This window comes from Burkholderia sp. 22088 (assembly GCF_052045915.1).
GTDB classification, from domain to species: domain Bacteria; phylum Pseudomonadota; class Gammaproteobacteria; order Burkholderiales; family Burkholderiaceae; genus Burkholderia; species Burkholderia cepacia.
The window spans coordinates 402,980-460,401 of sequence record NZ_JBQEPY010000006.1; the positions used below are offsets into that span (position 1 = coordinate 402,980).

Annotated in this window: 48 protein-coding genes (2 of these 48 running past the window's edge); 24 read left to right on the forward strand and 24 right to left on the reverse strand. The window is 68.4% G+C overall.

Translation table 11 applies throughout. The features are described from left to right. Positions 1–17: the 3' portion of a multidrug effflux MFS transporter gene (locus tag ACTJLD_RS14545; protein ID WP_226156795.1), read on the forward strand. 1,186 nt of this gene lie to the left of the window's left edge; only the last 17 of its 1,203 coding nucleotides appear in the window; the start codon falls outside the window, past its left edge; its stop codon occupies positions 15–17. A 33-nt stretch (positions 18–50) separates the two neighbouring features. Here the strand turns inward: ACTJLD_RS14545 and ACTJLD_RS14550 are convergent, their stop codons facing one another. Further along, complete coding sequence (locus ACTJLD_RS14550) at positions 51–926, reverse strand: LysR family transcriptional regulator (RefSeq protein WP_059697083.1); 876 nt, start codon at positions 924–926, stop codon at positions 51–53. 390 nt (positions 927–1,316) lie between these two features. On the opposite strand from ACTJLD_RS14550, the gene tetH reads away from it, so the two are divergent. The 4 genes from tetH to ACTJLD_RS14570 are packed head-to-tail and all read left to right on the forward strand — an operon-like array spanning position 1,317 to position 4,863. After that, positions 1,317–2,108 (forward strand): thiosulfate dehydrogenase, encoded by a 792-nt coding sequence (gene tetH, locus ACTJLD_RS14555; RefSeq protein ID WP_124673829.1) that lies wholly within the window; start codon positions 1,317–1,319, stop codon positions 2,106–2,108. 8 nt (positions 2,109–2,116) lie between these two features. Further along, complete coding sequence (locus tag ACTJLD_RS14560; protein WP_440659110.1) at positions 2,117–3,181, forward strand: substrate-binding domain-containing protein; 1,065 nt, start codon at positions 2,117–2,119, stop codon at positions 3,179–3,181. A gap of 60 nt (positions 3,182–3,241) precedes the next feature. Then, a complete protein-coding gene (locus ACTJLD_RS14565; RefSeq protein WP_060359863.1) occupies positions 3,242–3,928 on the forward strand; it encodes a c-type cytochrome in 687 nt (228 codons plus the stop codon). Further along, complete coding sequence (locus ACTJLD_RS14570; protein ID WP_060170529.1) at positions 3,925–4,863, forward strand: c-type cytochrome; 939 nt, start codon at positions 3,925–3,927, stop codon at positions 4,861–4,863. Before ACTJLD_RS14565 ends, ACTJLD_RS14570 begins: the two co-directional genes overlap by 4 nt. Before the next feature lie 52 nt (positions 4,864–4,915). On the opposite strand, the gene ACTJLD_RS14575 is transcribed toward ACTJLD_RS14570, so the two are convergent. From ACTJLD_RS14575 to ACTJLD_RS14590, 4 genes are all read right to left on the reverse strand, one after another. After that, entirely contained in the window at positions 4,916–6,838 is a 1,923-nt protein-coding gene (locus ACTJLD_RS14575) for an SMP-30/gluconolactonase/LRE family protein (protein ID WP_440659112.1), read from the reverse strand. A gap of 239 nt (positions 6,839–7,077) precedes the next feature. Next, on the reverse strand, positions 7,078–7,281 hold the full coding sequence (locus tag ACTJLD_RS14580; protein WP_124546944.1) for a hypothetical protein: 204 nt from the start codon (positions 7,279–7,281) through the stop codon (positions 7,078–7,080). A 14-nt stretch (positions 7,282–7,295) separates the two neighbouring features. After that, a complete protein-coding gene (locus ACTJLD_RS14585) occupies positions 7,296–7,727 on the reverse strand; it encodes a GFA family protein (RefSeq protein ID WP_176098490.1) in 432 nt (143 codons plus the stop codon). A 100-nt stretch (positions 7,728–7,827) separates the two neighbouring features. Then, on the reverse strand, positions 7,828–9,021 hold the full coding sequence (locus tag ACTJLD_RS14590) for a porin (protein WP_027790560.1): 1,194 nt from the start codon (positions 9,019–9,021) through the stop codon (positions 7,828–7,830). Between the two features lie 305 nt (positions 9,022–9,326). Here ACTJLD_RS14590 and ACTJLD_RS14595 point away from each other — a divergent pair, with 305 nt between their 5' ends. The 4 genes from ACTJLD_RS14595 to ACTJLD_RS14610 all read left to right on the forward strand — a co-directional run bounded on the left by ACTJLD_RS14595 (position 9,327) and on the right by ACTJLD_RS14610 (position 12,026). Continuing rightward, on the forward strand, positions 9,327–9,959 hold the full coding sequence (locus ACTJLD_RS14595) for a LysE family translocator (protein ID WP_021161182.1): 633 nt from the start codon (positions 9,327–9,329) through the stop codon (positions 9,957–9,959). A gap of 12 nt (positions 9,960–9,971) precedes the next feature. Further along, the gene (locus tag ACTJLD_RS14600) at positions 9,972–10,508 is read left to right on the forward strand and encodes a GNAT family N-acetyltransferase (protein WP_440659114.1); all 537 of its coding nucleotides are present in this window, start codon (positions 9,972–9,974) and stop codon (positions 10,506–10,508) included. 118 nt (positions 10,509–10,626) lie between these two features. Beyond that, the gene (locus ACTJLD_RS14605) at positions 10,627–11,361 is read left to right on the forward strand and encodes a metallophosphoesterase family protein (RefSeq protein ID WP_440659116.1); all 735 of its coding nucleotides are present in this window, start codon (positions 10,627–10,629) and stop codon (positions 11,359–11,361) included. 53 nt (positions 11,362–11,414) lie between these two features. Further along, entirely contained in the window at positions 11,415–12,026 is a 612-nt protein-coding gene (locus ACTJLD_RS14610) for an alpha/beta fold hydrolase (protein WP_059697075.1), read from the forward strand. 282 nt (positions 12,027–12,308) lie between these two features. On the opposite strand, the gene ACTJLD_RS14615 is transcribed toward ACTJLD_RS14610, so the two are convergent. Both ACTJLD_RS14615 and ACTJLD_RS14620 read right to left on the reverse strand, forming a co-directional pair. After that, on the reverse strand, positions 12,309–13,637 hold the full coding sequence (locus ACTJLD_RS14615) for an ATP-binding protein (RefSeq protein WP_027790555.1): 1,329 nt from the start codon (positions 13,635–13,637) through the stop codon (positions 12,309–12,311). After that, positions 13,634–14,374 carry a response regulator gene (locus tag ACTJLD_RS14620; RefSeq protein WP_124919932.1) on the reverse strand — a complete coding sequence of 247 codons (741 nt, stop codon included), beginning with the start codon at positions 14,372–14,374 and terminating at the stop codon, positions 13,634–13,636. Before ACTJLD_RS14620 ends, ACTJLD_RS14615 begins: the two co-directional genes overlap by 4 nt. Positions 14,375–14,608: 234 nt before the next feature. Here ACTJLD_RS14620 and ACTJLD_RS14625 point away from each other — a divergent pair, with 234 nt between their 5' ends. Continuing rightward, the gene (locus ACTJLD_RS14625; RefSeq protein ID WP_027790553.1) at positions 14,609–15,190 is read left to right on the forward strand and encodes a thioredoxin family protein; all 582 of its coding nucleotides are present in this window, start codon (positions 14,609–14,611) and stop codon (positions 15,188–15,190) included. Between the two features lie 82 nt (positions 15,191–15,272). Here ACTJLD_RS14625 and ACTJLD_RS14630 read toward each other — a convergent pair whose 3' ends face one another. Next, positions 15,273–15,911 (reverse strand): FMN-binding negative transcriptional regulator, encoded by a 639-nt coding sequence (locus ACTJLD_RS14630; RefSeq protein ID WP_091924469.1) that lies wholly within the window; start codon positions 15,909–15,911, stop codon positions 15,273–15,275. 123 nt (positions 15,912–16,034) lie between these two features. On the opposite strand from ACTJLD_RS14630, the gene pdxR reads away from it, so the two are divergent. Then, positions 16,035–17,570 (forward strand): MocR-like pyridoxine biosynthesis transcription factor PdxR, encoded by a 1,536-nt coding sequence (gene pdxR / locus ACTJLD_RS14635; RefSeq protein WP_440659118.1) that lies wholly within the window; start codon positions 16,035–16,037, stop codon positions 17,568–17,570. Between the two features lie 97 nt (positions 17,571–17,667). After that, a complete protein-coding gene (locus ACTJLD_RS14640; RefSeq protein ID WP_027790551.1) occupies positions 17,668–19,899 on the forward strand; it encodes a penicillin-binding protein 1A in 2,232 nt (743 codons plus the stop codon). 45 nt (positions 19,900–19,944) lie between these two features. On the opposite strand, the gene ACTJLD_RS14645 is transcribed toward ACTJLD_RS14640, so the two are convergent. The 4 genes from ACTJLD_RS14645 to ACTJLD_RS14660 form a co-directional block, all read right to left on the reverse strand. After that, complete coding sequence (locus ACTJLD_RS14645; RefSeq protein ID WP_440659120.1) at positions 19,945–21,873, reverse strand: WG repeat-containing protein; 1,929 nt, start codon at positions 21,871–21,873, stop codon at positions 19,945–19,947. Between the two features lie 57 nt (positions 21,874–21,930). Next, the gene (locus ACTJLD_RS14650) at positions 21,931–22,383 is read right to left on the reverse strand and encodes a hypothetical protein (RefSeq protein ID WP_226129438.1); all 453 of its coding nucleotides are present in this window, start codon (positions 22,381–22,383) and stop codon (positions 21,931–21,933) included. 180 nt (positions 22,384–22,563) lie between these two features. Continuing rightward, complete coding sequence (add, locus tag ACTJLD_RS14655; RefSeq protein ID WP_059697068.1) at positions 22,564–23,664, reverse strand: adenosine deaminase; 1,101 nt, start codon at positions 23,662–23,664, stop codon at positions 22,564–22,566. A gap of 46 nt (positions 23,665–23,710) precedes the next feature. Next, positions 23,711–25,060: an NCS2 family permease gene (locus ACTJLD_RS14660; RefSeq protein ID WP_021161168.1), complete on the reverse strand. Its 1,350-nt coding sequence runs from the start codon at positions 25,058–25,060 to the stop codon at positions 23,711–23,713. Between the two features lie 94 nt (positions 25,061–25,154). Here ACTJLD_RS14660 and ACTJLD_RS14665 point away from each other — a divergent pair, with 94 nt between their 5' ends. Further along, entirely contained in the window at positions 25,155–26,066 is a 912-nt protein-coding gene (locus ACTJLD_RS14665; RefSeq protein WP_027790547.1) for a LysR family transcriptional regulator, read from the forward strand. A gap of 48 nt (positions 26,067–26,114) precedes the next feature. Here the strand turns inward: ACTJLD_RS14665 and ACTJLD_RS14670 are convergent, their stop codons facing one another. The 4 genes from ACTJLD_RS14670 to ACTJLD_RS14685 all read right to left on the reverse strand — a co-directional run bounded on the left by ACTJLD_RS14670 (position 26,115) and on the right by ACTJLD_RS14685 (position 31,605). Then, positions 26,115–27,167, reverse strand: a complete 1,053-nt coding sequence (locus ACTJLD_RS14670; protein ID WP_440659123.1) for a nucleoside hydrolase — start codon at positions 27,165–27,167, stop codon at positions 26,115–26,117. A gap of 10 nt (positions 27,168–27,177) precedes the next feature. Next, a complete protein-coding gene (locus tag ACTJLD_RS14675; RefSeq protein WP_440659125.1) occupies positions 27,178–28,290 on the reverse strand; it encodes a porin in 1,113 nt (370 codons plus the stop codon). Between the two features lie 169 nt (positions 28,291–28,459). Continuing rightward, the gene (locus ACTJLD_RS14680) at positions 28,460–29,788 is read right to left on the reverse strand and encodes a hypothetical protein (RefSeq protein WP_440659127.1); all 1,329 of its coding nucleotides are present in this window, start codon (positions 29,786–29,788) and stop codon (positions 28,460–28,462) included. 398 nt (positions 29,789–30,186) lie between these two features. Further along, positions 30,187–31,605 (reverse strand): MFS transporter, encoded by a 1,419-nt coding sequence (locus tag ACTJLD_RS14685; protein WP_027790543.1) that lies wholly within the window; start codon positions 31,603–31,605, stop codon positions 30,187–30,189. Positions 31,606–32,059: 454 nt separating this feature from the next. Between ACTJLD_RS14685 and ACTJLD_RS14690 the strand changes: the two genes are divergently transcribed. After that, entirely contained in the window at positions 32,060–34,516 is a 2,457-nt protein-coding gene (locus tag ACTJLD_RS14690) for a DUF3772 domain-containing protein (RefSeq protein ID WP_027790542.1), read from the forward strand. A 122-nt stretch (positions 34,517–34,638) separates the two neighbouring features. On the opposite strand, the gene amaB is transcribed toward ACTJLD_RS14690, so the two are convergent. Beyond that, entirely contained in the window at positions 34,639–36,150 is a 1,512-nt protein-coding gene (gene amaB, locus ACTJLD_RS14695; RefSeq protein ID WP_021161161.1) for an L-piperidine-6-carboxylate dehydrogenase, read from the reverse strand. A gap of 633 nt (positions 36,151–36,783) precedes the next feature. Here amaB and ACTJLD_RS14700 point away from each other — a divergent pair. The 3 genes from ACTJLD_RS14700 to ACTJLD_RS14710 all read left to right on the forward strand — a co-directional run bounded on the left by ACTJLD_RS14700 (position 36,784) and on the right by ACTJLD_RS14710 (position 40,585). Next, entirely contained in the window at positions 36,784–38,364 is a 1,581-nt protein-coding gene (locus tag ACTJLD_RS14700; RefSeq protein WP_060170484.1) for an amino acid permease, read from the forward strand. Positions 38,365–38,528: 164 nt separating this feature from the next. Then, on the forward strand, positions 38,529–39,797 hold the full coding sequence (locus ACTJLD_RS14705) for an NAD(P)/FAD-dependent oxidoreductase (protein WP_440659130.1): 1,269 nt from the start codon (positions 38,529–38,531) through the stop codon (positions 39,795–39,797). Between the two features lie 113 nt (positions 39,798–39,910). Beyond that, positions 39,911–40,585: a TetR family transcriptional regulator gene (locus tag ACTJLD_RS14710; RefSeq protein ID WP_011353990.1), complete on the forward strand. Its 675-nt coding sequence runs from the start codon at positions 39,911–39,913 to the stop codon at positions 40,583–40,585. 75 nt (positions 40,586–40,660) lie between these two features. On the opposite strand, the gene ACTJLD_RS14715 is transcribed toward ACTJLD_RS14710, so the two are convergent. After that, positions 40,661–42,454 (reverse strand): phospholipase D-like domain-containing protein, encoded by a 1,794-nt coding sequence (locus ACTJLD_RS14715; protein ID WP_440659132.1) that lies wholly within the window; start codon positions 42,452–42,454, stop codon positions 40,661–40,663. Between the two features lie 105 nt (positions 42,455–42,559). Next, entirely contained in the window at positions 42,560–43,318 is a 759-nt protein-coding gene (locus ACTJLD_RS14720) for a DeoR/GlpR family DNA-binding transcription regulator (RefSeq protein WP_059697057.1), read from the reverse strand. Between the two features lie 208 nt (positions 43,319–43,526). Between ACTJLD_RS14720 and ACTJLD_RS14725 the strand changes: the two genes are divergently transcribed. The 3 genes from ACTJLD_RS14725 to nadE all read left to right on the forward strand — a co-directional run bounded on the left by ACTJLD_RS14725 (position 43,527) and on the right by nadE (position 45,847). Beyond that, positions 43,527–43,712 (forward strand): hypothetical protein, encoded by a 186-nt coding sequence (locus ACTJLD_RS14725; protein WP_006480515.1) that lies wholly within the window; start codon positions 43,527–43,529, stop codon positions 43,710–43,712. A gap of 205 nt (positions 43,713–43,917) precedes the next feature. Further along, entirely contained in the window at positions 43,918–44,787 is an 870-nt protein-coding gene (locus ACTJLD_RS14730; RefSeq protein WP_027790534.1) for a DMT family transporter, read from the forward strand. A gap of 211 nt (positions 44,788–44,998) precedes the next feature. Beyond that, positions 44,999–45,847 (forward strand): ammonia-dependent NAD(+) synthetase, encoded by an 849-nt coding sequence (nadE, locus tag ACTJLD_RS14735; protein WP_027790533.1) that lies wholly within the window; start codon positions 44,999–45,001, stop codon positions 45,845–45,847. 134 nt (positions 45,848–45,981) lie between these two features. On the opposite strand, the gene ACTJLD_RS14740 is transcribed toward nadE, so the two are convergent. The 3 genes from ACTJLD_RS14740 to ACTJLD_RS14750 form a co-directional block, all read right to left on the reverse strand. Continuing rightward, entirely contained in the window at positions 45,982–47,658 is a 1,677-nt protein-coding gene (locus ACTJLD_RS14740; RefSeq protein ID WP_059697056.1) for a S10 family peptidase, read from the reverse strand. Positions 47,659–47,733: 75 nt separating this feature from the next. After that, positions 47,734–49,350: a S53 family peptidase gene (locus tag ACTJLD_RS14745; protein ID WP_060170480.1), complete on the reverse strand. Its 1,617-nt coding sequence runs from the start codon at positions 49,348–49,350 to the stop codon at positions 47,734–47,736. A 248-nt stretch (positions 49,351–49,598) separates the two neighbouring features. Next, a complete protein-coding gene (locus ACTJLD_RS14750) occupies positions 49,599–50,225 on the reverse strand; it encodes a LysE family translocator (RefSeq protein ID WP_027790530.1) in 627 nt (208 codons plus the stop codon). Positions 50,226–50,359: 134 nt separating this feature from the next. Here ACTJLD_RS14750 and ACTJLD_RS14755 point away from each other — a divergent pair, with 134 nt between their 5' ends. Then, entirely contained in the window at positions 50,360–50,824 is a 465-nt protein-coding gene (locus tag ACTJLD_RS14755; RefSeq protein WP_027790529.1) for an Lrp/AsnC family transcriptional regulator, read from the forward strand. A 126-nt stretch (positions 50,825–50,950) separates the two neighbouring features. Here the strand turns inward: ACTJLD_RS14755 and ACTJLD_RS14760 are convergent, their stop codons facing one another. Continuing rightward, positions 50,951–51,862 carry a LysR family transcriptional regulator gene (locus tag ACTJLD_RS14760; protein WP_226182979.1) on the reverse strand — a complete coding sequence of 304 codons (912 nt, stop codon included), beginning with the start codon at positions 51,860–51,862 and terminating at the stop codon, positions 50,951–50,953. A gap of 139 nt (positions 51,863–52,001) precedes the next feature. Here ACTJLD_RS14760 and speB point away from each other — a divergent pair, with 139 nt between their 5' ends. Both speB and ACTJLD_RS14770 read left to right on the forward strand, forming a co-directional pair. Then, positions 52,002–52,958, forward strand: a complete 957-nt coding sequence (gene speB / locus ACTJLD_RS14765) for an agmatinase (protein ID WP_440659137.1) — start codon at positions 52,002–52,004, stop codon at positions 52,956–52,958. 53 nt (positions 52,959–53,011) lie between these two features. Continuing rightward, positions 53,012–54,337 carry an MFS transporter gene (locus tag ACTJLD_RS14770; protein ID WP_027790527.1) on the forward strand — a complete coding sequence of 442 codons (1,326 nt, stop codon included), beginning with the start codon at positions 53,012–53,014 and terminating at the stop codon, positions 54,335–54,337. A 97-nt stretch (positions 54,338–54,434) separates the two neighbouring features. Here the strand turns inward: ACTJLD_RS14770 and metE are convergent, their stop codons facing one another. After that, on the reverse strand, positions 54,435–56,729 hold the full coding sequence (gene metE, locus ACTJLD_RS14775; protein WP_440659138.1) for a 5-methyltetrahydropteroyltriglutamate--homocysteine S-methyltransferase: 2,295 nt from the start codon (positions 56,727–56,729) through the stop codon (positions 54,435–54,437). A gap of 125 nt (positions 56,730–56,854) precedes the next feature. Here metE and ACTJLD_RS14780 point away from each other — a divergent pair, with 125 nt between their 5' ends. Beyond that, positions 56,855–57,422 carry the 5' portion of a LysR family transcriptional regulator gene (locus ACTJLD_RS14780; RefSeq protein WP_059697053.1) on the forward strand. Its footprint extends 341 nt past the window's final position, so only the first 568 of its 909 coding nucleotides appear in the window; the start codon lies at positions 56,855–56,857; the stop codon falls past the right edge of the window.

Here is a 57,422-nt window from a genome sequence, read left to right on the forward strand (position 1 = left end):
ACACGCTCCCCCGTTGAGCCCGTGGCCCTGCGCGGGCGAGGCCCCGGCCGCTATCGATAACGGTCGAACGTCGCCGCGATCTCCGCGGTGACCGCCCGAACGCGCGCCGTCCGGTTCAGGTCGGTATGCGATACGAGCCAGACCTGATACGGCACGGCTCGCGTCCGGTCGGGCCAGATTCGCACGAGCGAATCGTCGTCTTGCGCCATATACGCGGGGAGTTCGCCGATGCCGATACCCGAGCGGATCGACGCCGCCAGCATCAGGCTCGAACTCACCTGCGCCACGATGCGCCCGCGTTCCATCGACTCGCCACACAGCGCGTGCCCCTGGTTCGACGTCGTGCCGGGCTGGTAGACGACCAGGTCATGCCCTTCGAACGCGGCTCCGATCGCGGGCTCGCCATGCGCATCCAGATACTCACGGCTCGCGAACAGCCCGACCTCCCATTCGGCGAGCTTCCGGCGCACGAGGTCGGGATTTTCCGGCATCACGGTGCGAATCGCGAGATCCGCATCGCGTCGCGTCAGGTTGAGCACCTGCACCGACGTCGTCAGGATCACGTGTATCGCCGGACATTTCCGGCGCAGTTCCCGTATCGCGGGAACGACGAAATCCATCGCGAGGGAATCGGTCGTCGTGACCCGGACCTCGCCTTCGAGGCGATCGTCCGAGCCCTGGACGCGACGCTCGAATTCGCACGCCGCCTGCTCCATCGCTTCCGCGGCCTGCAGCGAATGCTCGCCGACCTGCGTCACGACATAACCGGACGATGTCTTGAGAAACAGCTTCGCACCGAGCGCCTTCTCGAGTGCGGTCAACCGTCGCCCCACGGTGGCCTGATCGACGTCGAGAACGGCCGCGGCCTCGCGCAGCGTCCCGGTGCGATGAACGGCCAGAAAAACGCGGGCATCGTCCCAATTCATGAGTAACGTTCTCTCTCTCGGTAAGGCATGTGTGCATTCGCAGGAGGCGATTATACAAGTCGATCCTGTGCAGCCCGTTCCGGATAATCAGCCATCCGTATCAAAAGGACGATCGATTCGCCGATCAAAACCGGAACCGGAACCGTCCGCAGGAAGCCCCTCAACGACGGGCTCGCCGACCGAAGCCGAGTGCAATGACCGAACCGATGGTCGTTTCACCGATCGCCCCAACCCCGGCCGCCCAATCATCAGCCTCCCGAATATCTCCCATCCGATACCGCGATTTTCCGTACCGGACGCGCGCCGCTAGACTGGCTACGCATTCGCGACGCCGCAGCGCCGTACCGCAACGCGGCACGCCCCCACAAAAACGATTCCGGGAGATACCCCATGTCCGACCGGCACGCGCGCCGAGGCGCGCTCAAGACACTCGGCCTCGCGGCCGGCACCGCGCTGCTCGCCGCCGCGCGCCCCGCTCGCGCCGCCGCGCCCGAAACCGGCGCGCTGCTGCCCGGCGGCGCCACGCACCTCGCCGACCTCACGCGCCGCCTCGCGGCCGCGCCGCGGCGGCGCGACCTCAGGACGGTGCCGATGATCCTCGAACGCCCCGACCAGTGGGATCACGCGGCGCTCGCCGAACTGACCGGCTACCGCGGCGGCCCGAAGCAGGTGTGGGACAACACCGAGCTCGGCGGCCCGTGGCTGAACCTGATGCGCAATTCGCTGAACGCGCAGATCTGGTCGTACCGCCATCCGGATTTCCTCGTCGTATCGGCCACGCACGGCAGCGCGCATCTCGCGCTGTTCGACCAGGCCGCGTGGGACAAATACGGCCTCGCGAAATTCGCCGGCGCCGCCTTTCCGGCCAACACGCTGCTCGACGCGAAAGCCGCGCAATCGAAGGGCGCACAAAACCACGAGTCGCCTGACGGCGCGTTCTCGTCGCACGACAACAGCATCGCCGCGCTGCAGCAGCGCGGCGTCGTGTTCCTGTCGTGCCACAACGCGATCTGGGAACTGGCGGAGCGGCTCGACGGCGCGAACGCGAATCCCGACAAGCTGCCGCTCGATGCGCTCGCGGCCGACCTGACCAACCACGTGATCCCGTCGGCAATCGTCACGCCGGGCGCGGTCGGCACGCTGCCCGAACTGCAGCAGGCCGGCTTCACGTACGCGAAATGAGCACCGCGATGACATCGATCTCCATGCAATCGCCGTCACCGTTGCTCCGCCGTCGGCGCACGCTGCGCGCCGTGCTGGCCGCCTGGCTCTGCTGCGCGTCGGCGCTGTCGCTCGCCGCGCCGGCCGGCCCCGCCGCGAACGTCTTCCCGCCCTGGCAGGACGGCCGCAACAACGACGCGACGCATCGCGGCCTCGAATTCACGGTGCCGCAGGTCGACGTGCTCGCCGATTTCCACGGCGACCTCACCGCGCCGAAGCTCGTGCTGTTCGTCGGCGGCAACTATTTCTTCGCAATGGCGCCGCTCGTCGCGAAGTTCGAGGAAGACCATCCCGAGTATCGCGGCCGCATCTACTGGGAGACGATCCCGCCCGGCCTGCTCGTGAAGCAGATCCAGGCGGGCGGCACGATCACCGTCGGCAACATGACGTGGACGGTCAAGCCGGACGCGTATTTCGCGGGGCTCGGCAAGATCGACGGCTTGATCGCAGACGGCACGCTCGTCGGCCCGGCCGTGCCCTACGTGACGAACCAGTTGACGATCATGGTGCGCGCCGGCAATCCGAAGCGCATCGCGTCGCTGAACGACCTCGCGCGGCCCGACGTGCAGCTTGCGATGCCCAATCCTGCATTCGAAGGCGTCGCGCGGCAGATCCGCGCGTCGCTCGTGAAGGCCGGCGGCAACGCGCTCGCGCGTACCGTCTACGACGACAAGGTGCGCGCCGGCACGACCGAGCTCACGCACATCCACCATCGGGAAACCGCGCTGTTCCTGATGCAGGGGCGCGCGGACGCGGGCGTGCTGTGGCAATCCGAGGCGGCGTTCCAGGAACAGGTCGGGCATCCGCTGATGCACATCGACATTCCGGCCGAGCAGAATACGACTGCGATCTATGCGGGCGCGATGGTGAAGGACGCACCGCATCCGGAAGCCGCGCGCGCATGGCTCGCGTTCATCCGGTCGCCGGCAGCGTTCGGAATCTTCCAGCACTACGGCTTCGGCCGATACGATGCGGCGACACCGCCGCGGCACCTCGCGCCGACGCAGCAGGAGAAGCAGCCCGACGCAGGCTGACCGCGCGGCCGCGCCGGCTGCCCGGCGGCGCGCTCGCGGCCTACAACAAGGAGGGGACACGTGAACGATACGGTGCATACACCGCGACGCCGGTTCGCGCCGCTGCTGCTCGCCGCGGCGACGCTGCTGGCCGGCCACGCGCGCGCGGACGACGCGACGCTCGGCAAGACGCTCGCGACACAGGGTTCGACGACGGGCGTCGCCGCCTGCATCGGCTGCCACGGCGGCCAGGGCGAAGGCAACGCGGCGGCCGGCTTCCCGCGCCTCGCGGGCACGAGCGCCGCGTATCTGTCCGCGCAGCTTGCCGCGTTCGCGGACGGCAGCCGCCAGAATCCCGTCATGCAGCCGCTCTCGAAACTGCTGACGCCGCATGAGCGCGATGCGGTATCCGCGTACTTCGCGAGCCTGCCCGCGCCGGCCGGCATCGTCGCCGCCGACGACACGTCGATCTATCCGGCGAACACCGGCGCGTGGCTCGCGACGCGCGGACGCTGGTCGCAAGGCCTGCCCGCATGCGCCCAGTGTCACGGCCCCGGCGGCCTCGGCGTGGGCAGCGCGTTTCCGCCGCTCGCGGGCCAGCCCGCCGCCTATATCGCCGGCCAGTTGAACGGCTGGAAACACGGCACGCGCCCGCCCGGGCCGATGGCGCTGATGCCGGCGATCGCCGGCAAGCTGTCCGACGCCGACATCGACGCAGTGGCCGCCTACTACGCACGCGGCGGCGCCGCGCAGGGAGACAAGCGATGATCGACCGCACGACGCTGATCCGCCGCACCCGCACGGCATTGCTCGGCGCGGCCTGGTTGCCCGCGCTCGCGTTCGCGGCCGCACCGCAGGATGCACCACCGGCCAACGCTTCCGCATCCGCGCCTTCCGCCGTTGCGGCGGCAGCCAGGCCGTTCGCGCCGCCCGCCGAATCCGCGATCCCCGCCGACGAGTTCGGCAAGACCGTGAAGCTCGGCGAGCAGATCTTTTTGCACACGCCCGAGTTCGCGGGCAAGTACGTCGGCAACAAGCTGACCTGCGCGAGCTGCCACCTCGACGCGGGCCGGCGGCCCGATTCGAGCCCGATGTGGGCTGCGTACCTGCTGTATCCGGCGTACCGCAGCAAGAACGGCCACGTGAACACGTTCGCCGAGCGCCTGCAGGGATGCTTCCGCTACAGCATGAACGGCAAGGCGCCGCCAGCCGGCGACCCGATTCTCGTCGCGCTTGAAACCTATTCGTACTGGCTCGCGAAGGGCGCGCCGGTCGGCACGAAGCTGCCGGGGCAGGGGTTCCTGAAACTGCCGCCGCCCGCGCAGAAGGCCGACTATGCGCGCGGCGCCGCCGTCTACACGCAGCACTGCGCGCTGTGCCACGGTGCGGACGGCCAGGGGCAGTCGAGCGGCGGCAAGGCGGTCTTCCCGGCGCTGTGGGGCGCGCGTTCGTTCAACTGGGGCGCGGGGATGGGCGACATCCGCAATGCGGCCGGCTTCATCAAGGCCAACATGCCGCTCGGGCTCGGCGGCACGCTGACCGATCAGGAAGCGTGGGACGTCGCGACCTTCATGGACAGCCACGAACGTCCGCAGGACCCGCGCTTCACGGGCTCGGTGCACGACACGCGCGCGAAATTCCACGATTCGCCCGATTCGATGTACGGGCTCAGCGTGAACGGCCGCGTGCTCGGCGCGCCGTGACGCGGGCGCCGAGCCGGCCGTGCAGACCGCGCGGCCTGCTCCGCCCGCGCGTTCACGGACGCCAGCGATACACGATCATGCTGGTGCCGTTGTAGTTGTCCTTCGTGATCACGTATTCGCCGGTCGAGCGCAGGTACGCGCGGATCCCGTACATCGAGTCGACGTCGTTGCCGACATCCATCGCCGACGTGTTCGAGTTGGTCAGCGTCGTGACGAGGGCGCCCGTATTGAGATCGAACACGTCGACGTTCGGCACCGTGTGCACGTAGCCGACGAACAGGTAGTGGCCGGCCGCCGCGATCGATTTCGGGTTCGCGCTCGTCAGGTTGATCACCGGGTTCGGCGCGCTCGTGTTGCCGTTCTTCCAGCCGTGATAGACCTCGATATGCCCGTTCATCGCGGTCCAGTCCCAGTTGCCCGCGAGGCCCTGCGCGAGGATCATCGTGTCGCTGTCCGCCTGGTAGATGATGCGCGTGACCGGCGCCACGGTGCCCGGCACGGCCGTCGTCGTCGGCTTGCCCCACGACGGCTTGCCGGTCGCGTCGAAACCCGTCATCGGGTAGCGGGTAATCACGTTGGAGCCGTTCAACCCGGCCCACACGTCGCCGTTGCCGTCGATGTCGAAACCGGCCGTGACCTGCATCGTCGTGTTGAACGGCTTGCCCGGCAGCGAGCCGGCCGGATTCGCGATATAGCCGGTCGCCGGCGTGAAGTAGTAGAAGTTGAAGTTGCCGGGGTTCTGGCCCGACGCGACGAGGATCCGGTTGCCGCCGACCGTCACGAGCTGGCCGAAGTGCTGGCCGCGCTGGTAGTCGTTCATGTCGAGGCGCGGGTCCTTCGGGTAGCTGAACGGATCGACCGTGTTCGCGACGAACGTGCCGCCCGCCGAGCCCGTGTACACGTTGTTGCCGCTATAGAAGAACGCGCCGTCGGTCGCCGGGTCGGGCGCGGCGATCGCCTCGAAGTTCAGCGCCTGCAGCTTCCATTGCAGCGCGCCCGTCGGGCCGTATGAATGCAGGTCGGTGCTGCCGTTGCGCCCGAGATCCCAGCCCCCGCCCCACGCATTGTTGAGCACGTACAGGTTGCCGCCGGCATCCTTGCCGATGCCGACCACGCGCGTGAAGCGCTTGTCGCCGACCTGCCCCTTGATGCCCGATGTCGTGTCGAGATAACCGCCCTGCACGCCGAACGTGCCGACCTGCTGCGGCGAACCGGCGAGGCTGTAGAGCTTGATGTTCATGTCCGGGCCCTGGTCGCCCACCAGCAACTGCCCCGTCGACGCGTCGAAATACAGCGCCGACGGCCGTGCGCCGGCCGCCATCTGGATCGTGTTCATCAGCGTGCCGGTCGCGCTGTACTGCGCGACCACGCCCGCGCTCATGCGCGCCACCCACAGGTTGCCCGCCGCATCGAGCGCCAGCGCACCGGGCCCGGTCACGCCGATGTCGCGCTGCCAGACACCGTCGGTCGTATAGACGCGCACGCGGTTGCCGTAGAAATCGCTCGCATACAGCAGGTTGCCGGCGGTCGCGAGGCCGGTGATCACGTCCGGATTCGGCAGGCCCGTCCACGTGCTGACCGGGATGCGCAGGTCGCGCTGGTTCGTGCCGCGGTTGTAGCGGCCCACCGAGCCGCTGCCGAAGTTGCGGTTGTAGCCGAGCGCGACGAAGATCGACGTCGCGTTGCCGGTGATCGCGCCACCCTGGAATTCGTCGTGGATGCCGATCGTGCCCATCGGCTGGCCGTTCTGGTAGAGCGCGACACCGCCCGCGTTCTCGTCCCAGCGCGACGCCGTGTAGATCACGCCCTCGGGGGCGACCCACATCGAGCGCGCGGCGTTGCCCACGTGCTGGGCCAGCGTGCCGTACGTGTTCGCGAGCCAGTCGGTCGAGTACGACACCTGCGCGTGACTCGCCGGCGCCAGCATCGCCATGCACATTCCCAGCAATGCCGCCCGAATTTGTTTCATTGACATGAATAATGCTCCCGAACGTTCAATTGTCGACACTGTAAATCGCGGCGCATGAAATATTGGTGATTCCGGCTAAAGCGCATTCGCCTTCATCCCGAATTATTCACGCCATTCTTTTTGCCGTCCGGCGCTTTTCCTTCAACGATGGTCAAACCCGCCCATCACGCCGCAACGGCTTGCGGGCCGCACGGTTTCGGCGCTTTTCCCCGGCATTTTCTTCCGGATTGTTCAATGCAAATACGTCATTTTTTCTGAATTACCCGCATTGCCTTTTTCATTCCCCCGGAAATGGGTTCGATGATTACAAATCGAAATTGAAATGAAAGGGAAAAAATATTGTCCGGCTCGATCGCGTCGGTGCGATTCAGCGCGGCGGCATGCGGCGGGAGGAAGGAAGGAGAAAGCGGGATACGGCGGAGAGAACCGCGCGCCGGCCATGCCGGCACGCAGCCGCGATCGTTCAGTTCGCGTCGTCGAGGGTCGGGCCGTCCCAGCCGTCGAGGAATTTCGGCAGCGCGTCCACGACGTCGATCACGCGGTGCCGGTAGAACAGGTGCATCGTCGGCTGCAGGTCCCCGGGCAGTTGCCCGCCGTGCGCACGCGCGGCCAGGCTGTTCGGTACGACGCGCATGCCGAACCGGTTGGTGCCGCACACGATCTCGCCGCAGGACGCGCAATACGTGCGCGACATCGACTTCGCCGGATGCGGGAACGTCGCATGGTCGCCCTCGACGGCCACCTGCTCCGGCGGCCACGCGGTCGCGGACAGCACCGGCGTGCCGTAGAAATCGCGGCAGGTCGCGCAATGGCAGTTCGCGCGCGCCGCCGGCTCGCCGCGCAACGTCACGGTGACGGTTCCGCACAGGCAACTCGCGGAATGCGTTCGGGTCATGTCGTCTCCTCGAAAAACGGAGGCGACAGTATAGGGGCATGCCTGCAACGTCGCCCGCATCGGCTGCGGGCAACGTTGCGGGCACAACGATCGCGGCGCGTCAGAACTTCTGGCGCAGGCCGAGGCTGACGATGGCCTGCGACCGCGAATCGGACGAGTGGCCGTTCGCCTTGTCGGACACCGACGCGGTCGCGGCCACCGGCCGGCCGAGCGCGTCGAGCGTCATGCCCGATGCGTGCTGGTACGCGCCGAGCAGATACACGCTGGTGCGCTTCGACAGGTCGTAGGTGGCGCCGAGCGTGACGTTGTGATACTGCGCGCGGTCGTCCACGCCATCGACATCGCTGCCGCGCGTGTAGCTGTAGCCCGCGAACAGTTGCGTCTGCGGGCGCACGTTCCAGCGCGTGAACACGCCCGCGACGTTGAACGTCGCGTGGCCCGTGAACCGCGACTGGTCGCCGCTGCGGTACTGCACGTTGCTGTAGTTCACCCCGACGACGGCCGGGCCGAAATCGTAGGTCGCGCCGGTCGCGATGATCTGCTGCGACTGCGCGCTCGCATAGCCTTCGTTGATCGACGAGTTGAACAGCCCGTCGTCGGTGCTCTGCCACTTGCCGGCCGTCGGGTCGGTCGCGCCCGTCTTGCTGTTGTCCGATCGCTCGTAGCCGACGCCGACGCGCAGCGGGCCCGCCGCGTACGCCGCGCCGACGCTCCACGTGTTGCGCTGCTTCATGCTGCCCGGCTGGCTGCCGAAACCGTACAGCGCGCCGAACGTGAAGCCCGAGTAGTTGGCGCTCGTGTACTTGATCGAGCTGTTGACGCGCGCCGTCTGGTCGAGGTCGTCGATATCGCCCGGGTGCGCGCCGAAGCCGCCGATGAACGAAGACGGGCCGACCGGGCTCACGAAGTCGTCGAGCGACGTGTACTGGCGGCCGAGCGTGACCGTGCCGTAGCGGTCGCTGCCGAGGCCGACGAACGCCTGGCGGCCGAACTGGCGGCCGCCCTGGCCCGACGTGCCGTTCGTGATGTCGAAGCCGTTCTCGAGGACGAACAGCGCGCGCATCCCGCCGCCCAGATCCTCGGAACCCTTGATGCCCCAGCGGCTGCCGGACAGGTTGCCGGTCGTGAGCCCGACGTTCGAATGGCCGGTGTACGCGCCCGCGGAGCCGACCCGTTCGTTGCTGCGATAGGTCACGCCCGCGTCGACGATGCCGTACAGCGTGACGGAGCTTTGCGCGGCGGCGACGCCCGCGAGCGAGAGCAGCAGCGGGGCTGCGATCAGTTGCTTGTTCATGATTGTCGTGTCTCCGGGCGGTGAACCCGTTGTTCTGGCTGTCAGTTGCGAGTAGCGCGCGGGCGGCGAGATCCGCCGGCGGTGCGAGGCCGGCATCGTCCGCGCGCGACAACGCGGCGGGCATGCCCGCTGCGGCCGCCATGGTAGATGGAACCGGTTTCAATCTGAAGCGGAATAATGAAAAATGTTTATTGCCAAAATCGAGATAGTCGACCGGGCGGCCGTGTGCGCGGCGCGCCGTCCCTGTACAGCCCGGGCGGGCGCAGCCGATAATCGAGCGCGCCCCTTCCCTCGGGAGTTCCGTCATGCATGAAACGACCCTGCTGGTCTTCGCCGCCGTCGCCTTCGTCGGCATCGCGACACCCGGCCCGACCGTGCTGCTCGCGCTGACCAACGGCTCGCGCTACGGCGTGCGACGCGCGGCCTACGGCTTCGCGGGCGCGATGCTGTCCGATTTCGTGCTGATCGTCGCGGTCGCGCTCGGCCTCGGCGCGCTGCTGATGGCGTCGGCGTTCTGGTTCTCGGTCGTGAAGTGGCTCGGCGCCGCTTACCTCGCGTACGTCGGCATCCGGCTGCTGATGTCGAAGGGTTCGCTCGACGTCGCCGCCGCGCACGGTGAAGCGGTATCCGGGCGCAACGCGTCGATCTTCGCGAAGAGTTTCCTCACGGCGGTGACGAACCCGAAGGGCTACCTGTTCTTCTCCGCGTTCCTGCCGCAGTTCCTCGATCCGTCCGCGCCGCTCGCGCCGCAATACGTCGCGCTCGCGGTCACCTTCGCGCTGCTCGACGGCGCGGTGATGTTCGGCTACGCGCTGCTCGGCGCACGCGCGGTGCGGCTGCTGAAGCGCGCGGGCGCGCTGTGGCTCGAACGCACGTGCGGCGCGATGCTGCTCGCGCTCGCCGGGTCGCTGGCGCTGTACCGGCGTCATGCGGCGTAGGGGCGGACACCGATGAAAATCGCCGCACCGCCCCGCTCCGGCTTTCCGGGCCTGTCGCTCCGCCAGCTCGAACGCGCCGACCTCGACGCGTGGTATGCGTACCTGTCGATGCCCGACGTCTTCCGCCACACGAGCTGGAACCTGCGCTCGCCCGACGATCTGCTGCCGCTGTTCGACACCATCGAATCGACCGACCCCGATTCGGTCCGGCGTCTCGCCGTGATCGACGACGCATCGGGCGCGCTCGCCGGGACGATCGGCCTGCATACCGTCTCCACCGTGAACCGCTCGGCCGAGATCGCATACGATCTCGCGCCGTCGCACTGGGGGCGCGGGGTCGCGAGCGCGCTGTGCGCGGCCGTCACCGCGTGGGCCTTCGCGGACGGCGGCTTCATGCGCATGCAGGGCGTGGTGCTGACCGGCAACGCGGGCTCCGCGCGCGTGCTGCAGAAGTGCGGCTACCGCTACGAAGGGCTGTTGCGCGCGTACAGGATGGTGCGCGGCACACCGGGCGATTTCGCGATGTACGCACGCCTCGCGACCGACTGACGCGCCACCCGCGGCTTCACGCCAAACCGCTCACGGCCTGCGGAATCGCACGTGCCTGCCATTGGACGGCCTGCGCCGAATTGGCGACAATCGCCGTTCCCTTCCCCGACGATCCGCCATGAAAATCGCCGCGCTGTCCGACATCCACGGCAACCTCGCCGCGCTCGACGCGGTGCTCGACGACGTCCGCCGCCGCGGCGCCGACGTGATCGTCAACCTCGGCGACATCCTGTCGGGGGCGCTCCATCCGCCCGAAACGGCCGACCGCCTGATCGCGCTCGACCTGCCGACCATCAGGGGCAATCACGAACGGCAAATGCTCGACGGCGATCGCGAGTCGATGCGGCTGTCGGATCGCTGGGCGCACGACACGCTGCGCGCCGACCATCTCGAATGGATCGCCGCGCTGCCCGAGCGCGCGATGCTCGACGGCGACGTGTTGATGGTGCACGGCACGCCCGGCAGCGACCTCGCCTATTTCCTCGAAACCGTCACGCCCGACGGCTGCCGCGCGGCGACGCCCGCGGAAATCGCGCAACGCGCGGGCGACGAACCGGCATCGCTGATCCTGTGTGGCCACACGCACATCCCGCGTACGGCCAGACTCGACGACGGCCGGCTGGTCGTCAACCCGGGCAGCGTCGGGCTGCAGGCGTACGCGGACGACCTGCCGCACCCGCACCGCATCGAGACGGGTTCGCCGCATGCGCGCTACGCGATGGTGTCGCGCACGGCGGCCGGCTGGAACGTCGAATTTCATGCGGTCGAATACGACTGGCACACGGCGGCCGCCACCGCGGCATCGCGCGGGCGCGACGACTGGACCGTCGCGCTGCGCACCGGCCGGTGCTGACACGCGCCGCCCGCCGCACGCTGTTACTTCATTCACAGGAAAACCGCGCCACCATGCCCGTTCCGTCGCAACTGCTCTTCCTGCCCGGCGCATCGGGCAGCACCGCCTTCTGGCAACCGCTCGCCGGCAGCCTGACGCATCCGGCCGAGCGCCGGATCGTCGGCTATCCGGGTTTCGGCGACACGCCGCGCGATCCGGCCGTCGACGATTTCGACAGCCTCGTGCGTCATGTCCTGGAAACGATCGACCGGCCGACCGCCGTGATCGCGCAATCGATGGGCGGCGTGATCGCGATGCGCGCGGCGCTCGACAAGCCCGGCCTGGTCACGCACCTCGTACTGACGGTCACGTCCGGCGGGCTCGACATGGCAGGGCTCGGCGCGCAGGACTGGCGGGCCGGGTTCGCGCAAGCCAACCCGCAGCTGCCCGACTGGTTCCTGACGTTCCGTGCCGACCTGTCGCGGGAAATCGGCCGCATCGCGCAGCCGACGCTGCTGCTGTGGGGCGACGACGATCCGCTCAGCCCCGTCGCGGCCGGCCGGCGCCTGCTCGAGCGGCTGCCCGACGCGCAGCTGCACGTCGTGCCGGGCGGCCGGCACGATCTCGCGGCCGTGCATGCGGCGACGCTCGCGCCGCTCGTCGATGCGCATCTGCGGCGCGTGTGATGTCGCGCGCGTCGGCTTCGGCTTCGGCGTCGGCTTCGGCTTCGGCGTCGGCTTCGGCTTCGGCTTCGGCTTCGGCGTCGGCTTCGGCTTCGGCTTCGGCGTCGGCTTCGGCTTCGGCTTCGGCTTCGGCTTCGGCTTCGGCTTCGGCTTCGGCTTCGGCTTCGGCTTCGGCTTCGGCTTCGGCTTCGGCTTCGGCTTCGGCTTCGGCTTCGGCTTCGGCGTCAGTTTCCGCTACGGCTTCAGCACGAACCTGAAACCCCGCGGCTCACGCGCCGCCCCCCGTCACCCCGCATTGCGCAGCGTGAGCCGCGCCTCCAGCCCGCCGCCGTCCGCGCGGTTGTTCAGCGTGAGCGTGCCGCCCATCGCAAGCGCGAGTTGCCGCGCGATCGCGAGGCCGAGCCCCGTGCCGCCCGTCTCCCGGTTGCGCGACGTCTCCACGCGCCGGAACGGCTCGAACACCGCGTCGAGCTGATCGTCCGGAATGCCGGGCCCGCGGTCGAGCACGGCGATCACCGCGCCGCCGTCCGGCGCGGCGTGCACGTCGATCTCGGCCGCGCCCGCGAACTTCAGCGCGTTGTCGACGAGGTTGCCGACGATGCGGCGCAGCGCCTTCGGCCGCGTGACGAGCGCGAGCGGCGCGCGGCTGTGCAGCGCGACGTCCTGCCCCGCATCCGTGTAATCGCACACGATGCTGTCGAGCAGCGCATCGAGATCGATGCGGCGCGCGGCCTCCTCGGTGCCGTGCAGCGTCCGCGCATACGCCACGCCCTCCTTCACCAGATGCTCCATCTCGAGCAGGTCCTGGCGCAGCTTCGCGCCCTGCGTGTCGTCGTCCATCACGTCGACCCGCAAGCGCATTCGCGTGATCGGCGTCTGCAGGTCGTGCGAGATCGACGCGAGGATCTGCATACGCTCGGCCATGTACTGCGCGATGCGGTCCTGCATCGCGTTGAACGCCCGGGCGGCGCGCGCGACTTCCGACGGCCCGCCCTCGTTCAGCCGCTCGCCCTTCAAGTCGGGGCCGAGCGCATCGGCGGCCTGCGCGAGCTGCTTGAGCGGCCGCGTCGCGAGCCGCACCGCGAGCCAGCAGCACGCGGCCAGCACCGCGAGCTGCAGCAAGAGCACAACCGGCAGCCAGCCCGACAGCGGCACCGTCGACATCGGATGGATGTCGATCGTGAGCGGCGACCCGTCGGTCAGGCGCAGATGCACCTGCAGATGTTCGCGGTCACCGGGGATCGCGTTCGCGGTCAGCGGGTAGTCGCCGCCGATGCCGTCGGAAATCGACCGCTCGACGCGCGCCGACAGCCGCGCTTCCGGCGGCGTGCCGGTCTCGCCGGGCCCGAGGATGAACGCATAGCTGCGCCGCGCAAGGCGCGGCAGCCAGGCGGCCCGCTCGGCCGGTGGCAGGTGGTCGAGCAGCGCGACGGAGCTGGCGACCTCGCGCTCGATGTAGCCCATCATCAGGTTGGTGGTCGCCTGGTCGCGCTCGGTCACCGTGAGCCAGAACGACAGCGTCTGCGCGAGCGCGAGGCCCACGCACAGGATCAACGCGAGCCGCGCGAACAGCGAGCGCGGCCAGTGCCACGACGTCAACGTGCGCGCGCTCATGGCGCACCGTCGACGGCGGTCACGGCCGACGAGAACACGTAGCCCTCGTTGCGCAGCGTCTTGATGTAGCGCGGCTCGCGCGCGCCGTCGCGCAGGCGCTGGCGCAGCCGGCTCACGAGCAGGTCGATCGACCGGTCGAACGGGTCGGACTGCCGCCCCTGCGTGAGATTGAGCAACTGGTCGCGCGTCAGCACGCGCTGCGGGTTGTCGAGGAACACGCGCAGCAGCCGGTATTCGGCGCCGCTCAGCGCGACCAGCGTGCCGTCGGTATCGAGCAGGTGGCGTCCGGTCGTGTCGAGACGCCATTCGCCGAACGCGAGCATCGCGGCCGTTTCCGTCACCTGCATGCCGGGCGGCAGCATGCGTGCGCGCCGCAGCACCGAGCGGATCCGCGCGAGCAGTTCGCGCACCGCGAACGGCTTGGCGAGGTAGTCGTCGGCGCCCATCTCGAGGCCGATGATGCGGTCGGTTTCCTCGCCGCGCGCGGTCAGCATCAGCACGGGCACCGTGCGGAACTTGCCCGCGCGCAGGTCGCGGCACAGCGTGAGGCCGTCCTCGCCCGGCATCATCAGGTCGAGCACGATCAGGTCGGGCGCGCCGTCGTCCAGCACGTTGCGCATCTCGCGGCCGTTCGCGGCCAGCGATACGCGCATGCCGTTCTTCTCCAGATAATCCGCGATCAGTTCGCGGATCGCGCGATCGTCGTCGACGATCAGCACGTGGTCGATCTTGTCCATGGGTCGTTTCGGTATCGAGGTATCGATGAGTCGAGGCAGGCGATGTCCGCTTTTATACCGCACGGCGGGCGCGCGTTTGTATCCCAATGTATCGCGCCGCCGTGACGACACACAACATTGCACACGCGCGGCTTGCCGGACACATCGCAGATACGTCGGCGCCGCCTAATGGGGCCTGTCGAAACCCGTCCGGCCGCCGCCTCCGAGCGGCGGCCTCCCGCTCAGGAGAACGCCATGCTGCCCCGACTCAAGACCGCCGCCCTCGTCATCGCCCTCGCCGCCACGGCCGGGCTCGCCGCGTTCGCCGGCACCCGCGACGATGCGAGCATGCCGGCCTCGCAGGCCGGGACGGCGGCACCGGATTTCACGGGCATCGACCGCTGGCACAACAGCGCGCCGCTGACGCTCGGCCAGTTGCGCGGCAAGGTCGTGCTCGTCGATTTCTGGACGTACTCGTGCATCAACTGCATTCATACGATTCCGTACGTGAAGGAATGGGACCGCAAGTATCGCGACCAGGGGCTCGTGGTGGTCGGCGTGCATACGCCCGAGTATCCGTTCGAGCGCGACGCGGGCAACGTCGCCGATGCGATCAGGCGCTTCGGCATCCGGTACCCGGTCGCGCAGGACAACCGCTACGACACGTGGCGCGCGTACGGCAACCAGTACTGGCCCGCGCTGTACCTGATCGACGCGAGCGGAAAGGTCGTCTATACGCGCTATGGCGAAGGCGCGTACGACAAGACCGAGGCCGCGATTCGCGATGCGCTCGCGCAGGCGGGAGAAGGCACGAAGGGCGCGACGCGCACGCAATGACGGGCGCCGGTGCGCGGGCGTGGCACGCGCCCGCGCGCGCCGCCGGGGTCACGGCGTGCACGCCGCTTGCGCGTCACGCGCGTCACGCGCGTTTCGCGTCGGCCGCCGCGAGCATCGCCTCCCCGATCGCGAGGCTGCCCTCCGCGACCAGCGCTTCGCCCGCGCCGCGGATATCGGCTTCGTCCTTGTTCTGCCCGAGCTTGCGCTTGCCGACGAGCCGCGTGATCTCGATCTGCAGCCCGACGATCGACGCCAGCATCCTGTCGATGTAGTCCTTCGGCGCGTCGCCCATCTTCCACGGCACCGGCTGCGACGCCTCGTGCGTGCGCGTCAGCCGCGCGACCACGCCGCGCACGAACTTCTCGTCGTCGCGCACCGTGATGCGGCCGTGCGCGTGCACGACCACGTAGTTCCAGGTCGGCACCTGCCGGTGCGCCACGTGCTTGCTCGGATACCAGGTCGGCGAGATGTAGGCGTCGCCCGCGCGGAAGATCGCGAGCACCTCGTCGCCGTTCGCGACGTCCTGCCAGACCGGATTCGCGCGCGAGACGTGCGCGTGCAGCTCGCCGAGCCCGCCGTCGTCGGGCAGCAGTTCGAACGGAATGTGGTTCGCGTCGAGTCCGTTCCTGCCGTGCGTGATCAGGCTGCCGAACGGATGCTGCACGATCAGCTCGCGCATCGCGTCGGGGTCGGGCTCGTTGAATTCGGCGGGGACGTACATGTCGGCTCCACGGTCATGCGGGGTTGGAAACGGCGCGGGCGCGAGCCCGTCACCCGCCGATTGTGACTTCAAACTGGTTTATGCTGTAGAGCCGGTTTGGAACAATTTCAGCAGACCAGAATCATGACAAGAACGACCCGGATCGTCGAAATCCCGTCGCTCGGCGCGCTCGACCGCGCGGCCGGCGACCTGAGCCGCCAGCTCGCGCAGGCGCTGCGCGAAGCCGTGCGTCGCGGCGACGTCCGGCCGGGCGACGCGCTCCCGTCCACGCGGCTGCTCGCCACGTCGCTGCAGGTTGCCCGCGGCACCGTCGTCGATGCGTATGCGCAGCTCATCGCCGAAGGCTTTCTCGAATCGCGCGGCGGCGCGGGCACGCGGGTCGCGAACGCGCTCGCGGAACCGCCGCCCGGCCCCGAACCCGCGCCGCCCGCGCCACGACGGCGCGCGGCCCACGCCGGGCTGCCCGAGCCGGCCGCCGCCTTCGCGCGGATCGCCCGCGAATTCCGCCCGCTGCCGGCGATGCCGTTCGCGATCTCGGTGCCGATCGGCCTCACCGCGCCCGACGACATCTGGCGCCGGCTCGGCAACCGCCTGCGCGCGCGCGGCGCCGGCGCGCCGTCCGGCTATGCCGATCCGCAAGGCGCGCTGCCGCTGCGCGAAGCGATCGCCGACTACGTGCGCCGTTCGCGCTCGGTGCGCTGCGAGGCCGGCCAGGTCGTGATCACGAGCGGCACGCAGCAGGGGCTGCACCTCGCGAGCCAGCTGCTGCTCGGCGCGGGCGACCGCGCCTGGGTCGAGAACCCGGCCTATCGCGGCATCACCGCGCTGCTCGAGAGCACCGGGCGACACGACGCGATGGTGCGCGTGCCGGTCGACGCCGACGGCCTCGACGTCGACGCCGGCATCCGCCTCGCGCCCGATGCGCGCGCCGCGTTCGTCACGCCGTCGCACCAGTATCCGCTCGGCATGCCGCTCAGCATGGCGCGGCGCAACGCGCTGCTCGCGTGGGCACGTGCACGCCACGCGTGGGTAGTCGAGGACGACTACGACAGCGAGCTGCGCTACGAAGGCTATCCGTTCCCGTCGCTGCAGGGTCTCGACCCCGATCGCGTGATCTATCTCGGCACGTTCAGCAAGATCCTGTTTCCGTCGCTGCGGCTCGGCTACGTGATCGCCCCCCACGATCTCGTGCCCGCGTTCTGCGGCGCGCGCGCACTGATGGATCGCCATGTGCCGACCGCCGACCAGCACGTGCTGGCCGCGTTCATCGCGGAAGGCCATCTCGACCGTCACATCCGCCGCGTGCGCGGCGTGTATGCGGAGCAGCGTGCGCTGCTGATCGACACGCTCGGTGCACGGCTGCCGCGCGAACGCGCGTGGGTGCAGCCGGGCGATCAGGGGATGCACGTCGTGCTGTGGCTCGCGGACGGCATCGACGATCTCGACGTGGTCGAGCGCGCCGCGCAAGCCGGCGTGGCGGTGCGCGCGGTGTCGCCGATGTTCGCGCCGGGCACGGCCCGCCCGGGGCTCGTGCTGGGCTTCGGCGGGTTCGGCCGCGCGCAGATGGAAGCGGCCGCGCAGCGGCTCGCGGACGTCGTATCGTCAGCGGAATCGCGGCGGCGGGTGCCGCAAAAGGTTGTCGACGGGCAACAAACGTAATCGTCTGTAAATCCTGCAAGCAAACGGCCGTTTTAGCGGGCGTCGCACGTGGGTCGTTTGCTAGGATCGCGCCTCCTTCATTCGCGCTCCTGCCGCCTTGAACCGCTTCGTGCCGCTTCTTCGAGACGCGTGGCTCCGTTGCCGCGCCCGCGTCGCACCGCTGGCCGCCGCCAGCCGCGCGCGCATCCGCGCGCTGTGCGCCGGCGCATGGCATCGCCTGCGCCATCCGACGCGCCGCGGCGTCGCGCTGACGCTCGCCGCGATCCCGCTGGTCGGCCTGCTGGTGCTGCTCGCGTTCGTGCCGTTCACGCCGAGCATCGGCGACATCCGCAAGGCCCGCATCGACCGCCCCGCGCGCGTGCTGTCGGCCGACGGCCAGGTCATCGCCGAATTCCGGCCCGTCAACCGTGAATGGGTGCCGCTCAAGCAGATCTCGCCGCATATGGTCAACGCGCTGATCGCGACCGAGGACCACCGCTTCTACGCGCATCACGGCATCGACTGGCGCCGCACGCTCGCGGCCGGGCTGCATACGTTCTCGGGCAGCCGCCAGGGCGGCTCGACGATCACGCAGCAACTCGCGCGCAACCTGTACCCGGACGAAGTCGGCCGCGCACCGACGCTCACGCGCAAGGTGAAGGAGCTGATCACCGCGTTCAAGATCGAGACGGTGTACAGCAAGGACGAGATTCTCGAGACCTACCTGAACACCGTGCCGTTCCTGTACAACGCGTACGGCGTCGAGATGGCCGCGCGTACCTACTTCGGCAAATCGGCCGACCAGCTCGACATCGTCGAAAGCGCGACGCTCGTCGGGATGCTGAAGGGCAACAGCTACTACAACCCGGTACTGAATCCGGAACGCGCGGTCCAGCGCCGCAACATCGTGCTCGCGCGGATGGCGGCGATGGGCATGCTGTCGCCGCGGCAGCTCGCGCAATTGCAGCGCCGGCCGCTGCGCGTCGACTTCGAGCCGCAGACCGCTCAGCCGGGCCCGGCGCCGCACTTCGCGGTGCAGCTGCGCAAGTGGCTGATCGCCTGGGCCGACCGCAACAACTACGACCTCTACTCGGACGGCCTCGTCGTGCGCACGACACTCGATGCGCAACTGCAGGACATGGCGACGCAAGCGCTGACGCAGCAAACCGATCGCCTGCAGGCAGTCGCCGACAGCGCATGGCGCGGCCCGTCCGGCTGCGGGCTGCGCAACGACCTGTTCCGCGGCTTCATCCGGCAGACGCCCGACTATCGCGACGCGCGCGCCGCTGGGCTCGCCGATGTCGCCGCGCTGAAGCAGCTCGGCGCGAATCGCGCGTTCATGCATGCGTTGTGCGAACGCAAGACGCAGGTGCAGGCCGGCTTCGTCGCGATCGACCCGCGCAACGGCGCGATTCGCGCATGGGTCGGCAGCCCCGACTTCGGCAGCGAGCCGTTCGATCACGTGGTGCAGGCACGGCGCCAGCCGGGTTCGACGTTCAAGCCGTTCGTCTATGGCGCCGCGTTCGCGGACGGCATGCGGCCGGGCGACACGTTCGTCGATCGCCCCGTCGCGATCCCGATCGGCACGCACGCGGTGTGGCGTCCGACCGATGCCGAGCCGCCGACCGACGCACCGATGACGCTGCGCGACGCGCTCGCGCTGTCGCGCAACCGCATCACCGCGCAGGTGATGCAGCGCGAAGGCGCGGCCAGGGTCGCGCAGCTCGCGCGCGCGATGGGCGTGCGCGAAAGCCCGCTCGACGCGGTGCCGTCGCTCGCGCTCGGCACGAGCCCCGTCACGCTGAAGGAAATGGTGTCCGCCTACGGGACGATCGCGAATCGGGGCGTGTACGTCGCGCCGCAGATGATCACGCGCATCGAGGATCGCGACGGCAAGGTGCTCGCCGCATTCAACAGCGCACCGCCCGAACGCGCGTTGCCGGTGGCCGCCGCGCAGACGCTGGTCGACGTGATGCGCGGCGTCGTCGATTACGGGACCGGCGAGGACATCCGTTCGCGCTACGGGATCCGCGTCGACGTCGCCGGCAAGACCGGCACGACGCAGGACAACACGGACGGCTGGTTCATCCTGATGCATCCGCAACTGGTAGCCGGTGCGTGGGTCGGCTTCGACGACGGCAACGTGACGCTGCGCAGCGACTACTGGGGCGCGGGCGCGCACAGCGCGTTGCCGATCGTCGGGGCGTTCTACGATGCGGCACTGCGTACGCGTGCGATCGATCCGCGTGCGCAGTTCTCGCCCGACTTCCGGCCGCGCAGCGCACCGGCGCCGGCGCCGAAACGGCGTCCGCACCCCGGCCTGTTCGACTGGCTGAGGTTCTTCCGCTGATCGTCGTGCCGGCACGCCACGCCGGCATGGACGACAGCGGCCCGGCTACCGCCGCGTCGTCGTCGCGTGCCCGTCCGCGTACAGCCATACCGGTACGCCGTCGTCGCGCAACGCGGCGACCGGTTCGCCCATGCTCCAGTTCTGCGCGACCTCGACACGACGGACATACCACGGCATCAACGTCGTGTGCCCGGCAGCGGCGTCGGGATCGTCGTCGAACAGCGCGTCGTCGCCGATCCGCGTGTAACGCGCCGGATGCAGCACGGTGCCGTCCGCGCGAAACACCGTCGCCCGCACGTCGTCACCGCTCTCGTCCTGCACGCAGGCCAGCCAGCCGTGATCGGCGCCCCAGAACAGGCCGGCCATGTCGTCGTAGCGCCCCTGCACGACCGTCGCGCCCGTCTCGAGATCGCAGATCGCAAACTTCGCCGGCTCGCCCGGCAGCACGCCGATCGCGTAACGCGTGAACAGTTCGCCCGGCACGGCTTCGTCATCGGGCAACCACGGCAGCGCCCCCATGTTGACGAAATCGAACGGCGTCAGCACGTGGCCCTGCCCGTCGACGATCGCGCAACGCCCGTCGTCGCGCCGCACGACATGGCGGATCGCGCCAAGCTCGGACAGCATGTCCGTCCGTTCGTCGTCGGTCAGCGTGGCGATTTCCGCGTAATGCGGCTCGACGACGCCCCGGCCTTTCGCATCGACCAGGCCGACATGGCCGTTGCGCCACGCGAGGAAGGCGCCGCATTCGGACGACCATTCGAGCGCGGCCCACTCGGGCGGCGCGCGCCATTGCCCGTCGCGCCCGATCAGCCCCCACTGCTCGCCTTCGGATACCGCCGCGACGGCGCCGTTCACGAATTCGTGTGCATCGTCGAAGCGCGGCGGAATCACCCACGCACCGTGCGTGTCGACGAAGCCCCAGCGGCCGTCCAGGCTCGCGGACGCAACCCCGCCGGTGAATTCGCCGAAATCGTCGAGCGACGGTTCGAGCACCCACGTGCCGTCCGTGCCCACGAGCCCGAACCGCTCGCCGACGCGCACGCACGCGACGTCGCCGCTGAAATCCCACACGGCGTCGAACGCCGGTTCGCGCACGATCCGCATCTCGTCGCCGTCGCCGTCGCCATCGGCATCGGCATCGGCATCGGCGAACAGCAGGCCGACCTTCCCGTCGCGCGCGGCCCACAGCAACCGGCGATCGCGTGCGCCGCTCGTCCACAGGTTCGTCCACGCGGGCGGCACGATCACGCGCCACGCGTCGTCGACTTCCCGCCGCACGCCCCACAGGCCGTTGCGCGCGCGAAAGCTGAACGTGCCGTAGCCGAGCCAGTTGCCGTGCACTTCGCCGGCGTCGAACATCTCGGCAAACGCCACGCCGCGCGGCGGCTCCTGTCGCTGGAAATAGTGATGCGACACGCCGCCGAACCCGAAGCCCCACGCCCAGTCGCGCCAGTCGGCGGGCGTATCGATCTCGAGCACGTCGCGCACGCCGCGCACGTCGCGAAAATCCATGCAGTTCGCGACCCGCCACCACAGGCGCGTGCAGTTGTCGCGCTCCTCGCGGATGTATTCGTCCGGATCGCCGCCGTCGAGCCATGACAGTTCGTCGAGATTCGCGGACAGCCGCGGTGCGCCATGCGCATCGCCGAACGCATCGATCGACTCGCCGAGGTGACGCACGAGCGCATCGAACTGGCGCGCGAGCGCCGGATCGTCGCCGGGCAGCGGATACGCGACGACGAACGACGCGAGCCGGCTGAGTCGCGCATGCGCCGCGCGTGCATCGCTGGCGAGGTTCGGCGTGCCGGCGTCGCCGAACACGCGCTGATCCGTTATCGCGTCGCCCGCGCCGCCGTCGGCCAGCAGCACGCGCCACAGCAGCGGAAAGTGATTGTTGGATTCCGCGAACTCGATCGTTCGCGCGTCGTCGCCGTCACCCGCCTGGAGATAAAGCCATGCTCGATTGCCCATCGGAAGGGTCGCCCTCGTCGTGTCGTCGTGTATCGCGGTACGTCGGCTCGCACGCCGTCAGCGTGCCGCGGCCGGCGGCGAATCGCCGCGGCGCGCGACCCGATACAGCTCGGTGCCGTCGACCTGGAAGCCCTGCACCGTGCGCAGCAGGACGCCCGTGGTCGAATGCTTCGTGGTGAAGCTGTTGCCCGTGATCGACGTGACCTGATACGGCGAGCCGATCGGCATCTTGATCAGCTCGCCGCCCGGCACCTCGAGCACACAGGCGCCCGGCGGCGCCTTGTCAGGGCCGTCGGTTTCCAGCTCGGCCTCTTGCGTCGGTGCCGTTTCGACACTCCATTGGCCGGCGTCGCGCCCGCGCAGCACGATCTTGCCGCCCACTTTCTCGACGCGCAGCGTCGCCGGTTTGCCGGCGGCCGGCGCGTAATCGCCGAGCAGCCCGTCGCAGGCACTGCCGGCTCGCGCGGACATCGAGACGAACAACATCAGACAGAAAACAGGAATACGCACGGCGGGCCTCTCAGGATTCGAATAGTTGTCGGAATGCCGGCGCGGGCGCGCACGGCGGCAGCGACACGACCGGGTGCCGCCGGACGCCAATATAGCGAACGCGACCGACGTACGCCAGCCCGCAAGGCTGCCTTTCCACCTGAACGAAGTACCGGCCGGCCGATGTGGCAGGCAATGCGCTCAACCGGCTGCGAGCGTCGCGGCCAGCGTGTCGAACTCCGGCGCCCACGCCGCGCGCCACGCGGCCTTCGTCGCGTCGTCGACCCACGCGCCGTCGATCCCGTTCAGCATGAATTGCTTGAGATCGGCGACCGTAAAGCCGAAATGGCTGAACATCAGCTCCCACGCCTCCGACGGGTTGACCTTGTGCAGCGTCGGATCGTCGGTGTTCGGATGGATCTTCAGCCCGAGGCCCGGCATCTTGCGCATCGGATGCCGTTCCGCCCATTGCTCCGGCGGCAGCGTGCGCAGGTAGTACGAATTCGTCGGCACGACGGTGAAGACGACCCCGCGCTCCGCGTAGCGCGCACACAGCTCGGGGTTGTCGACGATCGTATAGCCGTGATCGACGCGATCGACCTGCAGCAGATCCACGGCCGTCTCGACGTTGCGCCACGGCATCCCGAACTCGCCCGCATGCGCGGTCGTGCGGAAACCGGCCGCGCGCGCATTGCGGTAAGCCTTCCAGAACAGCTCCGGCGGCCGGTCGTTCTCGCGATAGTCGATCCCGAGCCCCGCCACTTCGTCCGCGCGATGCGCCTTCATCCATTCGACGATCGCCACAGCCTCGTCCGGATCCTGCTCGCGGTCGATGCTCGGGATCAGGCGCGCGCCGATTCCGAAGTCGCGCGCGGCGTCGCGGATCGCCGTCACGATCGCGGCCTGCGCGTCCGCATACGCGATCCCCGACACCCGTACCGTGCCCGTCGGATTCCAGAAATATTCCGCATGCCGCACGTTGTGCGCGGCCGCATCCTCCAGATACTCGTAAGCGATGCGCCGCAGGTCGTCGGGCCGCGTGAGCAGATACTTGTCGAGCGCGCGCAGCACGTGCAGCACGCCGACCGGCTTCTCGCCGCGCGCATAGAACGCGTCGATCTCCGCGCGCTCGATCGGCGCGCCGCTGCGTTCCGCGAGCGCGACGAACGTGTCGTGCCGCACCGCGCCGAGCAGGTGGCAATGCAGCTCGACCTTCGGCAGCGCGTGGAAGAAGGCCCGATGGGCCGGCGTGATCTCGATGCCCGTGCGCGCGGCCGGGACGTTACCTGGTGTTGCCTTCATTGCAGTCTCGTTTTGGGTAGTGCCGATACGTCGCGAAAGCCGTCTCTCAGTGCGGCTTCACGACGGTCCAGAAGTAATAGCCGAGCGGCAGCGCGAGCACGACGAGCCCCCACGACACGTCGCGCCGGCGGCCGGCCAGCAGCTTGACGAGCACGTAGCACAGCAGCCCGCCCGCGATGCCGGTGCCGAAGCTGTTCGACATCAGCGTGAGCAGCACCATCGACATCACGGGCAGCGCATCGGTGAAGTCGTCGAAATGCGTATGGCGGATCGTTGCGAACATCGACAGCCCGATCAGGATCAGCGCCGGCGCGGTCGCCTCTTTCGGGATCGCGAGCGCGACCGGCACGAACAGCAGCATCGCGGCGAACAGCACGGCCGCGGCCAGCGACGACAGCCCGCTGCGGCCGCCGGCCTCGACGCCTGCCGCCGATTCGATCAGCGCGGTCAGCGCGGGAATGCCGAACACGGGCCCGATCGTCGCCGCGAGCGAATCGACGAGGAACGGCCGGTTGATGTTCGGCAGGTTGCCCTGTTCGTCGAGCAGGTTCGCCTTCGCGCCGACCGCGAGCGCGGTGCCGAGCGTCGAGAAGAATTCCGCCGCGAAGAACGCGAACAGGTACGGCGCGGCCGCGAGGCTCAACGCGCTGCCGATGTCGAGCTTGAACGCGATCGGCGCGATGCTGTGCGGCAGCGACACGAACGACGCGGGCAGGTGCGTGACGCCGAGCGGCACGCCCGCCGCTGCCGCGACGAGGATCGCGATCAGGATCGCGCCGGGCACCTTGCGTGCCTGCAGCACGATCGCGACCGCCAGGCCGATCAGCGCGACGAGCGCACCCGGCCGCGAGAAATCGCCGAGCGCGAACGCGTTGGTCTTCGCGTTCGCGACGACCATCCCCGCATTGCGCAGCCCGAGCATCGTCACGAACAGCCCGATCGACGCGCCGAGCCCGAGCTTGATCTGCACCGGTATCAGCTTCATCACGACGCCGCGCGCGCCGAGAATCGTCAGCAGGAAGAACAGGATGCCCGACACGCACGCGATGCCGAGGCCCGTCTGCCAGCCCACATGCTCCGTCGTCGCGAGCGTCACGCCGATGATCACCGAGCCGCCGATGCCGGGGCCGACCAGGAACGGCAGGTTCGCGTAGAGCCCCATCAGCGTCGTGAACAGCACGAACACGACGATCGTCGCGGTCGTCGCCGCGCCGCGCTCCATGCCGCCCGTCGCGAGCAGCGACGGGATCACGACGAGCAGGTACGCGGCCGCGAGAAACGACGTGACGCCCGCGATCGTCTCGGTGCGCACGCTCGTGCCGCGCGCGGCGAGCGCGAAGCGGCGTTCGAGCCAGTTGGCCGGCGCGCGCGCCGGCATCGTGTCAGTCGCTGACATGGTGGTTCTCCTGTGATTCCGAATATTGTCCTGTGTCGATGCACGCAGCGCGGTCTTATACTGCCGCGTACCGTATCCCGACCGTTATTGCCCGATGTCGTCCGACCGCTCGTCGCTGCTGCCCGCGCTCACGCTGCGGCAGGTCCAGCACTTCGTCGTGCTCGCCCACGCACGCAGCTTCACGCAGGCCGCGCAGGCGCTGTCGCTCACGCAGCCCGCGCTCACCGCGTCGATCCGCCAGATCGAGTTCCTGCTCGGCGGGCGCCTGTTCGCGCGTTCCGCGCACCGGCTCACGCTCACCACCGCTGGCGAAGCCGTGCTGCCGCTCGCCGAACGCCTGCTCAACCAGGCGCGCGGCACCTTCGACGACATGACGCGGCTCATCGGCGAACGCATCCAGACCGTGCGCATCGCGTTCATCCCGTCGGTCGCCGGCCGCCTGCTGCCCGCGCTCAACGCACTGCGCGACGCCCACCCGACGCTGCGCTTCACGCTCACCGACCTGCCCAACAGCGCACTCGTCGAGGCCGTGCGCGACAGCGTCGCGGATCTCGGCATCGGCGTACGCGAACCCGACAGCGACGACGGCACGCTGCGCTACCGGCAGCTGTTCGAGGACGAGATCGTGATCGTCGTGCGGCACGACGATCCGCTCGCCCGCGCGAAGAGCGTCACGTGGGCGAAGCTCGTCGATCGCGAGCTCGCGGTGTTCGTGCGCGGCAGCGTCAGCGAATCGCTGCATCGCACCGGCGGCGCCGAGAAGCTGCGCCTGAACGTCACGTACCGGATGGAATACACCGAGCCGCTCTACGCGCTCGCGCGCAACGGCCTCGCGACCGCCGTGCTGCCGAGCCTCTATACGATGCATCTGCACGATCCCGAACTCGTTGCGTTGCGCGTCGACAAGCCGCGCGTCACGCGGGCGATCTCGCTGATCTCGCTCGCCGGCGACGATCGCGGCCCGCATGTCCGTACGTGCCGCGAGTGGATTGCGAAGCACATCTGATGGCGTCGACCGAGTGCGGTTCGCCGTTCGCCGCACGAGCGTCCGCGCTCAGGGCAGCTTCGCGATACGCTCGACGAGCGTCGCATAGAAGCGGTCCGCGTCGACCTCGTTGATCCACGTCGCGTTCGCCGCGCGGCCGCTGCGCCCGTTCCAGTCGACGACGGTCTCGCCGAGCGTCCACTGCCCGGTCGTCTCGACCATCACGTTCACCTTGCGCCCGCCGAACAGCGTCGGATCGACGAGGTAGCCGACCGCGGTCGGGTCGTACATCGGCGCGTCTTCAGCGCCGCGCCGCTTCTTGTTGTACGCGAGTTCGGCATCCATGATGTCCGCGACGACCGCGCCGCAGCGGTTGCCGAGCGCACGGAACGGCGCGACGCGCGCCGGCGTGATCGGCGCCTTCACCGCGACATCGCGCGGCAGCACGACGATCGGCACGCCGCTGCCGAACACGACTTCGGCCGCCTGCGGATCGACATAGATGTTGAACTCGGCGGCCGGCGTGATGTTGCCGCGCTCGAAGAACGCGCCGCCCATCAGCACGATCTCGCGCAGCGCCCCGCGAATCTGCGGCGCCTCGACCAGCGCGGTCGCGATGTTCGTCAGCGGGCCGAGTGCGCACAGCGTCACGCTGTTCGGCGCCGCGCGGCTCAGCGTATCGACGAGATACGACACCGCGTGGCCGGCGGCAAGCGGCGCGCGCGGCGCGGGCAGCTCGACGCCTTCGAGCCCCGTCTTGCCGTGCACGTTCGCGGCCGTCACGAGCTCGCGCACGAGCGGCCGCGGGCAGCCCGCGTAGACCGGCAGCGTTTTCGTGCGGCCGGCCCAGTCGCGGATGATCCGCGCATTGCGCTCGGTCAGGTCGAGCGGCACGTTGCCCGCGACGGCGGTCAGCGCGCGCACGTCGAGGCGGTCCTGCGCGCCCAGCGCGAACAGAATCGCGATGGCGTCGTCCTGCCCCGGGTCGGTATCGATGATCACCGTGCGGCGCGCGGCATCGCCGCCGGCGGCGAACGCGCCCGTTTCGGGCAGCAGCGCGGTGCCGGCCAGCGCGGCGGACAGTTTCAGGAAGGTGCGGCGGGATGCAATCGGATGGGTCATGGTCGGGCGCTCAGAAAACGTGCCGGACGCCGAGCGTCGCCATCATCTGGCGCGTGCCGGTCGAGCGCGCATACGCGAAGATCTGCGCATGGTCCGCGTCGCCGGCCGCCTGCTGCGCGATCACCGTCAGCGCGACGTCGGTGCGTTTCGACAGGTAGTAATCGGCCTGCAGGTTCACCTGGTGCCATTTCGGCCGCTTGTCGATCACGTCGTACTTGCCGTTCGTGAACGCATACGCGGCGCCGAGAAAGAGCTGCGGCGTCATCGTGTAGACGATGTTCACGCCGAGGTTCTGCAGGTGCAGGTGCGAATTGTCGAGGTAATCGTAGCGCACGTCGGTAAACATCGCGGCGAACTGCGCGCGGCCGATCGTGTAGAAACCGCCGGTGCCCGCGATCCGCTGCCGGCTGGCGTAAGCCGCGGGCGTCATCGCGCTCTTGCTGAAGATCAGCAGCGGCGACGCGTAGTCGTTCGCGATCGCGCCGTCCTGGTTCGTCGCGCTGTAAGGGTGGTTGTACTGCGCGTAGACCACGCTCCAGCGCAGCGGGCCCTGCTCGTAGCCGAGCCCGAAGCTGTAGGCGCTGTTGTTCGCGAAGCCCGTCGCATTGCTGAAGCCGTACAGCGCGGTGAATTTCAGGCCGTGGTACACCGGGCTCACGTACTTCACCGAATTCTGCACGCGGATGTCGTTGTAGCCGTTGTCGTTGTCGCCGATGTTCACGCCGTTGCTCGCGATGATCACCGGCCCGATGTAGTCGTGGATCGCATCGTACTGGCGGCCGAACGTCAGCGAGCCGTAGGTGCGGTCGGCAAGGCCGACGTAGGCCATCCGCCCGAACTCGCGGCCGTTCTGCGCGGCCGTGCCCGTCATCACGTTGAAGCCGTTCTCCAGCTGGAAGATCGCGGACAGCCCCTGCCCAAGATCCTCCTTGCCCTTCAGCCCCCAGCGCGGGTTCTGGTTCGTGCCGGACAGCGCCTGCCAGGCGTTCTTGCCGCCCTGGTTGGTCGCGAACCCGACACCGGCCGAGATGAGACCGTACAGCGTGATGCTGCTTTGCGCACTGGCATGCGTCGCGAAGGCGCCGAGCATCGCGAGCGGGGCGAGCTTGTAGAGAGTTTTCATGCGGGTCGTGTGATCGGTGGTGGTCCAGGCGCGGCGGGGTTCCGCGAAACTGGCCTCGACTATACGAACCCGGATCGGATAATAAAAGTTTGCTTTTCTTATGTATCAATAAAACGGATTTATTCTCATCGTGGTATCGCCAGCAGCCGTCAGCCCCGCGGACCGGCGGTCAATCCGCCGTGTCGCCGCCCTTCGGCACCTTCGACCACGCATTGCGCCCCGGCATCGGCGACCAGGCCGGGCGGGTCTTGCGCGCGCTGTCGACCACGACCAGATAACGGCCCGCGATCGGCGTGATGTCGCGGTCGCGACGCAGCACCCACAGCGACTTGCCGGCCTCGACACGCGCCTGATAATCGTCGTCGAGCAGGCCGTGGCGATCGAAAAACGTGTTCAGCGACGCGGGAATCCGCACGCAGCCCTTCGAGTGCCGGATGCCGAGCAGCGCTTCGAGCCGGTCGGGATCGGTCGCATGCATCTGGAAGCGCATCGGCGACACGCCGCCCTTGCCCCAGCCGCGCTCGCCGTCCACCCAGCCGAAGTCGTAGATGCGCATGTCGCGGCGGCCGTAGCCGCGAATGCCGTTCTCGTTCGTCGTGCCTTCCGCGCGGAAATCCATGTTGTCGGGCGAGTGATGGAACACGCCGAGCGGCGTCAGGAAATGGTCGTACTTGCCCGGCAGCCCGGTGCCGACCGGCGATGCGCCGATCATCAGCCACGCGTTGGCCGGCGTTGCACGGAAGTAGATGAAGAGCGCCTGCACGTTCGGCGCGCGGTCGACCATCGCGACGTATTCGCCGGCGAGGTCGCCGAGATCCGCATCGGCGAGCGCCTCCTGGAGCCGCTGGCTGTAGGCGCGCTGCTCGCTTGCGGGCACGTTCAGGCGCCGCGTGACTTCCTGCGTGAAGCGCTTGCGCATGTCGACCGCGCGCGCCGTCGCATTTTTCGCCTCTTCGGCCGATAGCGGCGGATGACGGCGTGGCGGTGTCGGCGCGGGTGCTTCGGCCTCGCTCGCGGCGGTGGCGGAAGCGGCGGAAGCGGGCGCGGCGGCGGAAGCGGCTGAGGCGACGTCGGCAGCGGAAGTGCCGGAAGCAGTCGATGCACCCGATACCGCGCTGGCAGGCTCCGCATGACGCTCGTGCGACGCTGCAGACGCGGGCTGTACGGCCGACGCCCCCGACGACGCATGCGCAGGCAAGCCACGATGCGCATGAGACGCCGCCGACGCGGGCGGTGCAACTGATGAGGATGACGGAGCAACGGACGACGAAACGTCGGACGCGGCAAACGCGGGCTGCCCGGCAAGCACGGGAACGATCAGTGCAACAGCGAGCGACACATACGCGGCGACTGTGCGGGTGCGGCAACGCGACTTCGACATGCGCCGCGTCAGGCTGAAAAGCATCATACGTTCGAAGCCATCGGCCGATCCGGCCGCCGCATGCTGCAATTGCGGGCGGCGCATCTTCCGCGCGAGCCATCGACACGTCCGGCGCATCGTGTGCGCCCGGCGCCGACGCCTCTTCGCGGCGGAGCCGTTCGCCGATGCAACGCGTACGGTCCGATGGCGGCTAATGAGTCGTCAGGCCCTTCATTCTACGCGTCCGAACAGGAATCTTCAGCGACGCAAGTCGCAGTTTCACGGCGAATTTGCGCTTCGTCACGCTTTGTTTCAACTCGTTGCCGCCTGCATCTTTCGATGCATGGCAATCTTGCTGATTGGACATTCGAGTCCGACAAAGGGCGCTGCTTTTTCGCCGCGGTGCGAGGGCTTCGCCGAATCGATTCGGAAACCGGATCATTCCCGACGAGCCGTACGCACCGGCCGCGCAGCGCGATGCCATCGCATGGCACGCATGCAGCACGAAGCGTGCGACACGCGTGCACGATCGCCGGTCACTTCGAGATGGCTTCGAGCGCGATGCCCTTCGTGCGCGGCCCCATGAACCCGATCGCGGCCATCACGATCACCATCGCGCCCGCGATGAACGCGAACACGCCGAAGGTGCCGAAGCCCTTCAGCACGGCCGCGATCACGAACGACGAGAAGATCGCCGAGAAGCGGCTCCACGAATAGACGAAGCCGACGGCCCGTGCGCGGATCGACGTCGGGAACAGCTCGGCCTGATACGCGTGGAAGCTGTACGACATGATGTTGCTGGCGAGCGTGAGGCCGATGCCGAGCACGATCAGGAATGCGCCGACCGTCGTCTGGCTGAACAGCAGCCCGCAGACGACGATCGCCGCCGCCATCGCGACGATCACCGACTTGCGCTCGAAGCGGTCGGCGATCACGAGGCCGATCAGCGGGCCGACCGGTGCGGCGAGCGCGATCACGCTCGAATACATCAGGCTCGACGTGATCGTGATGCCCTGCTTGATCAGCAGCGTCGGCACCCAGTTCGCGAAGCCGTAGAAGCCGACCGTCTGGAACACGTTGAAGATCGTCATCATGATCGTGCGGTTGCGATACGGCTGCACCCACATGTCGCGGAAACTGCCGCGCGGCGGCACGGGCTCGGCGGGCGCCGGCGGCGGCAGCGGCCGTCCGTATTCGGCTTCGACCTTCGCCTCGAGCGCGCGCATGATGCGGTCGGCTTCGTCGACCCGGCCCTGCTGCGCGAGCCAGCGCGGGCTTTCTGGCAGTTCGCGGCGAATCCACCACACGAACAGCGCACCGTGCGCGCCGATCAGCACGACCCAGCGCCAGCCATCGAGGCCGAACGGTGCGTGCGGCACGAGCAGGTAGGCGAGGAACGCGACCACCGGCACCGCGACGAACCCGACCGCCTGCTCGCACGCGAATGCGCGCCCGCGGATCTGCTTCGGTACGAGCTCGGAGATGTATGTGCCGATCGTCACCATCTCTACGCCGAGGCCGAGACCGACGACGAAGCGCCAGAAGTTCAGCCCGGCCGCGGTGTCCTGGAACGCCATCACGACGTTCGCGGCCGTGTACCACAGCAGCGACCACGTGAAGATCGCGCGGCGGCCGAAGCGGTCGGCGAGGAAACCGCATGCGATCGTGCCGATGAAGAGGCCCGAGAACAGCGCGGCGATGAAGCTCGCGACGCCCGTGGTGCCGAACAGGCCATGCGTCGTCGCGGAGAGGATGCCGCTTTTCACGAGGCCGGGCGCGACGTAGCCGCTGTAGAGCAGGTCGTAGAGCTCGAAGAAGAAGCCGAGGCTCAGCAGGACGACGAGCTTCCAGACGGTACGCGTGGGCGGCAGGCGGTCGAGGCGGGCCGAGATGGAGCCGGGGTCGACGGGTGGGGATTGGGCGGGTGCCTGCGAAAGGCTGTCCGTTGAGGCCATCGTGGGCGCGTCTCCTGTTCGTGTCGTGTAGTTGTCCGGCGACCTTCGAGCCGCCGTCGGGCGAATCGCTGCATTGTACCGGCACGTCCGTCCGACGCGAGCGCACCCCGGCCCCGATATCCGGAGCGCGACGACGGGCCGGCTGCACGCCGTACGTCGAACCGATTCGGGCGCCCCATTTTTGGGCGGACCAACGTGTAACTTTCGTAACCGTCTGTCGGGTACGGAAAACGCGCAGGAACGGCGACGCGGCGACGCATCGCGGCGGCGCCGGCCCCACCGTCCGGGCCTGATGCGCCGTTTCGCTCGGCCGCACGCCGCCGGAATCTCCACAAACGGGGCACGCAATCAGTACAACCACGCGTTCCACACCCCGGTAACATGCTACCGGGCCAACCACCGGCTTCCGGGCACCTTTCGGCGCCCGGCCTTGTCGGCAAATCGTAAGCATTCCATGTCCATACAACGACTATCCACGTACGCTCGCCGGATCGCGCTGATCGCGTTGCTGCAGTTCGCTGCGATCGCAACCGCGTCGGCGTTTCCGGAGGCCGCTTCCGCCCCGGGCGCAAGCGGCGTCGGCGCGCCCGTGCCCGCCATCTCGCTGAACGACGCCGTCGCGCAGCTCAAGCAGATGCAGGTCGAGCTCGACCGCATCAAGCAGCAGACTTCGACCGCGTCGAGCAGCAAGGAGCTGGACGCGCTCGACGACTCGGCGCAGGAGCTGAGTGCCGACGTCGTGAAACTGCAAAGCGATCTCACGCCGCAACGCGCGCAGATTCAGGCACAGCTCGACGTGCTCGGGCCGCCGCCCGCCGAGGGCGCCGCGCCGGAAACGGCAGCCGTCGCGAAGCAACGGGCCACGCTCGACGCGCGCAAGACGCAGCTCGATGCGGCGCTGAAGCAGGCCGCCGACCAGAAGACCAACCTCACGAACCTCGCCGAACAGTTCGCGAAGCTGCATCGCAGCCTGCTGAAGAACCAGCTCGCGTTCCGTTCAGGCGGCATTTTCAGCGCGCAGTTCTGGCTGCCGCTGTTCCATCTTTCGCCGGACGATACCCAGCGGCTCGGGGACTTCGACGAAGAAATCCACGACATGCTGCGCTCGTCGTGGGTGCCCGGACAAAAGGCGATCACCGCGCTGCTGCTGATTGCCGCGATCGCGGCCTGGCTCGGCGGCCGCCGGCTCCTCGAGCGCGGGCTCGCTTGGTTCTGCGTGAACCGCCTGCCGGCCACCCGCTTGCGCCGCAGCGCGCTGGCGCTGTCCATCGCGCTGTCGACCCTGCTGGCCACCGCCGTTGCCGTTCAGATCCTTTACCTCGCCGTCGCGCGCCGTTACGACCTCACGCCGGGGCTGACCGATCTGTGGGACCAGTTCGCGAAGCTCGCCGCGACCTGCGCACTGATCGCCGGGCTCGGCCGCGCACTGCTCTGCACGAAGCATCCGTCGTGGCGCCTCCCCGCGCTCGCCGATCCCGTCGCGCTCGCAATGAAGCCGTTCCCCGGCATCCTGGCCGCGCTGCTGCTCGTGTCCGGCACGCTCGAATCGATCAACCGGATCGTCGACACCAGCCTGTCGGTCACGCTGTTCGGTCGCGGCATCGTGTCGCTCGTCGTCACGCTGACGGTCGGCGCGTCGTTGTTGCGCGCCAACCGCGCGCGCGCCGCGCTCGCGGCGGCGGGCGAGGCACCCGAGCAGCGCTCGACGCTCGCGGGGTTGATCCATGCCTGCGTCACGCTGGCGATCGTCGCATCGCTGATCGCACTCCTGATCGGTTACGTCACGGTCGCGCGCTTCATCACGTACGAACTCGTGTGGTTCGAGATCGTGCTGTGCACGACCTACATCCTGATCCAGTTGACGCGCGACGCGAGCGAAAGCCTGTTCTCGTCGAGCCTGTCGACGGGGCAGCAGATCAAGCACCTGTTCGCGCTCGAGGACCGCCACCTCGACCAGGCGCGCACGGTGCTGTCCGGCTTCGGTACGAGCCTGCTGATGCTGATCGCGGCCATCGCGCTGGTGACGGGCGGCTTCGGCACGACCCCGGGCGATCTCCTCGACAGCGCGGTCGCGATGATCGGCAGCCAGCGGCTGCAGAGCCTGAACATCATGCCCGACCGGATCCTGAACGCCGTAATCGGGTTCGCGATCGGCTTCTACCTGTTGCGCTCGCTGCGACGCTGGCTCGACAGCGAGTTCATGCCCGCGCTGGGCATGGATACCGGGATGCGCGTATCGCTGATCACGCTGTTCACCAACGTCGGCTACGTACTGCTGGTGCTGATGACACTCGGGCTGCTCGGCGTGCGGTGGAACAACCTCGCGTGGATCGTCAGCGCGTTGTCGGTGGGTATCGGCTTCGGCCTGCAGGAGATCGTGAAGAACTTCGTGTCGGGGCTGATCCTGCTGACCGAGCGCCCGGTGAAGGTCGGCGACATGGTCAGCATCGCGGGCGTCGAAGGCGACATCCGCCGCATCAACGTCCGCGCGACCGAGATCCAGCTCAGCGACCGCTCGACCGTGATCGTGCCGAACTCGCAGCTGATATCGCAGAACGTGCGCAACGTGACGATGGGCAACAGCACGCAGGGCGTCGCGACGCTGGTGCTGACGTTCCCGCTGAACACCGATCCCGAGCAGGTGCGCGACCTGCTGCTCGACGCGTACCGCGAGCACCAGGCGATCCTCGAGAAGCCGGCGCCGTCGGTCACGTTCAGCCAGCTCACGCCGGACGGGATCACGCTGAGCGTGACGGGCTACGTGTCGAGCCCGCGGATCGCGAGCTCGACGAAGAGCGATCTGCTGTTCGAGATCCTCAAGCAGTTGCGCGCGGCGGGGATCACGCTGTCGAGCCCGCAGATGCTGGTCGTGCAGAACATGCCGGCAATCGGAGAGGCAGGCAACGCATAGCGACGCATGGAGACGCATCGCGCGCTCCACCGTCCGCACCGGAAGAAACGAAGGGCCGGTACCGCAACGCGGTAACCGGCCCTTCTCGTTTACGCACGGCGCCCGATTTCGGGCGCCCCGCCTCACACGTCGAACTTCACCCCCTGCGCCAGCGGCAGCTGCCGGCTGTAGTTGATCGTATTCGTCGCGCGGCGCATATACGCCTTCCACGCATCCGAACCCGACTCGCGGCCGCCGCCCGTTTCCTTCTCGCCGCCGAACGCGCCGCCGATCTCCGCGCCGCTCGTGCCGATGTTCACGTTGACGATCCCGCAGTCGCTGCCCGCTGCCGACATGAACTGCTCGGCCTCGCGCATGTCGTTCGTGAAGATCGCCGACGACAGCCCTTGCGGCACCGCGTTGTGCAGTTCGATCGCGTCGTCGAAGTTGTCGTAGACCATCACGTACAGGATCGGTGCGAACGTCTCGCGCTCGACCACGGCCGATTGCTTCGGCATCCGCACGATGGCCGGACGCACGTAGTACGCATCCGCGTGACCGACGTCGACGCGCTCGCCGCCCTTCACCTCGCCGCCCTGTTCGCGTGCGTCGCCCAGCGCCTTCTGCATCGCATCGAACGATGCGCGATCGACCAGCGGGCCGACCAGCGTGCCTTCTTCAAGCGGGTTGCCGACCTTCACCGACGCGTAGGCCTTCTCGATGCGCGGCAGCAGTTGCTCGACCAGGCTGCGATGCACGATCAGGCGGCGCAGCGTCGTGCAGCGCTGGCCGGCCGTGCCGACCGCCGCGAACGTGACCGCGCGCACCACGAGATCCAGGTCCGCGCTCGGCGCGACGATCATCCCGTTGTTGCCGCCGAGTTCGAGGATGCCGCGCGCGAGACGCTGGCTCAGCACCTTCGCGACTTCCTGGCCCATCCGCACGCTGCCGGTCGCGCTGACGACCGGCACCTTCTTCGACGCCGTCAGCACCTCGCCGACATCGCGCATGCCCAGCACCAGTTGGCTCAGGCCCTTCGGCGCGACGCCCGGATGCGTCTTCTCGAACTCGCGGAGCGCCTTCTCGAGCAGCACATGGCACGCGATCGCGGTGAGCGGCGTCTTCTCGGACGGCTTCCACACGACCGAATCGCCGCACACGAACGCGAGCGCCGCGTTCCAGGCCCACACCGCGACCGGGAAGTTGAACGCCGAGATCACGCCGCACACGCCGATCGGGTGCCACGTTTCCATCATCCGGTGGCCCGGGCGCTCGGATGCGATCGTCAGGCCGTAGAGCTGGCGCGACAGGCCGACCGCGAAATCGCAGATGTCGATCATTTCCTGCACTTCGCCGAGGCCTTCCGACGTGATCTTGCCGGCTTCGAGCGTGACGAGGCGGCCAAGTTCGGCCTTGTGCTCACGGAGCACGTTGCCGAACACGCGCACGAACTCGCCGCGCACCGGCGCCGGCACCGTGCGCCACTTGAGGAATGCGTCGTGCGCGGCGTCGATCTTGCGCTCGGCGTCGGCGGGCGTGTCGACGGCCAGCGTCGCGAGCGTCGCGCCGTCGAGCGGCGAACGCGCGGTCAGCGCATTGCCTTTCCACTGGGCGAGATCGATATCGAGCGCGGCAAGAATGTCGTTGAATTGCATCACTTCCTCTTCAGGGACAGATTGATCGGTGCGGCGGCAGCGCCGCCCGCGTGATTCGATTGGAGCGCGTTCGCGCGCCCTGTGCAAGCGGATGCGCCGCGCGGCAGGCCCGGTGCGCCGCACGGCGCATCGCGCCGCGCCACCGCCGGAAGCCCGGCCGGACGGCGCGCTCCCGCCTCGCAAGGCACGATCCATGAAACACATTGTCGGTGGCCACAAGTCGGGCCGCTATTGATATTAACTCACGACTTCATTCCGAAAACGCAACAACTCGGCACGCCGATCCGATGCGCTTGCGCGCCGATATGGGACGTTTCCAAAGCCTGCAGACGGGCACGAGGACGCGTCGCAACTCGACGCAAGTTGATGACAATCCTGCATCACCCTGTGCGGAAATATCGTTTGCCGGCCGTGCATCGGGCACACACAATCGTTGCGACGTCGAGGTGCAACGCACCCGGCGCGCCGCCGGCCGCCACAACGGCAGCCGGACGCCTGACGAAGGCGACACGCATCGCGCCCCGGCTCACCGGCGCGCTTTCGCACCGCATCACCGCTGCCCGGCCCGCAGCCGGCAACGCGTCGCCCTTCGTCACCGAAAAATAATCCCGGAGACAGCGCCCAGCGCCCGCCATGCATTCAGATGCCCGCCCCGATTCACCCCGTCCGTCCGGCTCGCCGCCCGCGAAGCCGTCCCTCCACCGTGCGCTGCAGGCACGCCATCTGCGGATGATCGCGATCGGCGGCTCGATCGGCACGGGCCTGTTCGTCGCGTCCGGCGCGTCGATCTCGCAGGCCGGCCCCGGCGGCGCGATGCTCGCGTACATGGTGATCGGCCTGATGGTCTATTTCCTGATGACGAGCCTCGGCGAAATGGCCGCGTTCATGCCGGTGTCGGGCTCGTTCGCGACCTACGGCGCGAAGTTCGTCGACGAAGGCTTCGGCTTCGCGCTCGGCTGGAACTACTGGTACAGCTGGGCCGTGACGCTGGCGGTGGAACTCGTCGCCGCGCAGCTCGTGATGCATTACTGGTTCCCGCACGTGCCGGGCGTCTGGTGGAGCGCGCTGTTCCTGACGTTGATCTTCGCGCTCAACGCGCTGTCGGTGCGCGGCTTCGGGGAAGCCGAATACTGGTTCGCGCTGATCAAGGTGCTGACGGTGCTCGCGTTCGTCGGCGTCGGCCTGCTGATGATCTTCGGGATCATGCAGGGCGGCCCGAGCGCGGGCTGGGGCAACTTCACGATCGGCGACGCGCCGTTCGCCGGCGGCTGGGCGACGATGCTCGGCGTCGCGATGATCGCGGGCTTCTCGTTCCAGGGCACCGAAATGATCGGCGTCGCGGCCGGCGAATCGGAAAACCCGCGCACGACGATCCCGCGCGCGGTGAAGCAGATCTTCTGGCGCATCCTGCTGTTCTACGTGTTCGCGATCTTCGTGATCGGCGTGCTGATTCCCTATACCGACCCGAACCTGCTGAAGAGCGACGTGACCGACATCGGCGTGAGCCCGTTCACGCTCGTGTTCCGCCACGCGGGCCTCGCGTTCGCGGCCGGCGTGATGAACGCGGTGATCCTGACGGCCGTGCTGTCGGCCGGCAACTCGGGCATGTACGCGTCGACGCGGATGCTCTACAACCTCGCGGTCGAAGGCCGCGCGCCGAAGATCTTCGCGAAGCTGTCGCGCGGCGGCGTGCCGCGCAACGCGCTGTACGCGACGACGGCCGTCGGCGCGCTGTGTTTCCTCACGTCGCTGTATGGCGACAAGACGGTCTACCTGTGGCTGCTGAACACGTCGGGCATGGCCGGCTTCATCACGTGGCTCGGCATTGCGGTCAGCCACTACCGGTTCCGCAAGGGGTTCCTGAAGCAGGGCTACCGGCTCGACCAGCTGCCGTACCGGTCGAAGTGGTTCCCGTTCGGCCCGCTGTTCGCATTCGCGTTGTGCGCGGTCGTCGCGCTCGGCCAGGATTACCAGGCGTTCCTCTCCGACAAGATCGACTGGGTGGGCGTCGCCGCGACCTACATCGGCCTGCCGTTCTTCCTCGCGATCTGGCTCGGCTATGCACTCGTGCGCAAATGCCGCCTCGTGCGCTACGAAGACATGGAAATCGCGCCGTGGATCGAACGCAACGCGACACCCGAAACCGCGCCGCAGGCCGAAACCGGCTACGCGGGCTACATCGCCCGTCCGGCCAACCCGACACCGGGCACCTGACCGCGCGAGTCGGCCCGCATCGGCCCGCACCCGCCCACTTCGCACCGGCCGCCGCCCAGTCGCGACGGCCGGTGCCCTGCGCCCCCATTCGACGCGGCGCGCGCGTTCAGGCAAGATCGACGCGCGCCGCCTGTTTTTCCGCCGTTATGAGTTAACGAAATCGCATGCAGAACTTCTACGAAGCCACCGTTACCCGCCAGCCCTACCCGCAACTGACCGGCACGATCGACACGCAGGTCTGCATCGTCGGCGGCGGCCTCGCCGGCCTGTGCACGGCGCTCGGCCTCGTCGAGCGCGGCGTGCATGACGTCGTCGTGCTCGACAGCGAACGGGTCGGCTTCGGCGCATCGGGCCGCAATGGCGGCTTCGTCTTCGGCGGCTACAGCCTCGACAACGCCGACCTGCTGCGCACGCTCGGCCGCGACGAGGGGCGTCGGCTGTACCGGCTCACCGTCGATGCAGTCGACCTGATCCGCGCGCGGATCGCGCGCTACGGCATCGACTGCGACATCGTCGACCAGGGCGTGATGCTCGCGAACTGGTTCGACGATCCTTCGAGGCTCGACAGCGTGCGCACGCTGATGAAGGACGAACTCGGCGTCGACTGGGAACCCGTTTCGACGGACGCGCTGCGCAAGCGGCTGAAGACGCAGCGCTATTACGGCGGCCTGTTCGAGCCGAACGCGTTCCACTTCCATCCGCTCAAGTACGTGCTCAGCGTCGCGGCGGCCGCATCGCGCGGCGGCGCGCGCGTGTACGAACGCTCGGCCGCGCTCGGCATCGCGCGCGAAGGCGCCGGGTACGTCGTACGCACCGCACAGGGCACGGTGCGCGCGAAGGACGTCGTATTCGCTGGCGGCGGCTATGCACGCGGCGTGTCGCCGCGCATCGAGCGCGCGGTGCTGCCGATCGCGACCTACGTGATCGCGACCGAGCCGCTCGGCACGCGCCTGCCCGACGCGATCGACGCACCGTACGCGATCTACGACACGCGTTTCGCATTCGACTATTACCGCCCGCTGAAAGACACGCGCATCCTGTGGGGCGGCCGGATCTCCGTGCTCGACCGCGGCCCCGACGCGATCGCCCGCCTGCTGCGGCGCGACCTGCTGCGCGTGTATCCGCAACTGGAAGACGTGAAGGTCGACTACGCGTGGGGCGGGCTGATGAGCTACGCGCGGCACAAGATGCCGCAGATCGGCCGCGACGCGGACGGCGTGTGGCACGCGATCGCGTTCGGCGGCCACGGGATGGCGCCGACCACGGTCGCCGGCGAAGCGCTCGCGGCCGCACTGGCCGAAGGCCGGCCGGTGCCGGAAGGCTTCAACGCGTTCGGGCTCACGCGCACGTTCGGGCTGGCGGGCCTCGCGGCCGCGCAGCTCACGTACACGGCGTACCAGGCCCGCGACGCGCTCGCGTCCTGCCGCCGCTGAGCGGCCGCGGCGGCCGGAACCGCCCTGCCGATTAGAGCGGAAGGTCGGCCGGGCGGGGATTTCCCGCATGCTAGAATGCCTTTTCCACGCCGCCGAAGCCACAATAAAGTCACATGAAAGCAGGAAGCAAGGCCGCCACGTCCGATACCCGCGCGCTTCCGTCCGATGCGCGGCGCAAATACGATCCCGAGCAAACCAAGCGCAACATCCTCGATGTCGCCACGCAGGAATTCTCCGCGATGGGGCTCGCCGGCGCGCGCGTCGACGCAATCGCCGAGCGTACCAACACGACGAAGCGGATGCTCTACTACTACTTCGAAAGCAAGGAAGGCCTGTACGAGGCCGTGCTGGAGAAGGTGTACGGCGACATCCGCGCACTCGAGCAGGAGCTGCACGTCGGCGACATGGAGCCGCGCGAAGGCATGCGCCGCCTCGTCGAATTCACGTTCGACTATCACGACAAGCATCGCGACTTCGTCCGCCTCGTGTCGATCGAGAACATCCACGGCGCGAAGTATCTCGAACAGCTCAAGTCGTTCAAGAACCGCAACGTCAGCATCATCAAGACGCTCGAGGAACTGGTCGAGCGCGGCGCGGCGAGCGGCGCGTTCCGCAAGGATATCGACGCATTCGACCTGCACCTGCTGATCAGCTCGTTCTGCTTCCACCGCGTGTCGAACCGCTACACGTTCGGCGCCGCGTTCGGACGCGACCCATCGGCGCCGCGCCTGCGCGCCCGGCATCGCGACACGATCGCCGACGCCGTGCTGCGCTACGTCGCCGCATAAGCGACGACGGCGGCCGGTTTCCCGGCCGGCCTCATACCGGGCGCGCGACATCCGCGCCCGTCGCCCTCTCTCAGTTCAGTCCGTCGGCGCGGCCGACGCCAGTGCGATCCGCGCCTTCTCTTCCGGGCTTCCCGCCACGTAGTACTTCTTCGCCCAGCTCGAATCGGGCGCAAGCGCGAGCCGCGCATGCGCGCCCTTACCCGTACCCGTGCCGTGCTGCTTCGCATCGATCGCCAGCGCCCGTGCACGATAGTGCTCGTAAAGCCGCAGGAATTCCGCGAGATAGATCGCCGCGATCCGCTTGTCGCGGATCTCGAGCAGGTTCTCGTCGTTGTACTGCTCGGAATTGCGGCTCATGTTCGCCGAGCCCGTATAGACGACCGGATTCGCGCCTTCCGCATCGATCACGATGAACTTGTGATGGATCACGACCGGCGGAAAGGCCGGCGCCGGCTCGCCCGGAAAGAGGCGCAGCTCCGGCTCGAAACCCTGCGGCACGGTGGCCGGCGAGAAATACGCGGCATCGATCACGTCGCGGTTGTCGCGGCTGCGGTGATACAGCTCGAGGTTCGCGAGCGTCGCCGCATCGAGCGTCTGGCCGGCCTGCCGCGCGGCATCGGCCTTCGTCGCGCTGCCGGCGTTGATCCTGTTCACCAGCCCGAACATCATCAGCCCGCGGTCGCCGGCCGCGAAGCACGCGTCGCGCAGCGCCGCGTCGGTCGGCATGAACAGGCAGAACGACACCGAATGCTTCGCGGCCGCGATCGCGGCGACGATCGTGTCGATCTCGGTGCGCTGCCCCGCCGGTTCCGGCGAAAACGCGAGCCGCACCTGTGCGCTGCCGATCGTCATCGGTTCAGACCAGCCCGGCGACAGCCGCGCGGTCGCCGCGATCGGCGGATTCCCGGCCAGCGCATGCGCACGCGCGTTGTAGAGCGCGGCAAGCTCGGGCGAATCGAACGCGTGCAGCACGTTCGCCTGCTCCGTGAGCCCCTCGGTCGTGAAGTTCGCGGAGCCGGTCAGCACGCGCGCGGGGGCCGGGTTCGACGCCGCATCGGTCACGATGAACTTGTCGTGCATGATGTGCGTCCGGTCGCGCGGCGCGAGCGTCGCGAGCCCCTGCAGCGCATCGACGGCCGGCTGGTTCGGCGACGGTAGCTGCGGCTTGCCCTTGCGCGCCGTCGTGTGCGCGTCGTAGACGATCGCGAGCGACGCTTCGCCGTGGGTCCGCCCGAACGCTTCGAACGCGGGCAGCGCCCACAGCGTGTCGGTCAGGTGATAGACGGCCGACGCCGCGCGCGATGCCGGATCGAGCATCTCCGCGAACACCTGCTCCATGTCGTTCGCGAGCCAGGTGCGCAGCTTCAGCGCCTGCGCGTCGCTCGGCGCCGCATTCGGCGCGAGGCCCAGCGCCGCCACCTGCTTCGCGAACGCCTGCGAACTGACCACCGCGCGGTTGAACCACGTGCCGATGCCGTCCTCGACATGGGCGGGCAGCACGACGTCGCACACGCCGGCTTGCGCGTCGAGTACCTGCAGGTTCGCCGGCGTGCCGACGACCGGATACACGTCGTAGCGAAACGATGCGCCGCGATCCTGCGGATCGATGCGCGCATCCCACCACATGAATTTCTGGATCGGCGCCTGGTCGGTCGGCGCGTCGCCCTGCGTGTGCGCGGCCGGGCCGTCGAACGTCAGGCGGTTCGGCAGCCAGCTGTCCGGCGCGCGCGTCTTGCCGTCGGCCGACCAGAAGCCCGGCGTGCGCCGGATCGCGAAACCGAGGAAATCGGCACGCGACGCCGCATCGGGCCAGTCGAAGGCCAGCAGGACCAAGGTGGGGGAAAGATAGCTGCGCACGCTGACGGTCATTCGTTGCTCCCTGGCCTGGCGGCCGGTCGAGGTGAATGAGTCAGTGTTGACGGCGGTTCTTCCCGCGGAATGACGGTTCGATGAACCTTGTATGTCCGGCGCGCGTCAGTCGCACACGAGCAGCTCGATCCCGCGCGCGGTCAGCGCGCGGCGCACGGCCTTGTCGGGCGCGCGCTCGGTGACGAGATAGCGGGCGGCGGCCGTGCCGTTGATCCGCACCGGCGTCACGCGGCCGAATTTCGAATGATCGGCGACGATCATCGCCGTGCCGGCCGCCGCGATCATCCGGCTGCGCACCTCGGCCGCGAGCCGCGAGTAGTCGGTGAATTCGCCGTCGGGCGTGATGCCGCCGGCGCCGATGAACGCGAAATCGACGTGGTACTGCGCGAGCTGCTGGATCGTGTCGAGCCCGAAGGTGGCGTCCTCGTCGTCGGACAGCTCGCCGCCGAGCAACGTCACGCGATTGCCGTTGCGTCGCGCGAGCACGAACGCGGTGCGCCAGTCGTTCGTGTAGATCGACAGCCGGTGCCGGTCGGCGAGCGCGAGCGCAACCGCATGCGGCGTGCTGCCCGAATCGATCAGCACCGAGGCATCGTCGGGCACGAACTCGGCGGCGCGCCGCCCGATCGTGCGCTTCGCTTCGGCATTCGCGGCTTCGCGCTCCGACAGGCTCGGCTCACGGCGATCCGCGGCCAGCGCGCCGCCGTGCGTCATCACGAGCAGGCCGCGTGCGGCCAGTGCGTTCAGGTCGCGCCGCACGGTCTCGCGCGACACGTCGAGCGAGCGGACGAGTTCCGCGACCGACAATGCGCCCGACCGCCCGAGCTCCGACAGGATGAATTGATGACGTTGTTCCGCCAGCATCGCGTGTGCGCCCGAGGCGACTGGTAATGGGTAAGCCGCCCATTGTATTACGGCCGTTTGACCGGCATTTGACGGCGGCGGGACGCCGGGCGGGCCGCGTTTCCCGAAAGCGAAATTCTGTATTGCCCGACGCGCGCGAATCGGCGCGGCGCCGGTTGCTACACTTTGCGCTTCGCAGAACGACAGACCAAGCAAAGGGGCTCACGCCATGTATCGCAAAGGCAGTGTGATCGAAATCCAGTTTCCGCCCGAACGACTCAACGACGCGGCCGGCGATCCGTACTGGATCGACCTGACGCTCGACGAGGCCCGCCGGCTCTACGAACAGCTCGCCGCGCGCTTCGCGACCGACGCCCGCGCCAATCAGCCGCTCGACACGTTCTCGATCGACTGATCTCCGCTGCTTCACGCCCGCCCGCTGCGCATGCCGGGCGGCGCCCATCCCGTACCCGCGGCACCGCCCGGCCCGCACCGACGGCCGCACGTGGTGCACATTCGGCACGCAGCATGAGTGCAGGATTCGACAAGACGCCGGCATCGCTTCCCCCGATACTGGCCGACTTCACGATTCTGTCCGGCCGCATCGCGGCCCGCCATGCATGCTGACCTCGCTCGTCGCCGCCGCTTTCGTCGCACTCTGGTCCACCGGCTTCATCGTTGCGCGGGCCATCAAGCCCTACGCCGATCCCAACCTGTTCCTGCTCGCGCGTTTCGCGGGCACGGCCGCGCTGTTCGGCGCGGTGGCGCTCGTCGCGCGCGCGCCGTGGCCGGCCCGGCGCGAATGGCCGCGCCACCTGATCGCGGGCGCGCTGCTGCAGGGCGTCTATCTCGGCGCCAGCTACTGGGCCGTCGCGCAAGGACTGAACGCAGGTGTCATGGCGCTGCTCGGCGCACTGCAGCCGCTCGCCACCGCCGTGCTCGCCGTGCCGCTGTTCAACGAGCGCCTGCCCGCGCGCGGCTGGCTCGGGATGGCGCTCGGGCTCGCCGGCGTCGCGCTCGTGCTGGCGCCGAAGGTGACGGGCGGTGTCGCGCCGGCGCCGGGCGCCGCGCCTGCGTGGCTCGTCGTCGCCGTCTCGGTGCTCGCGGTCGGGTCGATCACCGCCGGCTCGCTGTACCAGAAGGGCAAGCTCGCGCAAAGCGACCTGCGCACGGCGGTTGCCGTGCAGAATTTCGGCGCGGCGATCGTCGCGGCCGTCTTCGTCGCGCTGCTTCACGAAACCCGCTGGATCGGCGCGCCGGCGTTGTGGGTATCGCTGGTGTGGGGCGTCGTGTTCCTGTCCGGCGGCGCGGTCACGATGCTGATGTGGATGCTGCGCCGCGGCAACGCCGCGCGCGCGACGTCGCTGCTGTTCCTCGCGCCGCCGCTGGCCGCGCTGCAGGGCTACTGGCTGTTCGGCGAAACGCTCGCGGCGATCCAGCTCGCCGGCTTCGCGCTCGCGCTGGTGGGCGTCGTGCTCGCGCGGCGCTGACGCGCGCCGCCGGGCCGGTACCCGCGTCGGCGCCGGGCGCAGGGATGCCCGTCACGCGTCACGCTGCACCCGCCCGGCGCACCGTGCACCACGGCGATGCAGCCCGTCTCGCCGATGCAACGCAAAACCGCCGGAACGCACGCCCGGCGCGGCACCGCGCCGCGATTGCGCTTATGATGGGCGCCTTGCATTTCGTTCCGGAACTTCCTTCATGACATCCGCCGATTACGCCAGCCGCCAGCGCGCGATCATTGCCGAACTGAACGTTGCCCCGCACTTCGACGCCGAGGCCGAGATCGACCGCCGCATCGATTTCCTCGCGCAATATCTTCGTTCGACCGGCCTGCGGACCTACGTGCTCGGCATCAGCGGCGGCGTCGATTCGTCGACGGCCGGCCGGCTCGCACAACTGGCGGTCGAGCGCCTGCGCGCCGACGACTACGATGCGCGTTTCATCGCGATGCGCTTGCCGAACGGCGTGCAGAACGACGAAGCCGATGCCCAGCGCGCGCTCGCGTTCGTGCGCGCGGACGAGGTGCTGACGGTTGACGTGAAGCCGGCCGCCGACGCGATGCTCCGCTCGCTGGTCGCCTCCGGCCACGCATTCGACACGCCGGCGCAGCAGGATTTCGTGCACGGCAACATCAAGGCGCGCGAGCGCATGATCGCGCAGTATGCGGTGGCCGGCGCACGGCGCGGCATCGTGATCGGTACCGACCATGCGGCCGAATCGCTGATGGGTTTCTTCACGAAGTTCGGCGACGGCGGCGCGGACATCCTGCCGCTCGCGGGCCTGAGCAAGCGGCGCGTCCGCGCGGTCGCGCGCGCGCTCGGCGGCGAGGAGCTGATCGTGATGAAGGTGCCGACGGCCGACCTCGAGGAGCTGCGCCCGCTGCGGCCCGACGAGCACGCATACGGCGTGACCTACGACGAGATCGACGATTTCCTCGAAGGCAAGCCGGTCGAAGACCGCGTGTACGAAACGGTGCTGCGCTTCTTCGACGCTTCGCGCCACAAGCGCGCGCTGCCGTACACGCCGTTCGACTGGCCGGCCGCGTAAGTCTCGACCGCGGCACAACGACTGCCGCGTCGCCATCCTGCGCTACGGGGCCCGGCGACCGGCCGGCAGCGTCGGAGCCCAACCGCCGCGCGCGGCCGTGACGGCTACGCGCGGCCACCCGGCGGCGGGCAACCCTATGCGTGCCCGCCCGTCTTCGACGCCTGCAGCGCGCGAATCCGCATCCGCGCCCCCGTATCGCTCACCGTCGCGTCGTACATCGCCGCGAGATCGCGCTTGAGCGCGGTACGCGAGCCGCCGTCGAGATACACCATGTGCCCCGACGGATAAAAACGCGCGGACAGGTTCTGCCGCACCTTCTGGTCCTCGAGCGGCATCTGCTGCAGGTCGATCACGGTCTGGTAGAACGGCGTGACGAAATCGTAGAAACCGTTCGCCGACAGCACCTTCAGGTCGACGTTCAGCGCCATCACCGCGGCGAGATCGCCGGCCGTATAGAGGATCACGTTCCCCTGCGCATCGATACCCTGCTGCGCGCCGGTCGGATCGATGTGGCTGAAATCCCAGTTCTGGAACGCCTGGTCGTTCAGGTCGGTGAACGCGGAATTCGACGTGAACTTCAGCTGCTCGTTCAGGTAGCTGTTCCACATCGCCGTATAGACGCCCGTCACGGCCGTCATCGTCGGATCGTTGCCGCCCGAGTTCGGGTCGATCTTGCCGGCGATGCCCGACGAGATCCCGGTCACGCGGCCGTCGTACGAGCCGAGCGCGAGCCCCTGCGCATGCAGCAGCGTCGTCAGGAACAGCGAATTGCCGCGCGCGTCGTAGCCGGCGATGTCGAGGCTCCACGATTGCAGCGTCGCCGTATCGATGCCCGTGTATTGCGACAGCTTCTGCACGGCGGCCGGGTTCGCATGCGGGACCGTGCGCAACGCGTTCAGGTAGTCGGTGCGCGCGAACTGCGCGACTTCCTCGACGAACGCGCCGAGATCGGTCGGCGCCGGCGTGACGCCGAGCTTCTTGTGATACCACGCATCGGCCGCCGCGGTCGGCAGCGCGCCGACCGGGTTGCCGGCCTGCCGGTAGTCGAGGATCGACGATTGCAGCGTGACGCCGTTCAGGTCGACGCCGTCCTCGTGCAGCTTGTACGCGAGCACGCAGCTGCGTGCGGTGCCGTACGATTCGCCGAACAGGTATTTCGGCGAATTCCAGCGGTTGTTCTTCGTCAGGTAGCGCTTGATGAACTGCTTCAGCGAATCCGCATCCTGGTCGACGCCCCAGAAGTTGCGGTTCTTGTTCGGCGCGACGGCCGCCGAATAGCCGGTGCCGACCGGGTTGATGAACACCAGGTCGCTGTGGTCGATCATGCTGTCCGGGTTGTCTTCCATCTGGTACGGCGCGGGCGGCGTGAACCCCGGCATCGACGTCTTGATGCGCTTCGGCGCGAACGAGCCCAGCAGCACGAACACCGACGACGAGCCGGGCCCGCCGTTGTAGAAGAACGTCACGGGCCGCGTTTCTTCCTTCGCGCCGTCGGCCGTGAACGCGACGTAGAAGAGCTTCGCGGCCGGCAGCGAACTGCTCGGGTCGACCGTCACGAGATGGCCGGCCGTCGCCGTGTAGGCGATGCGCTTCCCGTCGATCAGGATCGTGTGATGCGTGATCGCGGCCGCCTCGGTGGTGTCGGTCACCGAATCGTCGGGGCCGTTGCCGTACGCGACCGGATCGAAGAACGGCTGGTCACGGCCGTGGCTCAACGCGACCGGGTTGACGGTCGGCGGCACGCCATGCGAATTGTGGTCGCCGTGATGCAGCGGATACACGCCGCCGGAAGATGCGGAATCGATGCCCATCGTGCTGCTCCTGGAGGTGAGAAAAAGGCGCGGGCAGGCAGCCCGCGCCATGCGGAAAGACGTGTACCGCGGCCGTCAGCTCGACGGCTTGCGCGTCAGGATCGCGGCGAGCTGCGCACCGTTCGGGCTGCCGAGGCCCGTGCAGGCATCCCAGCCCTGCGCGGCCGCGTAGGTCCCGTTCGAGCCGTGCGTGATGTCGCGCAGCGCCCCCGGATTCCTGTAGAGCACCGGATTGACCCAGCCGGCGGACGCACCGCCCGCCGCACTCGCCGCCGCACTAGCCGCCGCGTTGATCCGCGCGATCAGCGCGGCCCACAGCGGCGCGACCGCACTCGTGCCGCCCATCACCGTGGCCGTGCCCGCGATCGACACTTCGTAGCCGGTCTGCGGCGATGCATCGCCGGCGACGTCCGGCACGCCGCGCTTCGCGAGCGGCACGCGGCTGCCGTCGGCCAGCGTCGCGGCAAGCCCCTGCTGCCACACCGGCAGGTCGAACAGCGTGCTGACGCCGCCCCCGCCCGCGCCGCCGCCGGCCGCCTCGTCGTTCCACGTGACCTCGCTGCGAATGCCCTGCCCGGGCAGCGCGTCGAGCTGCGTGCCGCCGCAGCCGAGCACATATGGGCTCGATGCGGGGAAGTCGACATGATCGGCGCCGTCCTGCAACCCGTCGCCCGAGCCGCTGTCGCCGGAGGCCGCGCACACCGTGATGCCCTGCGCGGCCGCCGCCTGCAGCACGCGGTTGAACGCCTGCGCGGACTGCGCCTGCCAGATGGCCTCCGGGCCGCCCCAGCTGATCGAGATCACCGACGGTTTGTTGGTCCTGTCGCTGACGGCCGCGTTGACGGCCTGGATGAAGCCCGCGTCGCTGTTTGGCGCGAAATAGACGGCGATCTTCGCGGCCGGCGCGATCGCGCCGGCGATCTCGATGTCGAGCGCAACTTCACCGTCCGGGCCGCTCGGATCGCCGGTCGGCGTGTTGCGGCCGGTGCCGACGTTGACGTCGACGAGCGTCGGCGGCTTCGTGATGCCGAGCCCGCGGAAATACTGCTGGATGTCCGCCGCGCGATAGCCGCCGCCGAGCTCGATGATCGCGATGCACTGCCCGGCGCCGTCCCCGGCCGGGAAGCCGTACAGCGATGCGAGCTGAACCGGGGTGAACGTGACGCCCGCCGCGCCGCCGCGCGCGGGCGTGAACGGCGGCCGCAGCCGGAAGTGCGGCCGCGCCTGCGGACGGCTGTCGAGGCCGAGCACGGCCGTGACGGCGTCGCCGAGATCGTCGGGCAGCGCGATCGGGCCGGAGCGGCCGCGATACTGGCCGATCGACCGATGCTCGAAGCGCTCGAGCTTGACGCCGAACGCGGCTTCGAACTGCTGGATCGTGCCGGACACCACGACGACGCTTTCGACCGGATCGACGCGATCGACCGTCAGCTGGTGGCGACGCGCGAAGTCCTCGGCCTTGCGAATGTCGTCGGGATTGGCGGAAAAACGTTGCGCGAAGGTTTCGCGCGACACCGGTTTCGCTTGCGCGTCGCCGGTGGCGAGCTGGTGAAGCAGCGTATCGAGTTGCCCTTCTTCCTGCCGCCGCAACATGATCGTGACGTGGATGCGTTCTGCCGGATCGCACGGCCCGAGGCACTTGGACTCGGCGACGATTCGGGGTTCACGGTCGGCGTGAAGATGCCTTGCCATGTTCAGACCCTCCTTGGTACCGCGTTGCACGGAACAGCCAGGAAATCGGACAGGGCCGGCGGGAGACGGTTCCGTTCGGTCGTTCGGGTTCGCGACAGCGCGAAGTAACAGGGAGTTTAGATCAGTCAGACGATTTGCGCGCACGCCCTTCTGCGGCGGGCGCACGCGCGGGCCGGCATTGCGCGCGGCCCTCGTCGGATGCGGCGACGCGCCGCGCGACCTGCGCCGGCGCGACGCCGCGGCGCCACTCAGTCCATCGACAGGCGCAGCGCAAAGCCGATCAGCGCCGCGGAAAACGTCCAGCGCTGCACCGTCTGCGCGAGCGGATGCGCACGCATCCACGCGGCGATCCGCGACGCGCCGAACACGCACGCGAGGTCGAAGCACACGCCGGCCGCCACCAGCAACGCGCCCAGTTCGAACATCTGCAACACCACCGGCCCGGCCTCGGGGCGCACGAACTGCGGCAGCAGCACCGAGCAGAACAACAGCGCCTTCGGGTTCAGCAGGTTGGTGAGCAGGCCCTTCACGAACGACTGCCGCAACTCGCCCGCCGTGGCCGCCGCGTCGCCGTCGCCGAGCGCGAACACGGGCGAACGGAACACCTGGATCGCGACATACGCGAGATACAGCGCGCCGCCGTAGCGGATCACTTCGTACAGCCACGGCGCGCTGCGGATCAGCGCCGCGACACCGCAGGCGGACAGCGTCACGTGCGCGGTGCGCGCGAGCGACAGACCCGCGGCGGCGGCCATTCCCGGCCGCACGCCGCGGCCGATGCTGGTCTGCAGCACGAGCGCCATGTCCGGCCCCGGCACCGCGTAGATGGCCGCCAGCGCGGCGAGATAAATCAACAGCAAATGCGTGGAAATCATGGTCTGCCCCTCTCCTCTTACGGCGATATGTTGCCGCTGGAGCGCGAGGGATTATTGGCCATCTTTGGCTCAGGATTGGCGATCCGTAGGGGAATCCGCCACAATCGTCGAATCCGCATCAGGAATCCGCCATCATGACCGAACTCGACAAGACCGACCGCGCCATCCTTGCCGCGGTGCAGCGCGACGGCCGCCTGCCGATCGCCCGCCTCGCCGACACCGTGGGCCTCTCCGAGACCCCTTGCGCGCGCCGCCTGAAGCGCCTCGAAAACGACGGCTACATCGAGCGATACCGCGCGCAGCTGTCGCGCCAGGCGCTCGGCTACGGCGTCGTTGCGTTCGTGCTCGTGCGGTTCGCGACGCACGACCGCAAGACCGCTGACCGCTTCGAACGGGAAGTGCTCGGCATCGAGCGGATCCTGGCGTGCCACAACGTGGCGGGCACCGCCGATTATCTGCTGCAGGTCGTGGCACGCGATCTCGACGATTACGGCACGTTCCTGCGCGAATCGCTGCGGATGCTGCCGGGCGTGACGTCGATCGAATCGGCGCTGTCGCTGCGCGAGGTCAAGCACGACGCGGGGCTGCCGGTGCCGTGATGCCGGCGCGTGCACGGTTCACGCAAGCCGGACCCGACACCCGTTTCATCACTTCGACGCCCGTCGATGTGGGCCGCGTCGGGCCGCGCCGCCGCAACACTCGTTCACATTGTCGATGCCGGCCGGCTACGCGATGTCGGTCGGCTGGTGCGCGCGTTCCAGATCCTCGAGAAACGCTTCCACGAGCGGATTGCCGCGCCCGTTGCGGGCGACGACCATGTGGAACGTGACGTCGTAGCGCAGTTGCTCCGGATTGAGCGGCGCGAGCAGCCCCTGCGCGACGTAGGGCGCCGCGAAATGCTGCGGCAGGTAGCCGAGGTGGTGGCCGGACAGGATCAGCAGCGCGACGGCCTCCATGTTGTCGGCCGTCGCGGTCACACGGTCGGGCGTCGTCGACATCTGGGCTTCGGGCAGCGGATACGAGCGCCACGCCCATTCGAAACCCGCGACGTCGGCCGGCGTCAGCGCGCCGGCGCCGGCGAACAGCGGATGGCCGCGGCCGCAGTACGCGACCTGGCGCTCGATGAACAGCGGCGTGTAGTGCAGCGACGGCACCCGGTGCCAGAAGTAGCCGACCGCGATCTGGATCTCGTCGCTCAGCAGCTTCTCCTCGAGATCGCCCGGCGCGCGCACGGAAATCGAGAAGCGCACGGCCTCGTCGCGCGTGCGGAACGCGGCGATCGCCTCGGCGATCCGCGCGTTCTGGCTCACCGGCGTATGACCGATCAGGCCGATGTGCAGCGTGCCGACCAGCTGGCGGTCCATGTGCCGCGCGGCCATCCCGAATTCGTCGAGCGCCGCGAGCAGCTTGCGGCTCATCGCGTGGAACCGCTCGCCCTTCGGCGTGAGCCGGAAACCGCTGCGGCCGCGCTCGCAGAGCCGGTAGCCGAGCCGCGTCTCCAGCGATGAAAGCTGCGCGCTGATCGTCGACTGCCCGACGTTCAGCACGGCCTGCGCGGCCGACACGCCGCCCGCATCCGTGACCGCGAGAAACACGCGGATCAACCGCAGATCGAGGGTCGACAGATTCCCCAGCACGTTCATCCCCTTCCATACATCGATGAAAATCGATGTTTACGTCGATATCTTCGCATTCTTCTTTCCCGGCGGAGCGCGTAAAACTGTGCGCCAGGCCGCGTCGCATGATACGGCAACCCCACATCGGAAGAGACAGCCCATGAACGACCACATCCATTTCCAGCCGCTCGGCGGCAATGAAATGCCGCGCTGCGGCGGCATCGCGACGATGATGCGCCTGCCGCACGTGGCGAGCGCCGAAGGCCTCGACGCCTGCTTCGTCGGCGTGCCGTTCGACCTCGGCACCTCCAACCGCACCGGCGCACGCTTCGGCCCGCGCCAGATCCGCACCGAATCCGTGCTGCTGCGCCCGTACAACATGGCCACGCGCGCCGCGCCGTTCGATTCGCTGCAGATCGCCGACATCGGCGACGTCGCGATCAATCCGTACAACCTGCACGATTCCATCGCGCGCATCGAAGCCGCGTACGACGCGATCCTCGAGCATGACTGCAAGCCGATCACGCTGGGCGGCGACCACACGATCGCGCTGCCGATCCTGCGCGCGATCCACCGCAAGCACGGCAAGGTTGCATTGATCCACGTCGATGCACACGCCGACGTGAACGACACGATGATGGGCGAAAAGATCGCGCACGGCACGCCGTTCCGCCGCGCGGTCGAGGAAGGCCTGCTGCACGGCGACAAGGTCACGCAGATCGGCCTGCGCGGCACCGGCTACGCGGCCGAGGATTTCGACTGGTGCCGCGAGCAGGGCTTCCGCGTCGTCCAGGCCGAGGAATGCTGGAACAAGTCGCTCGCGCCGCTGATGGAAGAAGTGCGCGCGCGCGTCGGCGATACGCCCGTCTACATCAGCTTCGACATCGACGGCATCGACCCGGCCTACGCGCCGGGCACCGGCACGCCGGAAATCGCGGGCCTCACGGTGCCGCAGGCGCTCGAGATCATCCGCGGCGCGAAGGGGCTGAACATCGTCGGTTGCGATCTCGTCGAAGTCGCGCCGCCGTACGATCCGTTCGGCACCACGGCGCTGCTCGGCGCGAACCTCGCATACGAGCTGCTGTGCGTGCTGCCGGGCGTCGCGTATCGCGACTGATTCCCGCCCCCCCTATTCCAAAATCAAAGGATTCCAGAGGAGCACATATCAAGATGGGGACTTCCGTCAAGCAACCCAAGCGGGCGGCGCTCGCGTCGTTCGTCGGCACCACGATCGAGTGGTACGACTTCTATAGCTACGCGACCGCCGCCGCCATCGTGTTCGGGCCGCTGTTCTTTCCCGGCGAAAACCGCTTCATCAGCCTCCTCGCATCGTTCGGCTCGTTCGCGGTGGGCTTCTTCGCACGGCCGCTCGGCGGCGTGATGTTCGGCTATCTCGGCGACCGCTTCGGCCGCAAGCGCTCGCTGCTCGCGACGCTGATGCTGATGGCGGTGTCGACGGTCGCGATCGGCCTGCTGCCGACCCACGCGCAAGCCGGTGTGATTGCACCGGTCCTGCTCGTGCTGATGCGGGTGCTGCAAGGCATCGCGGTCGGCGGCGAATGGGGCGGCGCGGTGCTGCTCGCCGGCGAGCATGCGCCGGAAGGCAAACGCACGTTCTTCGCGTCGTTCGCGCAGCTCGGCAGCGCGAGCGGCCTGATCCTGTCGATGCTCGCGTTCGGCGCGATCAGCACGCTGTCGAAGGAAGACATGATGAGCTGGGGCTGGCGCGTGCCGTTCCTCGCGAGTTCCGTGCTGCTGATCGTCGGCTTCGTGATCCGCGCGAGCGTGTCCGAATCGCCCGAGTTCGAGGAAGTCAGGAAGAGCGGCAACATCGCGCAAAAACCGCTGCGTGAAGCGCTCAAGTACTGGCCGCTGCTGCTGCTCGCGATCGGCGCGAACGTGTACGGCATCGCCGGCGTGTATTTCAGCAACATCTTCATGATCAGCTACGCGACGCAGTTCCTGTCGCTCGACCGGTCGATGGTGCTGCATTGCATGACGATCGTCGCGGTGCTGCAGTTCGTCGTGCAGCTCGCGGCCGCGTTCCTCGCGCAGCGCTTCGGCACCACGCGCGTGCTGCTGATCACCGGCGCATGGGCCGCGATCGTCCCGTTCGTGATGCTGCCGCTCGTGCACATGGGCACGCCGCTGTCGATCACGGTCGGCGTCGGCCTCGCGACGCTCGCGGAGTCGGGCTACTACTCGGTGGTCGCGGGCTTCGTCAGCGGCATCTTCGTCGCACGCATCCGCTACACGGCGATCTCGATCGCGTACCAGGTGTGCGGCGCGCTCGCCGGCGGCCTCACGCCGCTCGTCGCGACCATCATCGCGCAGAACACCGCGCCGCAATGGTGGCCGCTCGCGCTCCAGTACACGAGCGCCGCGCTCCTGTCGTCGCTGTGCGTGTGGCTGATCTCGCGCCGCGTCAGCATCGACGATGCCGGCGCGCCCGGCAAGACGAACGAGCCGCTGCCGCGCGGCGCACGCACGGCATAACGCAAGTGCTCGCATGACGCAAAACGGCCCGCTTCCGCGGGCCGTTTTTTTGCCGTCCGATCTTCGACCGCAACGGCGGCGTGCAGCGCTCGCTGCGTTATTGCACCTGGCTGCGCAGCGTCTTCGCGGCAGCGACCATGTTCGTCAGCGCCGGAATCACTTCCGCCCACTGGCGCGTCTTCAGCCCGCAGTCCGGATTGACCCACAGACGCTCCGCCGGAATGCGTTCCGCCGCCTTCCTCATCAGGCCGACGATATGTTCCTGCGTCGGGATGTTCGGCGAGTGAATGTCGTACACGCCCGGCCCGATCTCGTTCGGATACTTGAAGTCGTCGAACGCGTCGAGCAGCTCCATGTCCGAGCGCGAGGTCTCGATCGTGATCACGTCCGCATCCATATCGGCGATCGACGCAATGATGTCGTTGAACTCCGAATAGCACATGTGCGTATGGATCTGCGTGTCGTCCTGCACGCCGTTCGCGGTGATGCGGAACGACTCGACCGCCCACTTCAGGTACGCGCCCCATTGCGCGCGGCGCAGCGGCAGCCCTTCGCGCAGGGCAGCCTCGTCGATCTGGATCACGCGCACGCCGGCCTTCTCGAGATCGAGCACTTCCTCGCGGATCGCCAGCGCGAGCTGGTAGCACGAAACCGAGCGCGGCTGGTCGTCGCGCACGAACGACCAGTTCAGGATCGTCACGGGGCCGGTCAGCATGCCCTTCATCGGCTTGTTCGTCAGCGACTGCGCATACGTGATCCATTCGACCGTCATCGCCTTCGGGCGGCTGATGTCGCCGAACAGGATCGGCGGCTTCACGCAGCGCGAGCCGTACGACTGCACCCAGCCGAACTGGCTGAACGCGTAGCCGTCGAGCTGCTCGCCGAAGTATTCGACCATGTCGTTGCGCTCGGCTTCGCCGTGCACCAGCACGTCGAGTTCCAGTGCTTCCTGCTCGCGCACGCTGCGTTCGATTTCAGCTTGCATCGCGGCCCGGTAGCCCACATCGTCCAGCGCACCGGCCTTGAACTGGCTGCGCGCGTGACGGATTTCGCCGGTCTGCGGGAACGAGCCGATCGTCGTCGTCGGGAACGCCGGCAGCTTCAGGCGTGCCGACTGCTTCGACGCACGCTGCGTGTAGGGGCTCACGCGGTTGCCCAGCTGCGCGTCGATGCGGGCGATCGCGGCCTTCACCGCCGGGTTGTGCACGCGCGGCGAGTGGCGGCGCGAATGGATCGCGGCAGCGTTCGCGGCCAGTGCATCGGCCACCTTGTCGCGGCCTTCGTTCAGCGCGATCGCGAGCACCTTCAGCTCGTCGAGCTTCTGCAGCGCAAACGCGAGCCACGAGCGGATTTCCGCATCGAGCTTCTCCTCGCTCGCGAGATCGACCGGCACGTGCAACAGCGAGCACGACGGGGCGAGCCACAGGCGATCACCCAGTTGCTTCGCGAGCGGTTCGAGCCAGTCGAGCGTCGCGTTCAGGTCCGTCTTCCAGATGTTGCGGCCGTTGATCGCGCCAACCGACAGCACGCGCCCGGCCGGCAGTTCACGCACCAGCGCGTCGACTTCGTCGCGTGCGTTGATCGCATCGACATGCAGGCCGTCGACCGGCAGCGAACTCGCGAGCGCCAGGTTGTCCTGAAGCTGGCCGAAGTAGGTGGCGAGCAGCAGCTTGATGCGGCGCGTTTCCAGCGCCGCATAGGCGGTGCGCAATGCCTGACGCCACTCGGCGTCGAGTTCGGTGACGAGAATCGGTTCGTCGATCTGCACCCATTCGACGCCCTGCGCGGTCAGCGTGTCGAGCAGCGCGCCGTATACGGGCAGCAGCTTCGGCAGCAGCGCGAGGCGGTCGGAATCGTCCTTCGCCTTGCCGAGCCACAGGTACGTGACGGGGCCGAGGATGACCGGCTTCACGGCCACGCCCTGCGCCTGCGCTTCCGCCAGTTGCTGGAGCAGGCGCGACGGGTCGAGCGAGAAGTTCGTGTCCGCGTGGAATTCCGGCACGATGTAGTGGTAGTTCGTATCGAACCACTTCGTCATTTCACCGGCGGAGACCCCACCGCAGCACGCTGCATGCTCGTCCGCCGACTGCGCCGAACGGCCGCGCGCGACGCGGAAATAGTTGTCGAGCACATCGCCGTGGAAACCCTGCACGCGCTTCGGCAGGTTGCCGAGCGTGAAGCTCATGTCGAGCACCTGATCGTAGAACGCGAAGTCGCCGATCGGGGCCAGGTCCAGGTCGCGCTGGTCGTTCCAGTGACGCTTGCGCAGCTCGGCGCCGAGCGCCTTCAGCTCGTCGCGCGACGATTCGCCCTTCCAGTAGCGTTCGAGACCGAACTTGAGTTCGCGCTTCGCACCGATGCGCGGGAAACCGAGGTTGTGTGTCGTGACCATGAGCTGCCGTCCAGAAGAAGTGAAGATCCGGCAGCCATCATAGGGATTTCATCCCATGAAATAAAATGGCATTATTTCATTCATCCATTAAATCTGTTCATGTATCCGTTGCACGAGCGATATCCATGCTGGAACGATTCCATCTCGTCGTGATCCGTGAAGTCGAGCGCCAGGGCTCACTGACCGCGGCCGCCCACGCGCTGCACCTCACGCAATCGGCACTCAGCCATACCGTCCGGAAAATCGAGCAGCAGCTCGGCACGCCGATCTGGGATCGGGAGGGCCGCGGCCTGCGGCTCACCCAGGGCGGGCAGTATCTGCTGAAGCTGGCGAACCGGCTGCTGCCGCAGTTCGAGCTCGCCGAGGAGCGGATGAAGCAGTACGCGAAGGGCGAGCGCGGCACGCTGCGCATCGGGATGGAGTGCCACCCGTGCTACCAGTGGCTGCTGAAGGTCGTGTCGCCGTACCTGTCGCGCTGGCCCGACGTCGACGTGGACGTGAAGCAGCGCTTCCAGTTCGGCGGCATCGGCGCCCTGTTCGGCCATGACATCGACGTGCTCGTGACGCCCGATCCGCTGAACAAGCCGGGCCTGCGCTTCGACCCCGTGTTCGACTACGAGCAGGTGCTGGTGGTCGCCGATTCGCACCGGTTCGCGAACGCCGATTACGTGACGCCCGAACAGCTGACCGACG

Bases quoted from the DNA above. Each gene is read 5' to 3' on its own strand.
- ACTJLD_RS14550 (WP_059697083.1), bottom strand. From the start codon at position 926: ATGAATTGGGACGATGCCCGCGTTTTTCTGGCCGTTCATCGCACCGGG.
- tetH (WP_124673829.1), top strand. From the start codon at position 1,317: ATGTCCGACCGGCACGCGCGCCGAGGCGCGCTCAAGACACTCGGCCTC.
- ACTJLD_RS14560 (WP_440659110.1), top strand. From the start codon at position 2,117: ATGACATCGATCTCCATGCAATCGCCGTCACCGTTGCTCCGCCGTCGG.
- ACTJLD_RS14570 (WP_060170529.1), top strand. From the start codon at position 3,925: ATGATCGACCGCACGACGCTGATCCGCCGCACCCGCACGGCATTGCTC.
- ACTJLD_RS14575 (WP_440659112.1), bottom strand. From the start codon at position 6,838: ATGTCAATGAAACAAATTCGGGCGGCATTGCTGGGAATGTGCATGGCG.
- ACTJLD_RS14585 (WP_176098490.1), bottom strand. From the start codon at position 7,727: ATGACCCGAACGCATTCCGCGAGTTGCCTGTGCGGAACCGTCACCGTG.
- ACTJLD_RS14590 (WP_027790560.1), bottom strand. From the start codon at position 9,021: ATGAACAAGCAACTGATCGCAGCCCCGCTGCTGCTCTCGCTCGCGGGC.
- ACTJLD_RS14595 (WP_021161182.1), top strand. From the start codon at position 9,327: ATGCATGAAACGACCCTGCTGGTCTTCGCCGCCGTCGCCTTCGTCGGC.
- ACTJLD_RS14600 (WP_440659114.1), top strand. From the start codon at position 9,972: ATGAAAATCGCCGCACCGCCCCGCTCCGGCTTTCCGGGCCTGTCGCTC.
- ACTJLD_RS14605 (WP_440659116.1), top strand. From the start codon at position 10,627: ATGAAAATCGCCGCGCTGTCCGACATCCACGGCAACCTCGCCGCGCTC.
- ACTJLD_RS14610 (WP_059697075.1), top strand. From the start codon at position 11,415: ATGCCCGTTCCGTCGCAACTGCTCTTCCTGCCCGGCGCATCGGGCAGC.
- ACTJLD_RS14615 (WP_027790555.1), bottom strand. From the start codon at position 13,637: ATGAGCGCGCGCACGTTGACGTCGTGGCACTGGCCGCGCTCGCTGTTC.
- ACTJLD_RS14620 (WP_124919932.1), bottom strand. From the start codon at position 14,374: ATGGACAAGATCGACCACGTGCTGATCGTCGACGACGATCGCGCGATC.
- ACTJLD_RS14625 (WP_027790553.1), top strand. From the start codon at position 14,609: ATGCTGCCCCGACTCAAGACCGCCGCCCTCGTCATCGCCCTCGCCGCC.
- ACTJLD_RS14630 (WP_091924469.1), bottom strand. From the start codon at position 15,911: ATGTACGTCCCCGCCGAATTCAACGAGCCCGACCCCGACGCGATGCGC.
- pdxR (WP_440659118.1), top strand. From the start codon at position 16,035: ATGACAAGAACGACCCGGATCGTCGAAATCCCGTCGCTCGGCGCGCTC.
- ACTJLD_RS14645 (WP_440659120.1), bottom strand. From the start codon at position 21,873: ATGGGCAATCGAGCATGGCTTTATCTCCAGGCGGGTGACGGCGACGAC.
- add (WP_059697068.1), bottom strand. From the start codon at position 23,664: ATGAAGGCAACACCAGGTAACGTCCCGGCCGCGCGCACGGGCATCGAG.
- ACTJLD_RS14660 (WP_021161168.1), bottom strand. From the start codon at position 25,060: ATGTCAGCGACTGACACGATGCCGGCGCGCGCGCCGGCCAACTGGCTC.
- ACTJLD_RS14665 (WP_027790547.1), top strand. From the start codon at position 25,155: ATGTCGTCCGACCGCTCGTCGCTGCTGCCCGCGCTCACGCTGCGGCAG.
- ACTJLD_RS14670 (WP_440659123.1), bottom strand. From the start codon at position 27,167: ATGACCCATCCGATTGCATCCCGCCGCACCTTCCTGAAACTGTCCGCC.
- ACTJLD_RS14675 (WP_440659125.1), bottom strand. From the start codon at position 28,290: ATGAAAACTCTCTACAAGCTCGCCCCGCTCGCGATGCTCGGCGCCTTC.
- ACTJLD_RS14680 (WP_440659127.1), bottom strand. From the start codon at position 29,788: ATGCGCCGGACGTGTCGATGGCTCGCGCGGAAGATGCGCCGCCCGCAA.
- ACTJLD_RS14685 (WP_027790543.1), bottom strand. From the start codon at position 31,605: ATGGCCTCAACGGACAGCCTTTCGCAGGCACCCGCCCAATCCCCACCC.
- ACTJLD_RS14690 (WP_027790542.1), top strand. From the start codon at position 32,060: ATGTCCATACAACGACTATCCACGTACGCTCGCCGGATCGCGCTGATC.
- amaB (WP_021161161.1), bottom strand. From the start codon at position 36,150: ATGCAATTCAACGACATTCTTGCCGCGCTCGATATCGATCTCGCCCAG.
- ACTJLD_RS14700 (WP_060170484.1), top strand. From the start codon at position 36,784: ATGCATTCAGATGCCCGCCCCGATTCACCCCGTCCGTCCGGCTCGCCG.
- ACTJLD_RS14705 (WP_440659130.1), top strand. From the start codon at position 38,529: ATGCAGAACTTCTACGAAGCCACCGTTACCCGCCAGCCCTACCCGCAA.
- ACTJLD_RS14710 (WP_011353990.1), top strand. From the start codon at position 39,911: ATGAAAGCAGGAAGCAAGGCCGCCACGTCCGATACCCGCGCGCTTCCG.
- ACTJLD_RS14715 (WP_440659132.1), bottom strand. From the start codon at position 42,454: ATGACCGTCAGCGTGCGCAGCTATCTTTCCCCCACCTTGGTCCTGCTG.
- ACTJLD_RS14720 (WP_059697057.1), bottom strand. From the start codon at position 43,318: ATGCTGGCGGAACAACGTCATCAATTCATCCTGTCGGAGCTCGGGCGG.
- ACTJLD_RS14725 (WP_006480515.1), top strand. From the start codon at position 43,527: ATGTATCGCAAAGGCAGTGTGATCGAAATCCAGTTTCCGCCCGAACGA.
- ACTJLD_RS14730 (WP_027790534.1), top strand. From the start codon at position 43,918: ATGCTGACCTCGCTCGTCGCCGCCGCTTTCGTCGCACTCTGGTCCACC.
- nadE (WP_027790533.1), top strand. From the start codon at position 44,999: ATGACATCCGCCGATTACGCCAGCCGCCAGCGCGCGATCATTGCCGAA.
- ACTJLD_RS14740 (WP_059697056.1), bottom strand. From the start codon at position 47,658: ATGGGCATCGATTCCGCATCTTCCGGCGGCGTGTATCCGCTGCATCAC.
- ACTJLD_RS14745 (WP_060170480.1), bottom strand. From the start codon at position 49,350: ATGGCAAGGCATCTTCACGCCGACCGTGAACCCCGAATCGTCGCCGAG.
- ACTJLD_RS14750 (WP_027790530.1), bottom strand. From the start codon at position 50,225: ATGATTTCCACGCATTTGCTGTTGATTTATCTCGCCGCGCTGGCGGCC.
- ACTJLD_RS14755 (WP_027790529.1), top strand. From the start codon at position 50,360: ATGACCGAACTCGACAAGACCGACCGCGCCATCCTTGCCGCGGTGCAG.
- speB (WP_440659137.1), top strand. From the start codon at position 52,002: ATGAACGACCACATCCATTTCCAGCCGCTCGGCGGCAATGAAATGCCG.
- ACTJLD_RS14770 (WP_027790527.1), top strand. From the start codon at position 53,012: ATGGGGACTTCCGTCAAGCAACCCAAGCGGGCGGCGCTCGCGTCGTTC.
- metE (WP_440659138.1), bottom strand. From the start codon at position 56,729: ATGGTCACGACACACAACCTCGGTTTCCCGCGCATCGGTGCGAAGCGC.